General features: G+C 71.4%; 41 protein-coding genes (2 of these 41 running past the window's edge). 19 read left to right on the forward strand and 22 right to left on the reverse strand.

The window, feature by feature from the left end; translation table 11 throughout:
* Positions 1–2,176, reverse strand: partial view of a ThuA domain-containing protein gene (locus PCA76_RS20075; RefSeq protein ID WP_272611997.1) — the 5' portion only. The gene continues 1,766 nt to the left of window position 1, outside the view; only the first 2,176 of its 3,942 coding nucleotides appear in the window; it begins with the start codon at positions 2,174–2,176; its stop codon lies off the left edge, out of view.
* 316 nt (positions 2,177–2,492) lie between these two features.
* Between PCA76_RS20075 and PCA76_RS20080 the strand changes: the two genes are divergently transcribed.
* Positions 2,493–2,783, forward strand: coding sequence for a DUF1540 domain-containing protein (locus PCA76_RS20080; RefSeq protein WP_272611998.1), 291 nt, complete (start codon positions 2,493–2,495; stop codon positions 2,781–2,783).
* Positions 2,784–2,857: 74 nt separating this feature from the next.
* Here PCA76_RS20080 and PCA76_RS20085 read toward each other — a convergent pair whose 3' ends face one another.
* The 3 genes from PCA76_RS20085 to PCA76_RS20095 all read right to left on the reverse strand — a co-directional run bounded on the left by PCA76_RS20085 (position 2,858) and on the right by PCA76_RS20095 (position 7,171).
* Positions 2,858–4,318 carry a hypothetical protein gene (locus tag PCA76_RS20085; RefSeq protein ID WP_272611999.1) on the reverse strand — a complete coding sequence of 487 codons (1,461 nt, stop codon included), beginning with the start codon at positions 4,316–4,318 and terminating at the stop codon, positions 2,858–2,860.
* Positions 4,315–6,171 carry a dynamin family protein gene (locus PCA76_RS20090; RefSeq protein WP_272612000.1) on the reverse strand — a complete coding sequence of 619 codons (1,857 nt, stop codon included), beginning with the start codon at positions 6,169–6,171 and terminating at the stop codon, positions 4,315–4,317. The genes PCA76_RS20085 and PCA76_RS20090 overlap by 4 nt, the downstream gene beginning before the upstream one ends.
* A 115-nt stretch (positions 6,172–6,286) precedes the next feature.
* Entirely contained in the window at positions 6,287–7,171 is an 885-nt protein-coding gene (locus tag PCA76_RS20095) for an IniB N-terminal domain-containing protein (RefSeq protein ID WP_272612001.1), read from the reverse strand.
* A 297-nt stretch (positions 7,172–7,468) separates the two neighbouring features.
* Here PCA76_RS20095 and PCA76_RS20100 point away from each other — a divergent pair, with 297 nt between their 5' ends.
* The 6 genes from PCA76_RS20100 (at position 7,469) to PCA76_RS20125 (ending at position 14,848) form a co-directional block, all read left to right on the forward strand.
* Positions 7,469–8,734: an Hsp70 family protein gene (locus PCA76_RS20100; RefSeq protein WP_272612002.1), complete on the forward strand. Its 1,266-nt coding sequence runs from the start codon at positions 7,469–7,471 to the stop codon at positions 8,732–8,734.
* 5 nt (positions 8,735–8,739) lie between these two features.
* A complete protein-coding gene (locus PCA76_RS20105; RefSeq protein ID WP_272612003.1) occupies positions 8,740–11,304 on the forward strand; it encodes a helix-turn-helix transcriptional regulator in 2,565 nt (854 codons plus the stop codon).
* On the forward strand, positions 11,301–13,229 hold the full coding sequence (locus PCA76_RS20110) for a sensor histidine kinase (RefSeq protein ID WP_272612004.1): 1,929 nt from the start codon (positions 11,301–11,303) through the stop codon (positions 13,227–13,229). Before PCA76_RS20105 ends, PCA76_RS20110 begins: the two co-directional genes overlap by 4 nt.
* On the forward strand, positions 13,226–13,675 hold the full coding sequence (locus tag PCA76_RS20115; protein ID WP_272612005.1) for a roadblock/LC7 domain-containing protein: 450 nt from the start codon (positions 13,226–13,228) through the stop codon (positions 13,673–13,675). The genes PCA76_RS20110 and PCA76_RS20115 overlap by 4 nt, the downstream gene beginning before the upstream one ends.
* Positions 13,653–14,033: a DUF742 domain-containing protein gene (locus tag PCA76_RS20120; protein ID WP_272612006.1), complete on the forward strand. Its 381-nt coding sequence runs from the start codon at positions 13,653–13,655 to the stop codon at positions 14,031–14,033. The genes PCA76_RS20115 and PCA76_RS20120 overlap by 23 nt, the downstream gene beginning before the upstream one ends.
* 107 nt (positions 14,034–14,140) lie before the next feature.
* Positions 14,141–14,848, forward strand: a complete 708-nt coding sequence (locus PCA76_RS20125) for a cellulose binding domain-containing protein (protein ID WP_272612007.1) — start codon at positions 14,141–14,143, stop codon at positions 14,846–14,848.
* A 118-nt stretch (positions 14,849–14,966) separates the two neighbouring features.
* On the opposite strand, the gene PCA76_RS20130 is transcribed toward PCA76_RS20125, so the two are convergent.
* On the reverse strand, positions 14,967–15,563 hold the full coding sequence (locus PCA76_RS20130) for a hypothetical protein (RefSeq protein ID WP_272612008.1): 597 nt from the start codon (positions 15,561–15,563) through the stop codon (positions 14,967–14,969).
* Positions 15,564–15,771: 208 nt separating this feature from the next.
* Here PCA76_RS20130 and PCA76_RS20135 point away from each other — a divergent pair, with 208 nt between their 5' ends.
* The 4 genes from PCA76_RS20135 to PCA76_RS20150 all read left to right on the forward strand — a co-directional run bounded on the left by PCA76_RS20135 (position 15,772) and on the right by PCA76_RS20150 (position 21,866).
* Positions 15,772–16,152: a YccF domain-containing protein gene (locus PCA76_RS20135; RefSeq protein WP_272619486.1), complete on the forward strand. Its 381-nt coding sequence runs from the start codon at positions 15,772–15,774 to the stop codon at positions 16,150–16,152.
* A gap of 186 nt (positions 16,153–16,338) precedes the next feature.
* Positions 16,339–18,474 carry an RNA polymerase recycling motor ATPase HelR gene (gene helR, locus PCA76_RS20140; protein WP_272612009.1) on the forward strand — a complete coding sequence of 712 codons (2,136 nt, stop codon included), beginning with the start codon at positions 16,339–16,341 and terminating at the stop codon, positions 18,472–18,474.
* 74 nt (positions 18,475–18,548) lie between these two features.
* Complete coding sequence (locus tag PCA76_RS20145) at positions 18,549–21,341, forward strand: AfsR/SARP family transcriptional regulator (protein ID WP_272612010.1); 2,793 nt, start codon at positions 18,549–18,551, stop codon at positions 21,339–21,341.
* Between the two features lie 105 nt (positions 21,342–21,446).
* A complete protein-coding gene (locus PCA76_RS20150) occupies positions 21,447–21,866 on the forward strand; it encodes a hypothetical protein (RefSeq protein WP_272612011.1) in 420 nt (139 codons plus the stop codon).
* 121 nt (positions 21,867–21,987) lie between these two features.
* Here the strand turns inward: PCA76_RS20150 and PCA76_RS20155 are convergent, their stop codons facing one another.
* Entirely contained in the window at positions 21,988–24,072 is a 2,085-nt protein-coding gene (locus PCA76_RS20155) for a PQQ-dependent sugar dehydrogenase (protein WP_272612012.1), read from the reverse strand.
* A 412-nt stretch (positions 24,073–24,484) separates the two neighbouring features.
* Between PCA76_RS20155 and PCA76_RS20160 the strand changes: the two genes are divergently transcribed.
* Genes PCA76_RS20160 through PCA76_RS20170 form a run of 3 tightly spaced genes read left to right on the forward strand, consistent with a single transcriptional unit; the run spans position 24,485 to position 28,444 of the window.
* The gene (locus PCA76_RS20160; RefSeq protein WP_272612013.1) at positions 24,485–26,452 is read left to right on the forward strand and encodes a serine hydrolase domain-containing protein; all 1,968 of its coding nucleotides are present in this window, start codon (positions 24,485–24,487) and stop codon (positions 26,450–26,452) included.
* A gap of 43 nt (positions 26,453–26,495) precedes the next feature.
* On the forward strand, positions 26,496–27,791 hold the full coding sequence (locus tag PCA76_RS20165) for a sensor histidine kinase (protein WP_272612014.1): 1,296 nt from the start codon (positions 26,496–26,498) through the stop codon (positions 27,789–27,791).
* Positions 27,788–28,444: a response regulator gene (locus tag PCA76_RS20170; RefSeq protein ID WP_272612016.1), complete on the forward strand. Its 657-nt coding sequence runs from the start codon at positions 27,788–27,790 to the stop codon at positions 28,442–28,444. The genes PCA76_RS20165 and PCA76_RS20170 overlap by 4 nt, the downstream gene beginning before the upstream one ends.
* A gap of 52 nt (positions 28,445–28,496) precedes the next feature.
* Here the strand turns inward: PCA76_RS20170 and PCA76_RS20175 are convergent, their stop codons facing one another.
* Positions 28,497–28,862 (reverse strand): hypothetical protein, encoded by a 366-nt coding sequence (locus PCA76_RS20175; protein WP_272612017.1) that lies wholly within the window; start codon positions 28,860–28,862, stop codon positions 28,497–28,499.
* A 205-nt stretch (positions 28,863–29,067) separates the two neighbouring features.
* Between PCA76_RS20175 and PCA76_RS20180 the strand changes: the two genes are divergently transcribed.
* Complete coding sequence (locus PCA76_RS20180) at positions 29,068–30,186, forward strand: sulfite oxidase (RefSeq protein WP_272612018.1); 1,119 nt, start codon at positions 29,068–29,070, stop codon at positions 30,184–30,186.
* Between the two features lie 18 nt (positions 30,187–30,204).
* Here the strand turns inward: PCA76_RS20180 and PCA76_RS20185 are convergent, their stop codons facing one another.
* The 10 genes from PCA76_RS20185 to PCA76_RS20230 all read right to left on the reverse strand — a co-directional run bounded on the left by PCA76_RS20185 (position 30,205) and on the right by PCA76_RS20230 (position 41,988).
* On the reverse strand, positions 30,205–31,329 hold the full coding sequence (locus PCA76_RS20185) for an LLM class flavin-dependent oxidoreductase (protein WP_272612019.1): 1,125 nt from the start codon (positions 31,327–31,329) through the stop codon (positions 30,205–30,207).
* Positions 31,330–31,348: 19 nt separating this feature from the next.
* Positions 31,349–32,416, reverse strand: a complete 1,068-nt coding sequence (locus PCA76_RS20190) for an LLM class flavin-dependent oxidoreductase (protein WP_272612020.1) — start codon at positions 32,414–32,416, stop codon at positions 31,349–31,351.
* A gap of 52 nt (positions 32,417–32,468) precedes the next feature.
* The gene (locus PCA76_RS20195; RefSeq protein ID WP_272612021.1) at positions 32,469–33,824 is read right to left on the reverse strand and encodes an NtaA/DmoA family FMN-dependent monooxygenase; all 1,356 of its coding nucleotides are present in this window, start codon (positions 33,822–33,824) and stop codon (positions 32,469–32,471) included.
* A 15-nt stretch (positions 33,825–33,839) separates the two neighbouring features.
* Positions 33,840–35,048 (reverse strand): LLM class flavin-dependent oxidoreductase, encoded by a 1,209-nt coding sequence (locus tag PCA76_RS20200; RefSeq protein ID WP_272612022.1) that lies wholly within the window; start codon positions 35,046–35,048, stop codon positions 33,840–33,842.
* Between the two features lie 11 nt (positions 35,049–35,059).
* Entirely contained in the window at positions 35,060–36,682 is a 1,623-nt protein-coding gene (locus PCA76_RS20205) for a dipeptide ABC transporter ATP-binding protein (RefSeq protein ID WP_272612023.1), read from the reverse strand.
* Positions 36,682–37,572, reverse strand: a complete 891-nt coding sequence (locus PCA76_RS20210; protein ID WP_272612024.1) for an ABC transporter permease — start codon at positions 37,570–37,572, stop codon at positions 36,682–36,684. Before PCA76_RS20210 ends, PCA76_RS20205 begins: the two co-directional genes overlap by 1 nt.
* Positions 37,573–37,577: 5 nt before the next feature.
* Positions 37,578–38,513 (reverse strand): ABC transporter permease, encoded by a 936-nt coding sequence (locus tag PCA76_RS20215; protein ID WP_272612025.1) that lies wholly within the window; start codon positions 38,511–38,513, stop codon positions 37,578–37,580.
* 1 nt (position 38,514) lies between these two features.
* The gene (locus PCA76_RS20220) at positions 38,515–40,158 is read right to left on the reverse strand and encodes an ABC transporter substrate-binding protein (RefSeq protein WP_272612026.1); all 1,644 of its coding nucleotides are present in this window, start codon (positions 40,156–40,158) and stop codon (positions 38,515–38,517) included.
* A 409-nt stretch (positions 40,159–40,567) separates the two neighbouring features.
* A complete protein-coding gene (locus PCA76_RS20225; RefSeq protein WP_272612027.1) occupies positions 40,568–41,101 on the reverse strand; it encodes a flavin reductase family protein in 534 nt (177 codons plus the stop codon).
* A 32-nt stretch (positions 41,102–41,133) separates the two neighbouring features.
* The gene (locus PCA76_RS20230) at positions 41,134–41,988 is read right to left on the reverse strand and encodes a DUF1684 domain-containing protein (RefSeq protein ID WP_272612028.1); all 855 of its coding nucleotides are present in this window, start codon (positions 41,986–41,988) and stop codon (positions 41,134–41,136) included.
* Positions 41,989–42,351: 363 nt separating this feature from the next.
* Here PCA76_RS20230 and PCA76_RS20235 point away from each other — a divergent pair, with 363 nt between their 5' ends.
* Positions 42,352–43,149 (forward strand): SAM-dependent methyltransferase, encoded by a 798-nt coding sequence (locus PCA76_RS20235; protein ID WP_272612029.1) that lies wholly within the window; start codon positions 42,352–42,354, stop codon positions 43,147–43,149.
* 55 nt (positions 43,150–43,204) lie between these two features.
* Here PCA76_RS20235 and PCA76_RS20240 read toward each other — a convergent pair whose 3' ends face one another.
* Positions 43,205–43,945: a cellulose binding domain-containing protein gene (locus PCA76_RS20240; protein WP_272612030.1), complete on the reverse strand. Its 741-nt coding sequence runs from the start codon at positions 43,943–43,945 to the stop codon at positions 43,205–43,207.
* A gap of 316 nt (positions 43,946–44,261) precedes the next feature.
* Here PCA76_RS20240 and PCA76_RS20245 point away from each other — a divergent pair, with 316 nt between their 5' ends.
* Positions 44,262–45,335, forward strand: a complete 1,074-nt coding sequence (locus tag PCA76_RS20245) for a hypothetical protein (protein WP_272612031.1) — start codon at positions 44,262–44,264, stop codon at positions 45,333–45,335.
* 52 nt (positions 45,336–45,387) lie between these two features.
* Here the strand turns inward: PCA76_RS20245 and PCA76_RS20250 are convergent, their stop codons facing one another.
* Complete coding sequence (locus tag PCA76_RS20250; protein ID WP_272612032.1) at positions 45,388–46,485, reverse strand: winged helix DNA-binding domain-containing protein; 1,098 nt, start codon at positions 46,483–46,485, stop codon at positions 45,388–45,390.
* Positions 46,486–46,947: 462 nt separating this feature from the next.
* Here PCA76_RS20250 and PCA76_RS20255 point away from each other — a divergent pair, with 462 nt between their 5' ends.
* Positions 46,948–52,410, forward strand: a complete 5,463-nt coding sequence (locus tag PCA76_RS20255; RefSeq protein WP_272612033.1) for an ATP-binding protein — start codon at positions 46,948–46,950, stop codon at positions 52,408–52,410.
* Positions 52,411–52,598: 188 nt separating this feature from the next.
* Here PCA76_RS20255 and PCA76_RS20260 read toward each other — a convergent pair whose 3' ends face one another.
* Complete coding sequence (locus tag PCA76_RS20260; RefSeq protein ID WP_272612034.1) at positions 52,599–53,486, reverse strand: peptidoglycan DD-metalloendopeptidase family protein; 888 nt, start codon at positions 53,484–53,486, stop codon at positions 52,599–52,601.
* Between the two features lie 108 nt (positions 53,487–53,594).
* On the reverse strand, positions 53,595–54,173 hold the full coding sequence (locus PCA76_RS20265; protein ID WP_272612035.1) for a sigma-70 family RNA polymerase sigma factor: 579 nt from the start codon (positions 54,171–54,173) through the stop codon (positions 53,595–53,597).
* Positions 54,174–54,398: 225 nt separating this feature from the next.
* Between PCA76_RS20265 and PCA76_RS20270 the strand changes: the two genes are divergently transcribed.
* Complete coding sequence (locus PCA76_RS20270; protein ID WP_272612036.1) at positions 54,399–55,832, forward strand: PepSY-associated TM helix domain-containing protein; 1,434 nt, start codon at positions 54,399–54,401, stop codon at positions 55,830–55,832.
* A 24-nt stretch (positions 55,833–55,856) separates the two neighbouring features.
* On the opposite strand, the gene PCA76_RS20275 is transcribed toward PCA76_RS20270, so the two are convergent.
* On the reverse strand, positions 55,857–57,671 hold the 3' portion of the coding sequence (locus PCA76_RS20275; RefSeq protein ID WP_272612037.1) for an ABC transporter ATP-binding protein. 27 nt of this gene lie beyond the right edge of the window; only the last 1,815 of its 1,842 coding nucleotides appear in the window; its start codon lies beyond the right edge, outside the window; its stop codon occupies positions 55,857–55,859.

Below are 57,671 nucleotides of genomic sequence, written 5' to 3' on the forward strand. Positions count from 1 at the left end.
TGCCGCTGGTCGGGGTGGCTGAGGCGACCGCGACGGGTGCCCTGCCCTCACGGGCGTACTCGATGCGGTACAGCGCCGAGTTGGCGTCGCCGTTGAACCAGCCCGTGCCGTAGTCGAGCACGTAGAGCGCACCATCCGGTCCGAACTCCATGTCCATGACCTGGGTACCGGTCCACGGGAACGGGTTGATTTTCAGCGGCTGGCCCGCCGGGTCGAGCTTGATGTTCTTGATCCAGCGGCGGCCGAACTCACCGGCGAAGTAGGTCCCGTCGTAGTACTCGGGGAACGCCACCGGCGAGGTGTTGTTCGGGTCGTACCGATAGACCGGGCCGCCCATCGGCGACAGGCCACCGCCGGTGAACTCCGGCGGCGAGCCGGAGCCGCCGTACGGCAGCCACGCCGGAATGGCCGGCGGCAGCTGGGTGATGCCGGTGTTGTTGGGCGAGTTGTTGACCGGTCCGCCCGCGCAGTTGAACTTCGGCCCGGACGGGCCGGAGGGGAAGGTGTAGTCGTTGTACGCGTCGTTGCGGGCGGTGCAGTACGGCCACCCGTAGAAGCCGGGCCGGTCGATCCGGGCGAACTCGACGTTGCCCGCCGGCCCCCGGTTCGGGTCGGCAGTGCCCGCGTCGGGACCGTAGTCACCGAGATAGACGATGCCGGTGGCCTTGTCCACGCTCATCCGGAACGGGTTGCGGAAGCCCATCGCGTAGACCTCCGGGCGGGTCCGCGCGGTGCCCGGTGCGAACATGTTGCCCGCCGGGATGGTGTACCCGCCGGCCGCGCTCGGCTTGATCCGGAGGACCTTGCCGCGCAGGTCGTTGCTGTTGCCGGAGGTGCGCTGCGCGTCGAAGGCCGGGTTGCGGCCGGCCCGCTCGTCGATCGGGGTGAAGCCGGCCGAGTCGAACGGGTTGGTGTCGTCACCGGTGGACAGGTAGAGGTTGCCCGCCGCGTCGAAGTCCATGTCACCGCCGACGTGGCAGCACATGCCCCGACTGGTGGGCACGTTCAGGATCAACGTCTCGCTGGCCAGGTTGATGGTGTTGTCCGCGTTGACCGTGAACCGGGCCAGCCGGTTCACGCCGTCCCAGACGGCGAAGTCGGCCGGGGTGCCGGTGGCCGGGGCACCGCCACCGGGGGTGCTCAGTGGTGGCGCGAAGTACGCGTACACCCAGCGGTTGGTGGCGAAGTTGGGGTCGGCCTTGATGCCCTGCAGGCCCTCCTCGTCCCCGGTGTAGACCGGCAGGGTGGCGGCGACCTTGGTGTTGCCGGCGGCGTCGGTGTGCCGGATCACGCCGTTGCGGGAGGTGTGCAGCACGCCCCGGTCCGGCAGGACGGTGAGGCTCATCGGCTCGCCGGTCTCGGCGGCGCCCTTGGCCAGTTCCACCTGCTGGAAGCTGCTGGTGACGGTGGGGCCACAGTCGGCGCCGACCGCGCCGGACGCGGTCATGATGCCGCCGAGCAGGTGCTGACGGAAGGTCGCCTCGGTGAACGAGGCGTCGGTGTGACCGAGGCCCGTGTACCAGGCTCGACCGCCGGAGTAGTTCTGGCACCAGGAGATCGGGTGGTCGGCCCCCATGCTTCCGCCGGTGTAGGCGCTCTCGTCCAGCGTGGCCAGCACGTGCACGTTGCCCCGGGGATTGGTGCGGTAGTTGTACAGCTCGTCGAACCGGCTCCACCGCTGCGGCAGCGTCGCGGTGGACGGGTGCACCTGGTCGGCGACCTTGACGGTGACGGTCTGCTCGGCCGGGTGCGAGGCGAAGTACGCCCCGACCAGCCCGCCGTACCAGGGCCAGTCGTACTCCGTGTCGGAGGCGGCGTGCACGCCCACGTACCCGCCGCCGCCCTGGATGTAGCGCTCGAAGGCGGCCTGCTGGGCGGCGTTGAGCACGTCGCCGGTGGTGGACAGCCAGATCACCGCGGCGAAACGGTCCAGGTTGGCGTCGGTGAACTGGGCGGCGTCCTCGGTGGCCTCGACGGTGAAACCGTTGGCGGCGCCGAGCTGCTGGATGGCGGTGACGCCCGGGGTGATGGATCCGTGCCGGAATCCGGCGGTCTTGCTGAAGACCAGCACGGTGAACGGTGCGGCGCTGGCCGTGGGTGGCATGGCGACGATGCCGCTCGCCACGAGGATCGCGCTCAGCGTGACGCCGAGCCACGATCTCAGGGATCTGCGCACTGTAGGTCCTTTCGCGGTACGAGGACGGCGTGCGCCGATCACGCCTGGCGGTGACGGGACGAGAGATGTAAATGCATCGTTGCGTTTGGATCACGGGCGCGTCAAGCCCTCTCCCACCATCCGTGAGAGCGTTATCTCCGCAGGTCAGAGGCGACTGTTCAGAGTGAGATCGAATAACGGTTTTCGGGCCACGACCTGCCGGTTAGGGAAGGCTGCCCTACCCAAAATATCCCTGAAAGTATGACTGATGGGGGTTTGTCCCGTCGTAGTCGGGTACTGGATGTGCCCGGCACCACCGACGGAAGCGAGACCGCTCATGACTGACATGCTGGAGATGCCGCGGGTACATGAATGCTCGGTCACCGATTGCGGCTACAACCACGACGGCTGCCACGCGTTCGCCATCACCATCGGGCAGCAGAACGCCAGCTGCGCCACGTTCATCGACACCTCGACCAAGGGCGGGCTGGACCGCGTCATCGCCCAGGTCGGGGCCTGCAAGCGTGCCGACTGCGAGCACAACGCCGAGCTGGAGTGCCACGCACCGTCCATTCGGGTCGGCCCGGGCCAGGACATCGCCGACTGCCAGACGTATCAGCCACGGTGAGCTTTCCGCGTGCACCGGCGGGGGCGGCCGTCACGGCGCCCCCACCGCGCGTCAGAAGCCGCCGCCGCCAGCTCTCAGCGACCGCCCGCGACCAGCTCGGCGATCATTCCCTCGCAGCTACGGACGACGACCTGGGCCCCACGCCTCTGCGCCAACGGGAGCAGGGGGTCCTCGGCCCGGTCCCGCCATCGCCACTGCGCGTCAGCGGCGACCTCCCAGAGTCGCTGCACGGTCGCCTCGTGCTCGACACCGAGCCGGGCGGCGAGACCCACCCCGTTACCCCCGACCAGCCGTTGCGCCTCGGCGGCCAGCTCGGCGTCGAAGCCGAGCCGGGTGTTTCGCAACGCCACCAGCAGGCGTAGCTCCCGGAACTCGTGCGCACCGGCGAGGATCTGCTCGACCGCGCCGACCAACTCGTCAGAACCCCGGGTCGGCTCGGCGCGCAGCAGCGCCTCCACCGCGGCCAGCGCGGACCGGGCCTTGAGCGCGTCGCGGCGATCGACGAAACAGCGCAGCACGGACTCACGCAGCTCGGTGAGACCACTGCGCCGAATGAGCTCGACAGAGAGCTTCACCCGACTGTCGAATCCACTGCGGACCAACGTGGCCGCCAGCCGGACACCGAACACCCCGAACCGACCCAGCAGCGCGGCGCGCACCTCGGTGTCCAGCCGTACCGGCAACTCGCCACGGAGGAAGCGGTCGGCGGAGATCAGATGTGCGTCCAGCTCGGCGCGGGGCACCTGGGCCAGGGTCGCGAGCGCGGCGAAGTCCGACTCGCCGAGCATCCTGCCCGCCAGGCCGATCAACCCACTGCACGCCACCACGTTCACGCTGAGCGCGTTCACCCGCGGATCGCGGTAGTGCCGCCGCGCGAGCTGGCGAGCGGTGAGCAGGCCGTCGATCCGGCCTCCGCCGGTCTCATCCGCCCGGGACAGCACCATGATCACGTTGACCGGAGCCGTCTGCCCGACGGCGCTGTCCCGGCCGGACTCCAGCACCCGCAGATCACTGTCACGGCCGTCGCGGGTCAGGTACAACACCGCGTCGGCGTCCCGCAGCACCCGCTCCAACACCGGCGCGCGGCCCTGCTCACCGGTGCCGGTGATCGCCGGGGTGTCGATCAGCGTGACCTGCCGCAGCGCCCGCGTCGGCCACTGCACCACGATGTCGCGCACCTCCCCCGCGCCCCAGCCGAGATCCACCCGCAGCCCGGTTGCCGACTTGACCACCGTCAGCTCCTGCGGAGGCTGACCGGCCGGGTAGGCGGTGGCGCGCGGCGCGGCGCCGTCCTCGTACCAGGTGAAGACACCGTCCGCCCTCTCGACCGGCGCGACCTCCTCGCCCATCAGCGCGTTGAGGACCGTCGACTTACCGGATCGCCAAGGGCCGGCAACCGCGATCCGCAGCGGTTGCTCCAACCGGGCCACCTGATGCCGCAACTGCCCGACCGCCCGGGGATTGTCCTGGTAGAGGTCGATGGCCTGGTGCAGCAGACCCCATGCCGCCTCGTCCAAGCGCAGCCCCACGGTCATGCCTGCGGCTCCAACAGCAGCGGGGCGGAACGGGTGTCGGTCAACTGCTGAGCCTGCTCATAGAGCGCGGCCAGCCGGGCCATCTTCAACCGGACCTCGCGCTGCCGCTGCTCGCGCAGGGAGGCATCGGTGTCGGCCTCCTGCTTCGCGCTCCGAAATGACTGGACGATGGCTTCCTGGAGCTCCTCGGTCAGCCCCGTGAAGTGGTCCCGCAGCATCCGCTGCACCTGCCGGGCGGCGTCCCGACAGTCCCGGATCATCCGGACGAAGAAGTCGTCGACGTGCCGCTGGATGGCCGTCTTGACGGTCGCCTGGCGGCGACGGAGCAGCTGCTTGCTCTCGTCGCGGATGCTCTTGCCACCGAAGAGCGCCCCGATGCCGACCGAAACCGGGTTGATCATAGGCATCCCGGCCAGCGTGGTCGCCAGACCAAACATCAGCATGCCGCCGTACGAGCCCTTCATGCCGCTGAACAGCTTCTGGCCCGTCGTGAACCGGTCGATCGTCGGCCGTTGCAGCTCCGGCAGCCGCTCGCCGATGTCGTCCGGCATCGTCATCGACCAGGGCGGCAGCACGTCGTAGCCGTACCGGTTGAAGTTGGCGGCCACCCGGCGGGCGATCCAGTCGCAGCGCTGGATGAGCCACTCGTGGTTGGCCTCCGCCGCCTCCACGAGGCTCCTCTCCAGCCAGTCCTGAAAGGTGTCCCAGGCGACCAACGGATCGGCCGTGTCGAACGCCTCGTCCACCGTGCGCAGGATCTGTCGCGTCCGGTCGCGAAGGTCGTACTCGATGTCGGAGAGCAGGTCGGCGACCTCGTCGCTGAGCGTGTGCTGCCACCGGGTGGAGCATCGGCGCAGCTCGTCGACCTCACGCTGCGCCGCGTGCAGCCGGGAGATCGGCCCGGACTGTTCCTCGGCCTCCTCGGTCGCCAGCACGGCGCGCAGCGGCGCGGCCAACTGCTCCACCACCGTCCGGGCCACCGTCTGCACCGACGCCCGGGCCAGATGGTCGGCCTTACCGGCCAGGTCACGCTGCAGTCGGGCGATCAGCACGGGAAAGCCGGACTCGGCGTTGAGGCCACGGTCGTCGGCCGCGGCAGCGCGCAGTCGCAGCGTCGCCGAGACCGGGATCAACGTCGCAGGGACGCCGGCCTCGGCCAGGTGTTGCCGGTTGCGCTCGGCGACCGCACGCCAGTCCGCCACCAGATCGGTCTTGCTCTGCACCACGACCACGTTCGGGTGCGAGCGCATGACGTGCAGCAGCATGTTCAGCTCGGCAACCGACAGCTCCCGGGTGGAGTCGGAGACCAGCAGCACGGTGTCCGCGCGGGCGGGAGCAGCGACCGAGGCGGCGCCGCCGATACCGGCGACCTCGTCGGTGCCGGGAGTGTCCACCAGCACCAGCCCGGCGCCGAGCAGGGCACGGGGCACCCCGATCTCGACGTACGCGGGGCCGCCGCCCGACCGACGCCCGACCATGCCTGCCACGCCCGCCGCGACCTGGTTGAGCGCCACCGGGGTCCGCTCGACAGTCACCGGGGCGGCAGTGCCGGCGGGACGGCCCGGGGCCGGTGGCGGAGCCTGCGCCACCGTGGCGGACGGGGTATCGGCGTGCTGCACCACGGTCGGTAGGACCGTCGTGCGGCCGTCGCCGACCGGGCACGCCGGCGCGTTGATGATCGCGTTGATCAGCTGGCTCTTGCCCTGGTTCGGCTCACCGATGACCAGGACGCGAAGCGTCGGGTCCAGCAGTTGGGCACGCTTCTGCCGCACCGTCTGGAGCAGGTCACCACGAGCGTGTGCATTGCACGTACGGGAGATCTCGTCCAGCACGTCCAACCAGATCCCGGCCATCACCGCACCAAGTGTGCGGATTTCGGCTCAATTATCAAGAGGGACCGGATGTGGAACCGGAGAGGGCCGGATCGCCCGAGACGATCCGGCCTCCCGTTCCTACCGGAGGTCCCCGTCAGAGCAGACCGCCGGTGATACCCAGCAATCCATGGTCAGGGGAAGCGTGCGAGTCGCCCAGCACACCATCGGTGGCTCCGCCGGTCACCTCACCGACCGTGCCGGTGACACCGGGGAGGAGACCGTCCACCTGGTGCGTCACACCGCCCACTGCGGACGGCACGTCGAGCGCTGGGACGACGCTCTCGACAACGCCACCGCCGTGCCCAAGGCCCAGCCCGCCCAGGGTGTCGTCGACACCGAGGGAACCGACGAGGCCATTGATCTGACCGTGGGTCCCGGAGAGGACACCGCCGGTCAGGTCGCCACCGAGCAGACCCGGGTCGGTTGCGCCGAGCAGGCCGGTCGGATCGCCGACCACCCCGGTGGCGTCCCCGAGCACCGGGTCAGCGATCGCGTCCACCGGCTGCACCACGTCGGCGTCGAGGGTGTGCGCCACGTCGGAGACACCGGCCAGGTCGGTGTCGAGGCCGTACGGGCCGACGCCCAGGCCGATCCCCGGCAGCACGGTGACCCCGGCGGCGGCGGTTGACGGGTCGACCGCGATGGCGCCGAGCACGCCGGCCTTGACGTCCACGCCGGTCGGAGAGCTCGTGACGCTGATCTGCTGCGCCACGCTCTGCAGTTGGCCCACCACGTCGGTGGAGTCGGTCACCAGCGGGTCGAACCCGAGCTGCCCGACGGGCGGCGCCAACGACGCGAGGCCCTGCCCCGGCGCGTAGTCGACGACCAACGGCACGACGTCCTGCACGTCCGCCGCGGTGATGTCGGTGAGACCCGCGGCTCGCAGCGCACCCTCGGGGTCGAGGTCGAAGGCCGACCGCGCGTCGGGGTTCGTCAGCAGGTCGAGCACGAAGTCGTGGAGGGTCTGTTGCGAGTCCATGTGCCGGTTCTCCTCGGATGTGGCGTCGGCGAGTGTCGTACGTCGACAGTGACGCTATTGCCGGGCCCACCCCCGGACATCGGGGCTCGGCCCGCATCCGGGCCGGTTGAACTAGGGGCCTCGCCGCCTCGTACGTTAGGGGGAGAGGGGGAAACCGTCCCGGCGAGATTAGGGTCCCGACCAGGGACTGATCTCTGGTACGAACGTAGGAGCCCGCGGGGTCCGCCGGGGGTGGGTCGTCGGGCAGCACCGACGCCATCGCCAGCAACCGGCCACCTCACGGGGAGGAAAGAGACGATGCCGTACGTCCTGGGGATAGACATCGGAAGCACCAACACGGCCGCCGCGGTCGCTCGGCGACACGGCACGACCTGGACCCGTCCCGAAGCCGTCCCGCTGCACGTCGGCTCCACTCTCGTGCCGTCGGTGCTCTGCCTGTCGGAAGACGGCTCGCTGCACGTCGGCGAGCCCGCGACCGACGACGGCAGCCGCACCACGCGGGACTTCGTCCACCGGATCGGCGATGACGTGCCCCTGCTGCTCGGCGGCGAGGCGTGCGCGCCGCAGACGCTGACCGCGGAACTGGCGGCGTGGGTGGTGGAGCGGGTGCACGCCCTGGAGGGCGGCCCGGCCGAGGCCATCGTGCTCAGCCATCCGGCGGGGTGGCGCCCCTACCGGCGGGAGGTGCTGCACCGGGCACTGTCGGACTTCGGGCTGCGCCACGTGACGTTGCTGCCCCGCACGGTCACGGTGGCCGAGAGCCACGCGGCCCGCGGGTTCGCGGGCACCACGGCCGTCGTCTACGCCCTGGGGGGCAACAGCTTCGAGGCGGCCCTGGTGCGTCGCACCCCGCGCGGCACGTACGAGACGTTCGGTACGCCCCAGGGGCTCGACTCGATCGGTGGGGCCGACTTCGACGAAGCGCTGGCCGGGCACACGCGTACCCTGCTGGCCCGGGAGTTGGCCGCCACCGCACGCCGCGGCGCCCAGGCCGCGCTGCGCGGGCTGCGCGCGGAGTGTGACCGGGTCAAGCGGGTGCTGACCGTCGATCTGACGGCCGACGTGGTGCTGGCCCTACCGAACGGCCCGGCACGGATACCGGTGACCCGGGCGCAATTCGAAGACATGATCCGCCCGACGGTGCAGGCCACCGTCGACCTCCTGCTCCGGGCCGTGCAGAGCGCCAACCTGACGCCGGCACAGCTCGACGGTGTCCTGCTGGCGGGCGGCTCCACCCGCATTCCGCTCGTCACCGAGCTGATCAGCGCGGCCCTCCCGATCCCCGTCGAGGTGGAGCCGGACTCCCAACTGACCGCCGCCACCGGGGCGGCGATGGCCGCCTGCCAGGTGGTGTCGCCGCGCCCTCGCCACCCGGCACCGGTTCGCGAGGCGGGACCGCCCAGTGGCGCCGGGCGGGCCACCATCCCGGCACCGCGCCGCCCCCACCCCGACACCACCGTCCCGGGCGATCCGCCACCGCGGCCCCCGGTCCGGATCCTCCCACTGGAACTGCCGAAGCCGTCCCGCCTGGCGCTGGCCCGCAGCCGGGGACGCGAAGGATGACCTTAATGATCATGAATGACATCGCCGAATCCGGGCTGACGCTGGACAAGGGGCCACAGGCCCTGCTGGACGCGGTCGCACAGGATCCGACCGGCCCACTCACCGTCGGCGTCGCCGGCCCCGGCGGTCACGGAAAGACCGCCCTGCTCGCGGAGCTGGCCAGGGTCCACCAGCGGGTCGGGATCGCCGTCCGCTCGGCCGCCCCGGAGCCGGGCGAACCGGTCGACCCCGACACGGTGCTGCTGGTCGACGACGCACACCTGCTCGACGACACACGGATCGGGGTGTTGCTGCGTCTGGTCGCCACACGTCGGCACCGGCTGGTGGTCGCCCACCGCCCGTGGCCCCGGTCCGCGGCGCTCAGCGAGCTGGTCGACACGCTACGGCGCGACGGGCAGGCCGTGCTGCTCACGCCGTTCACCCGGGAGCAGACCGCCGCCTACCTCGTCGCCACGCCCGAGCTGGGCCGCCACGACGACCTGGTCGACTTCGTCCACGCACAGACCTCCGGCGTACCCCGGGACGTCGAACGGCTGGCTCGCGGCCTGGCCGGCGCGGAGACCCTGACCGGCGCGGTGGTCACACCACCCCGGTCCGTCGTCCTCGAACTCGGGCCGGACCTGGACGTGCAGCCCGAGGCCGTACGACGACTGCTGCTCGCCGTCGCGGCGGGCGGGCCGCTGTCGGTGAGCACGCTCGGCGCAATCCTGGGCCGGGAGCCCGCGGCGGTGGACCAACTGATCGCCACGACGAGGGCGGCCGGGCTGCTCGGCGCCGACGGCCGGCTCGCGCCGATCGTACGGCGGGCCGTCACGACGCTCAGCCCCACCACCGACCGGACCGCGGTCTGGCGCCGGCTCACCGAGTTGCAGCTCGCGCGGGGCGGCGCGGTGCTGCCGCTGGTTCGCTCCCTGCTCGCGGTCGGCGCGCTCGGCGACTGCCCGGCCTCGACCCTGGCAGCCGCGGCGGGTGAGGCTCTGGCCGACGAGCCGGCGCTCGCCGCCGACCTGTTCGCGGCGGCCACGGCGGCCGGACAGCCGGCCGGCGCCCAGCAGGCGCTCGCCGCCGCCCTCGCCGGCAACCTCGACGACGCCCTGCGGTTGGCGGACCGCCTGCTGGCCACGGCCGCTCCGCCCGACCGCTCCGAGGCGGCCGTGGTGGCCGCGACCGCCCTGGCACACCGTGGTCACATCGGTCGCAGCGTGGAGTTGTACCGGTGGGCGGGCACCGCCTCGGCGGTGGCGTTCGCCATCGTCGGCGGGCTCGCCACGGGCGACCTGAGCGCCACCGCCGGGCCGCCGACGGGCGACCCGGCGGGCGAACCACCAACCCTGCACGCCAGCGCCGCCCGCCTCATGGCCGACGGGGTACGCGAGAGCGTGACCGGTCCGCCGACCGCCGCGCTCTCCGCGCTCGTGCAGGCCGCCGCGCTGCTGGAGCCGGACGGGCGGGCGGCGCTCCTACCGGACAGCCCGGCGGCGCTCGCCGCGTTGACCGCGGTGCACTGCGGTGAGCTGGAGATCGCCGAGCGGGTCCTGCACCGGGCCCTGGGTGCCGGTGTCGGCGGCCCGCTGATGGCTCGCCGCCACCGGCTGTTGCAGGCCTGGATCCTGATGGTCCGTGGCGAGACGCACGCCGCGACCGAGCGCCTCGCCACGGCGACGCTCGACGGGCGGCAGTTGGAGTCACGCGACCTGCTCTTCGCGGCCGCGATCCGCATGGGCATCGCCCGGCGCAACAGCGACCTCGGGGCGCTCAAGCGTGGCTGGGGGCAGGCGCTGGAGGCGGTGGTTCGCCACCCCGTCGACCTGTTCACGCTGCTGCCGCTGGGTGAGCTGGCCATCGCCGGCGCGCGGCTGGGTGACCTGGCCCGACTTGAGGCGTACCTGCGGGAGGGACGCGCGCTGCTCGGCCGACTCGGCCATCCACCACTGTGGAGTGTGCCGTTGCACTGGAGTGGGCTGCACGCCGCGATCCTGACCGGCGAGCCGGCGGTCGCCGACGAACATGTCGCCGCGCTGCTCACCGCCGCGGACCACAGCCGGTACGCCGCCGTGGTCGCCGCAGCCGCGGAGAGCTGGGTGGAGGTGCTCCGGGGTGTCGTCGACCCGGCCCGGGTGGAGGCCGCCGCCCGAGGGTTGCACGACACCGGGTTGTGCTGGGACGGTGCCCGCCTCGCCGGCCAGGCCGCGATCCGTACCGCGGACCGGCGGGCCATGACCACCCTGCTGGAGTGCGCGCGGGCATTGCAGGGGCGACCACCCGGCAGCCACGGCGGGCAGACACCGACGACCGGTACGAGCACAGCCCGGGTCACCGGCCCCACCCAGCAGGGGCTCAGCGACCGCGAGTACGAGGTTGCCGAGCTGGTGCTGGCCGGGTTGACCTATCGGGAGATCGGGGATCGGCTCTTCATCTCGGCGAAGACCGTCGAACATCACGTGGCGCGGATGCGCAACCGGCTCAACTGCGCCAACCGCGCGGAGTTGCTGGCCCTGCTGCGCACCATCCTCGCCGACCGGGCCAGCGACACGGCCGGGCAGCCATGGCCACAGCGGAGCGGAGCGTGACGCGTAACGAGGTCCGACTGATCCGGGCCAGGCTGGTCGTGCTGGCCGCCGTCCTGATCACGCTCTGGTCGTACGCGGCCTACGTGGCCAGCCAGGACGCCGTCGACCTGTTGCGCGTACGGGCCCTGGCGGACACCCTGGGCCAGCCCATCGACCGCCTGATCCTCAGCCTGCAGGCCGAACGCCGGCTCACCACCGAGACGATCGCCGGGGCCACGTCGACGGCGGCTCCGCTGGTCGGGATCCGCGAGAGCACCGACCGGGCAGCCGCCGAGGTCCGCGAGTTCACCGAGGGCCACGACCTGCGGCTGCTCAGCGCCGGCGAGGTCCGCGACCGGGCCGGCGAACTGGTCCGGCGGCTCAACGGCCTGGGCACGATCCGGTCGCAGGTGGACACCGGGCGGCTCGACCGGGCACAAGCGGTCGACGGGTACGACCAGGTCATCGACGTCGCCTTCCGGGTGTACGGCCCGGAGTGGGGCGCGTACGAGAGCGCGTTGGCCGTCGACACCCGTGCCGTGATCGCGCTTGCCCGCGCCCGGGAGTTGCTCGCCCGGGAGGACACCCTGGTCAGCACGGCCCTGACCGGTGGACGACTCGGTGTCGACGAGCGGCGCCGAGTGACCGAACTCGTCAGCAACCAGCGGTACGCGCGCACCGAGGCGGCAGCCGGGCTGCCCGTCGACGGCCAGGGCGAGCATCAGCGACTCGCGGCGGGCCCCGAGTTCGCGGACCTGCTCGCGTTGGAGGAAAGGCTGCTCCGGGCCGACACGGCCAACGCCCTGGCTGGCATCACCATCCAGGCCTGGCGGGCCGCTGCGGACGCCGCCCTCGACGCGCTCCAGACGCTGGTGACGACCACCGCCCGCAGCAGCGTCGAGCGGGCCACGCCGAGTGCCGCCGGGATCGTCGCGCGTACGGGCACCGTGGTGGGGCTCGGCCTCATCGTCGTGCTCGTGCTGCTGTTGAGCTGGGCGGGCACCGTCCGACGCCTGATCGGCGAACTGACCAGGCCGGACGTCGACACCCTGGCCCGGGACCGGGATGCCCCGCCGACGCCGGACAGCGCCAACCAGCAGCTGTTCCTGCGGCTCACCCGACGCAACCAGGTCCTGTTGCGCGATCAGCTCAGCCTGCTGGACGGGATGCAGCGCCGGGAGCGGTCCGCCGAGGAGACCAGCGAGCTGTTCCAGCTCGACCACCTCACCACCCGGATCCGTCGCAACGTGGAGACGCTGATCGCCCTCGCCGGCGCGACGCCCGCCCGCCGTTGGCGGCGCCCGGTGCCACTGCTCGACGTCGCCCGCGGCGCGGTCGCCGAGGTGCCGGACTACCACCGGGTCCTGATCGCGCCGCACTGGCCGTGGTCGCTCGCCGGCCCCGCCGTCACGGACGTCATCCACCTGCTGTCGGAGCTGATCGAGAACGCCCTGGCCTTCTCCGCCGCGGACACCACCGTCCGGGTCACCGGCGAGCACCGACCGCAGGGCTGCGCCGTCCTGGTCATCGACGACGGGCCTGGCCTGGACGAGTCCGCGTTGGCCGAGGCGAACCACCTGCTCGGCAACCCACCCCCGGACGGCCCGCCCACCGGCCCCGCGGGTTTGTACGCCGCCGCCGTGCTGGCCAGCCGTTGTGGCGCGCACGTCTCGCTGCGTCCCAGCCAGCGCGGTGGTACGGCGGCGATCGTGCTCCTCCCGGCCCGGCTCGTCACGGTGCGCGGCACCGACCGTGCACCGGCCACCGCGCCACCCGGCACCCCGTACCCGCCGGCCCGCAACGGCGCAGACCTGCCCGACCCGAGCGGCGACGGCGAACTGCCGACGCGGGTCCGCCACACCGGGCCGACAGGCCCCGAACACGGCAGGACCGCCCTCGACACAGTCGAGATGCCGGTCGCGAAAGCAGCGAGGAGACACCCATGACGTCCGCAGTGGTCACCGACAACGGCCTGACCGATGCCCTGGACCGCCTGGTCGACCGAGTGCACGGCGCGGAGTTCGCCGTGGTGCTCTCTCCGGACGGGCTGCCCCTCGGCGGTTCCCGGCAGGTGGAGGCGAAGTTTGCCGAGCAGATCGCCGGCGTGGTCGCCGGTCTGATCGCGTTGGGGCTGGCAGCCACCCGGACCTGCGAGGGAGGTGGCCTGCGCCAGGTCGTGGTGCAGATGTCGCGAGCGTTCCTGTTCATCGCCACCATCCCGAACGGGACCATCCTCACCGTACGGATCGCCGGCGACGACGTCGAGGTCGGCGACATGGCGTACGAGGTGGCGCTCTTCGTGGGGCAGGCCGAGCGGCACCTGCCGATCAGTCTGGGACCGGCCTCCTCGGCGACGATCGGGGACACAGGTGCAGACCACCGGCACCGCTGACGAGGCGTGGTACGACGAGGACGCGGGCCCGGTAGCCAGGCCCTACACGATGACCGGCGGGCGCACCGCACCCGCGCGCGGCCAGTTCGACCTGATCTCACTGGTCGTCGCTCGGCGGGCGGTCACGCCGTCCACACCGCTCTTCCCCGAACAGGCGCGGATCGTCGAGCTGTGTCACCATCCAGTGTCGGTGGCGGAGGTCGGCGCCGAGTTGGACCTTCCGCTGGGGACCGTCCGGGTGCTGCTCGGTGACCTGCACACGGCCGGGCTGATCGAGACGCACGACCCGCCGGTGCTGTCGGAGCTGCCGACCGAGGATCTGCTCGAAGCGATACTCGTCGGGCTTCGCGGCCTGTGACAGGGCAGGTGCCATCCGCGACCCGGACGGATCGCGGGCACGCGCCCGGCGACGAACTGAAGGGGAGACAGGCAGTGCCGGCAACACCACCCCAGCCACGCCGTACTGTGGCGATCATTCTGCTGGACCGGATCGTGGCTTTCGGCACGGCCGCACGGCGGGTGATCACCGGTCGGGACGACGTCTCGCGGGCCACCTGGGTGGCCGTGATCGCGGCGCTCGGGGTGCTGGTCGCGACAGCCGTCTCCGTCGTCGGGGTGCTGCGTACGCCGGAGAAGCTGACACCGGTGACCCTCGACCCGCCATCGTCCGTCGAGCAGGTGGGCACGCCACCAGCCGGCAGTCCTCGGGCGCAGGCGCAACCGGCGGTCACCAGCCCGGCGGTGCCCGCTCCCCCGCCAGCCGCGTCGACCACCTCGGTCCCACCGACCGCCGTGGCGTCGGTCAGGCCCACACCGACCGGTTCGACTGCTTCGACCACCCCGGTTGCTCTGAACGCCGACTTCGCCATCGCGGACAACGCCCTGCTCAGTTATGGCGCGGCCGTGACGATCAGTAATCCCGGGGCGGTGTCGGTGCCGCAGTGGACGCTTGTCGTCACCCTGTCCCGGGAGTCGCTGGGCGTCAGCGCGGTCGAGGGCGCACGGGCCAGCCGGGACGGTGCGGTGTGGACGTTCGTACCGGACGGAAGCGCCGCGCAGGTGCCCGCTAACGCTTCGATCCGGGTGACGTTCCGGGTCAACGGTTCGCTGGCCGGTGCCGCCCCCAAGGCGTGCACCATCGACGGGGCCGCCTGCACCGGTCTGCCGAACTGACCGGCCCGAGCCAGCCGGAGCCGATCGAGTGCGGTACACCCAGCGTTCCGCGCTGGCCACCTACGCCGACCGGCAGGCCGGCAAGCTGGTCCCGACCAAGGTCGCGAGCGTCATCGTCTCAGTGGACGGTCAGGGGCGGCTCGACCCGCTCACCCTCCTGCCGCAGAGCCGGCAGCGCCGGCGCGAGTGCGGCCAGCATGCACAGGCCGCCGATCGGGAGCAGGTCGAGGGTGACCACCGGCAGGACGATGCCGGCGAGCAGCAGCGGAACGCTCCACCACGGCAGCCGCCGCTTGGCGGCGAGCAGGCCCGCGAGAACGACCAGACCGAGGAAGAAGAACTGGGGTACGACGTCGTAGAAGGCCACCTCGACGCCGGGGATGTCCTTGAAGTCCGCGCTGAGCGCCGACATCTCCGCCCGGTCCGCGGCCAGAAGCCCTTCCACGATGTCGGCGACGAACTGCACCATCGTCGCGGCGAGCCCCACCAACGTGAAGGCCACCACCCCGGTGCGCCAGCGGCTGCGTGGCAGCAGGCGGGACAGCGCGAGGACTCCCGGAACGAAGAACACCATGCCGGCGAGGGCAACCAGGTGCGCGGCCTGCCAGTCGAACCCCGGGCCGTAGACCCCGTCAGATCGTGCCCACAGACGGACGAGGCCGTAGGCCGCGATGCCGACCGGCCCGGCGATCACATAGAGCGCAGCGCGTTTCATGCCAGCCATCATCTGGCCGCCGGCACCCGCCCGGCCTCCGGGAACTTCCCTCGCCTGGCCCTGGGTTCCGTCTCAGGTCTTCCACCGAGTAACCCGCAGTCCACAGCGCCAGGCCCGCGGGCAGGCGCCCCAGATTGGGTACGCGGCGGCTGGCGCTGTGCCTCGACGGACGAACCGCCGGGTGGCGAGCATCGCTCATGCTGGAGTGGTGATTCGATTCGTACTGAATGTGCTGTGGCTCATCTTCGGCGGTGGCATCGTGCTGGCGGTCGGCTACGGCGTCGCCGCGCTGATCTGCTTCGCCCTGGTCGTCACGATCCCGTTCGGCGTCGCGTCGCTACGCCTCGCCGTCTATTCGCTGTGGCCCTTCGGCCGCACCCTGGTGCCGAAGCCCGGCGCGGGCGTCGCCTCCGGGTTCGCGAACATCCTCTGGGTCGTGCTGGCGGGCTGGTGGCTCGCGCTGTCCCACATCGTCGCCGGCATCGCCCTCTGCGTAACGATCATCGGGATTCCGTTCGGCATCGCCAACTTCAAGCTCGTCCCGGCCGCGTTCTGGCCCCTCGGCCGCGAGGTCGTCGACGCGCCGTGACCGGCGGGGTGAGCGCGGTGGGTGGTTTGGCGGCGGGAGCGGATCGGGAGCACGCGGTCCCTTGCTCTTCTAACGTATAGCGCACTGGGGGGCTTGCGGCAAGACCCCGGTCGTGCCGCAAAATCGTCGGCCGAGGCCTGAATCTGCCGAAATGGAAGTCATGAATTGAATTCCTTGCCTACCTCCGTGTTCGACCTTCCCGGTCACCTCTCCCCCAAGGCTGCCCCGGCGCTGATCAACGGCGACGAGCAGCATTTCGCGGCCATGGCGGAGAGCCTCGCGCAGTCGCACGCCGAACTGACCGAGCGGCTCGCCACCGAGCGCAGAGCACCCGGCGGCAAGGGCCGGCAGGCGGTGGACCGGGACGAGGAGGTCCGCCGGCTGACCACCCGGCTACGCGCACTGAGTCGCTACGGTCTGGACCTGTGCCTCGGCCATGTGGTCGGCGCGGACAACCCCGAGCCCGCGTACATCGGGAGACGTGGCCTCACGGACAGCACGGGTCGACGGCTGCTGCTCGACTGGCGCTCCCCCGCGGCCGAGCCGTTCTTCGGTGCGACCCACGCCAACCCGATGGGGCTGGCAAGCCGCCGCCGGTATCGCTGGACCCGTGGCCGGATCACCGACTACTGGGACGAGGTGTTCACCCCCGACGGGTTCGTGGGGCACGCCGTCGCCCTCGACGACCAGTCCGCGTTCATCGCCAGCCTGGGCAGCGCCCGGTCGACCCGGATGCGAGACGTGCTCAGCACGATCCAGGCCGACCAGGACGCCATCATCCGCGCCGGATCGGCCGGCGCGCTCGTCGTCGACGGTGGTCCGGGCACGGGAAAGACCGTCGTCGCCCTGCACCGCACCGCCTATCTGCTCTACTCCGACCCTCGCCTCGGTCAGCGCCGCGGCGGCGTGCTCTTCGTCGGGCCGCACCAGCCCTACCTGGCCTACGTCGCCGATGTCCTCCCCAGCCTCGGTGAGGAGGACGTGCAGACCTGCACCCTGCGGGACCTCGTCACAGAGGGCGCCGCGGCAACCGTCGACACCGACCCGGAGGTGGCCCGGCTGAAGTCCTCCGCGGACCTGGTCAAGGCGATCGACGCGGCGGTCAGGTTCTACGAGGACCCGCCGGTCACACCGATGACGATCACGACCGAAGAGGGCGACATCCGGCTGAGCGCCGACGACTGGGCCGACGCGTTCCAGGCGCCGGGCCCCGGCACCCCGCACAACGAGGCGCGGGACGAAATCTGGGAGGAACTGCTCACGATCCTCGTCGACAAGCACGACGGCGACGGGCCGGATGACCTGCTCCGCAGGTCGCTGCTGCGGAACAGGGAGTTGCACACGACCTTCAACCGCGCCTGGCCGGTGCTTGAGGCAGCCGACATCGTGGGAGACCTGTGGTCGGTGCCCGCGTACCTGCGGAAGTGTGCGCCCTGGCTCAGCCCGGAGGAGGTTCGGACGCTTCAGCGTGGCGACGCCCGGGCCTGGACCGAGTCCGACCTACCCCTCCTGGACGCGGCGCGGCAGCGGCTCGGCGACCCGGAGAGATCACGGCGTGAGCGTCGGCGCGACCCCGCTGCCGCCGTGGAACGCGAGCACATGGCCAGGGTCGTCGACGAACTGATCGCGGCCAACGCCTATGACGACGGTGAAGGTCTGCTCACGATGCTGCGCCAACCAGACCTACGCGACGTCCTGGTCGACGACTCCGCACTGCCAGTCGCCGACCTGGACCTGCTCGCCGGGCCTTTCGCGCACATCGTCGTGGACGAGGCTCAGGAACTGACCGATGCCCAGTGGCAGATGCTGCTGGCACGCTGCCCGTCGCGCAGCTTCACCATCGTGGGAGACCGCGCCCAGGCCCGGCACGGGTTCACGGAGTCGTGGCAGGAACGCCTCAAGCGGATCGGACTCGACCGGATCACGCAGACCTCCCTGACCATCAACTACCGGACGCCGGAGGAGGTCATGGCGGAGGCCGAGCCGGTCATCCGGGCCGTGCTTCCGGACGCCAACGTGCCGACCTCCATCCGCAGCAACGGGCTCCCCGTCGTACACGGATCGGCTTCTGAGCTGGGCTCGATCCTCGACACCTGGCTCGCCGCGCACGCCGACGGGATCGCCTGCGTGATCGGCGACCCGACATTCCCGCCGACGTCCCGCGTCCGGTCGCTGAGCCCGGAGCAGGCCAAGGGGCTCGAGTTCGACCTGGTCGTCCTCATCGATCCGGACGCCTTCGGCACGGGCATCGAAGGGGCGGTCGACCGCTACGTCGCGATGACCCGGGCAACCCAGCAACTCGTGATCCTGACGACTGTCTGAGGGCCCTTTTCCGAGTGCTGGACGGGCTTCGACGCCGCCGTCGAGAGCGGTCGATACCCGTTACGCTGCGCCCTGTGGAGTTCCAGGTGCTCGGGGATGTCGCGGCCAGCCACCGGGGCAGCCCGATTGAGCTGGGCCGACGACAGGAGCGCTGCCTGCTGGGGTTGCTGCTGCTGGAGCCCGGCCGGGTGATGCTGACCGAGCGCCTGATCGAACTGCTGTGGAATGACGTCGACGCGGCGGATCGGCGCGCGACCCTCCATACCTACGTGGCTCGACTGCGGCGGCGGCTCGCGCCGTACGGGGTGCGCATCGTCACGCGCAGCGCGGGTTACCTGATCGACGTGGACCCCGCGACGGTCGACCTGCACCGATTCACGGCGGAGGTGGACCGGACGCGCACGATCGCAGAGCCGGCAGCCCGTGCGCAGGCCCTGGCGACGGCCCTCGAGCTGTGGCGCGGTCCGCTGCTGGCCGGCGTCGGAGACGAGGACCTGCGTCGGCGGCTCGGGCGCGGTCTGGAGGAGCGGCGGCTCGCCGCATTCGAGCGGCGGGTGGAAGCCGAGCTGGCGGCTGGTGAGCATGTCCGCGTGGTGGGGCTGCTGGCCGATCTGGTGCGGGAGTTCCCGACCAGGGAGCACGGGATCGAGCTGTTCATGCTGGCGCTGAGTCGGGCGGGCAGGCGTACCGAAGCGTTGGAGGTCTACCGCAACGCGCGCCGAGCGCTGGTGGAGGAGTTCGGTGTCGAGCCCGGCCAGGACCTCCAGCGCCTGCACCAGCGAATCCTCGCCGACGACCCGGATCTCGCGTTGCCCACACCCGCCGGCGCTGAGGCAGCCTCCGCCACGCCGAGGCACCTTCCGCGTGATGTCCCGGGCTTCGTGGGCCGCGGTGCGGATCTCGCGGCCCTGGACGACGTCGTCCGTGTCGACGGCGTGTCCTCGGGCGTCACCGCGGTCTGCACGATCGGCGGAATCGGCGGAATCGGCAAGACAGCGCTGGCGGTGCACTGGGCGCATCGTGTGGCCTCGCACTATCCGGACGGCCAGGTGTTCGTGAATCTTCGCGGCCACGGGCCGGACTCGCCGACCCGTCCGATCGACGCGCTCGGCCAGCTGTTGAGAGCGCTGAGCGTGCCACCGGAGCGGATACCCCTCGACGTCGACGAGGCATCGGCCCTGTACCGGTCGACGCTCGCGAACCGGAGGGTGTTGGTCCTGCTCGACAACGCTGTCTCCTCCGAGCAGGTGCGGCCACTACTTCCGGCGTCGGCGCACTGCCTGACGGTCGTCACCAGCCGCAACCGCCTCGACGGGCTGGTGGCCCACGAGGGGGCGCAGAGCCTACGGTTGGGTCAACTGTCGGACGACGAGGCGTACCACCTGGTCGCGACGATGATCGGCACGGATCGTGCGGCAACGGCGGGCCGGGACCAGATCTTCCGGCTGGCGACGCTCTGCGGAAACCTGCCACTGGCCCTGCGCGTCGCCGCCGCGCGGATCGTCGTGGACGACCGTCTGACCGTCCAGGATCTGCTGCGGGAACTGGCGAACGCCACAGAGCGGCTGTCCGGGCTCGCCGTCGAGGGCGACAGCGCGGTACGCGGTGTCTTCGCGGTGTCCTACCGCGCGCTGCCGGCCGCCTCGGCGCGCGTACTCCGGCTGTTGGGCCTCGTGCCGAACACGGCGCTGTCGGCTGCGGCGGTGGCGCTTCTCGCGGGCCGACCCGAGAGTCAGATCCAGGAATGCATCGAGGACCTGGTGGATCGGCACCTCCTCGACGACGACGGCACGGGCCGCTACCAGATGCACGATCTGCTGCGGCTGTACGGCAGGGAGCGGGCTGAGCTGGAGGACTCCGACGGCCACCTGGCGGTGGGACGCCTCGCCGACGCGTACGTCCAGCAGGGCGTGGCCGCCCAAGCCGTGTTCCACCGCCTCCGCGCATCGGTACCCATGCGCATCGCGCATCCCCTCGCGGAGGCACCAAGCTTCGACTCGCTGGACGCCGCCAGCGCGTGGTTCCAGGTGGAGGGCGGCAACCTGGTGGCGCTGGTCAGGATCTGCGATGGCCTCGGGCTGGCGCGAGAGACCTGGCAGCTGGCCGACTGCCAGTACAGCTTCCTCGTCCGAACCCATGCGCTGACGACGCTGCGTGAGACTCACGAACTGGGGGTGGTCGCGGCTCGCCTCGACGGCCGGCCGGACGGGGAGCGGCTCATGGCGAACGGGCTCGGTGTCGCCTACGCGTTGGGGCGTGATTTCGACCAGGCGATTCGTTGGATGGAGAACGCCGCGCAGGTCAACCTGGAGCAGAGTTCGCCCCGCGACGAGGTCGTCAGCAGGATGAACATCGGGAACGCCTATGGACAGAAGGGCGACTGGGACGAGTCTGAGAAGCACCTGCGCCTGGCCCTGGCTGGTGCCCGGCAGCTGGATGACATGTTCATCCTGTGTGTCTGCCTGAGCAATCTCGGGTGGCTCTACACCGAGCAGGGCAGGGCGCAGGAGTCGCTCGCCCTCCTCGAAGAGGCGCTCGGGATCGCCGTCGACCACGACATTCGGCAGCAGATTCCGCCACTCGAAGTGCACCTCGCCCACCAGAACGCGAACCTCGCGCGGTACGCGGACACGGTTGAGCACGCCAGGGCAGCGGTGGCGTTGCGACACCTCGGAGATCATCTCAGTACCGCTCGGGGGCTCTACTGGCTCGGCGTGGGTCTCGACGGTCTGGGCGCCAGCGCGGAGGCGGTCGGCTGCTGGCAGGAGTCCCACGCGTTGATGACCGAAATCGGTAGCGGCGACGCCGAGTATCCCGCCGCCGCCCTCGCGCGGGCCGGCCAGCGCGCGCAGACCAAACCGGCCTGAGCCGGCCGGTCACCCCACCGTGGTAAGGGTTTGGTCAGATCACCGCGCCACTCTGCGACGTGCGGCCGGCGTAGGAAAACTGGCCGGAACCCAGAGGGAGGGGCAATGTTCAGGAGCATCGCTCGGATCGGCGCGATCGTACTGATACTGGCCGCAGCAGCGCTTGCGCCGTCCGCCCCCGCGTCGGCGGACTCGGGCGGCGGCTGTCGTAACCACGGGACCTTCTCGAACCCGTACGTCTGCATCAGTGTCCGCAGTGGTATGACCAATGGACTCGTCGGCGACTTCTATCTCAACTCCACTCCGTCTGGCGAGCGACGTGCCAACATCCAGATCATCGCGTGGTGCGGCGGCAGCATCGCCGCGATCTCCAATCCCTATTGGTGGACCATCGTCCCCAATCACTCACCTGCGGTCGGCCTGTACAAACCATGCTCAACTGGTTACGCACGGACAAACGTGAACTTCTACAACGTCAACAACTCGTTCATGTACACGGCGACCAGCCCGTACCAGTACTGGTGACCCTGGGCAGCCTGAACACCAACCGTCTCCGCAGGGCCAGCACGGGGTGGCCCTGCGGAAACGCCGTCTGCTGAGGCGCGGTGCTCCTCAGATCGAGACCCGGCAGGTAGGACCCGCCACACTAGTTGCCGAGCGTGACGTGCAGGATCTTCTCGTTGCTGTTGTTCGGGATGCTGTCCTTGTCACCGAGATTGGTGGTGGTCAGCCACAACCCCCCGCCGGGGGCCGGTTCCACCGTCCGCAACCGACCGTAGGTGCCGCTGAAGTACGTCTGCACGTTCGTCAGGCTGCTGCCGCTGATCACCGCGCGATACATCCGGGCACCCCGTGCGCAGGCCACGTAGAGCGCGTCACGCACGATCGTGATGCCCGAGCAGGACCCTTCCGCGGTCGGGTAGGTGCGCGCCGGCGCGATGAACCCGGCGGTGTTACAGGTGCCACTGGTGCCCTCGCACGCCGGCCAGCCGTAGTTGCCTCCCCGGGTGATCAGGTTGGTCTCGTCCATGATCGAGTTGCCGAACTCCTGCTCCCACAGCCGGCCCTGCGAGTCGAACGCCAGCCCCTGCGGGTTGCGGTGGCCGTAGCTCCACACGTAGTTGCCGAACGGGTTGTCCGAGGGGACGGTCCCATCCGGGTTGAGTCGCAGAATCTTGCCCTCGAGGCTCGACCGGTCCTGCGCGTAGTTGCCGTTCTGCGCGTCACCCGTGCTGGCGTACAACTTGCCGTCCGGGCCGAACCGGAGGCGACCGCCGTCGTGGTACTTGTTCCGCCGGATTCCGCTGACCAGCACCTGCTCGCTGGCGGTGTTGAGCTGGCCGTTCTCCAACCTGATCCGCACGATCCGGTTGTCGCTGGGCGAGGTGTGCATGATGTACAGCCAGCGGTCGCTGGTGTAGCTGGGCGAGACGGCGAGGCCCAGCAGGCCGCCCTCACCTTCGGTGCTCTGCACGTTCGGCACCGTGCCCACGGTGGTCTTGGCCCCGGTGGTGGGGTTGAGCTGGACGATGTCGTGCGCATCGCGGCGGTTGTAGAGGACGGTGCCATCCGGCAACGTGACCAGCCCCCACGGGATGTCGGTGTCGGTGGTCACCTGCCGCACCCCGCACACCGGGTTGGCGCACGCCGCGCCGGTGGTCACCGTCGTGGTGCCGCTGCGCGATGAGGCATTGTCCTGCGCGTCCCGGGCCACCACGTAGTACTGGTACGCGGTGTTCGCCGACAGACCGCTGTCGGTGAACGTGGTCGCCGGCGGTGCGCCGGTGACCGTGCCGACCTTCACGCCACCCCGGTGGATGTCGTACGCCCGGACCCCGATGTTGTCGGTCGACGCGGCCCAGCGCAGTGTCACAGTGGTGCCCGACGCGGTGCCGGTGAGCTGTTGCGGCGCGGTCGGTGGCTGGGTGTCGACCTGGCAGGGCGGCGGTGTGATCGAGACAGTGGTACTCGCCTGGGACACGTTGCCGGCGGCGTCACGGGCATTGACGTACAGGCCCCAGGTCGCACCGGCGACCACCGTGAGGTTGGTGGACAGCGTCGCGCCGCTCACCGAGGTCATCAACTGACCGTCGTGGTAGACGTCGTAGAAGGCCACCGCGACGTTGTCCGTCGAGGCGTTCCACGCGAACGTCACCGAATTGCACGTCAGGCCGCTCACCCGCGGGCTGCCCGGCGCCGTGGGCGGCTGACTGTCGGTGCTGCCCAGGGACGTCGTCCACCGCTGGTTACCCTGCCCGTTGCAGGTCCAGAGACCGACGGTGGTGCTGTTGGCGGTGCCGGCGCCGGTCACGTCCAGGCACAGGCCGGACTGGACGCCGACGATGGTCCCAGAGGTGTTGATCCGCCAGCGCTGGTTCGCGCCGCCGTTGCAGCCGTTGATCTGCAGTGCGGCCGGCGCGGTGGTGTCCTGGCCGACCACGTCGAGACACATCGTCGCGTCGTACACCCGCAGTTCGCCGGCCGAGGTGAAGGTCCACGCCTGGTTGGCCTGACCGTTGCAGTCGTAGATGTTGATGCCGGTCCCGGCCGTCCTGACGTTGCCGACCACGTCCAGGCAGCGGCCGCTCGCAGCGCCGACCACGGTCGAGGGGCCTGCGGCCGATGCCGGCACGCCGACCGCCAGGGCCAGCAGCGTCACCGCTGCCACCGCCGCCGGCAGCAGCCGCCATCGTCGTGGATGACGCGGGTTGTTCCGGACGAAGTGTCGCATCGGTCCTCCAGGGTTGCGGCACCGACCGGACGACCCAGCGCCCGACCACGCCGAACGATGAACATCGACCATCAAAGATGAACTGATGGCACAAGTCAACGATGTCACTCGATCGTGGACAAAGCCGGAGTTCGATGCGATGTCCGGAAAGGCGGGTATCCGGGCCACCCGGTGACCGTGCGCCCGGGCGACCACGGCCCTCCTCCTCAAGTCGTAAGTCGATTGCCGTCCTGCGCCAGATGGCGGGGCGCGATCGCTCCAACAGGCTTGTCTCAAGGCATCGGGTGACGCCGTACGGACCTGCTCCGGACACCCGTTCGGCCTGGAAAGGCACCAGCAGACAATGCGCTCTCTCGATGTTCTTCGACGCCACTCACCTCGACCCGGCGGAGCCCTCGTCCGACTCGGCGCGGTGGTGGCGACAGCCGTCGCCGTGGCCGTGACCGCTGCGGGCTGCGGCGCGCCGCGGAGCAACCCGGCACCGTCCGTCGACACTCCGGCCGCGCCCGCTGGCACGGGTGGTGCGGGCCCCGCCCTGACCGACACCGACGTCAACGCCTGGCTCGACGGTCTGCTGCCAGCCGCGCTCGACCGCACCGGCATCGCGGGGGCCACGGTCGCCGTCGTGGACGACGGAAAGATCATCACCGCGCGGGGGTACGGCCACGCCGACACGGGCGACGGTGGCACCCGGGCCGTACCGGTCGACCCGGACCGGCATCTCTTCCGGGTGGGATCGGTGTCGAAGCTCGCCACCGCCACCGCGGTACTGCAACTCGTCCAGAGCGGCGCTCTCGACCTCGACGCGGACGTCGAGACGTACCTCGATTTCGATCTGCCGCGCAGCTACGAGCGAGCCGTCACCCTGCGGCACCTGCTCACGCACACCGCCGGTTTCGAGGAGCGGATCGCCGGCCTCATCGGCACCGAAGGCGGCCGTGTCGACCTCCGCGAGGCTCTGGTGACCGACCCGCCGGCGCAGATCTACGAGCCCGGCACCGTGCCCGCGTACTCCAACTACGGCAACGCGCTGGCCGGTTACATCGTCGAGCGCGTCAGTGGGATGCGCTTCGAGGAGTACGTCCAGCGCAACGTCCTGGACCGCGCGGGCATGGCATCGTCGACCTTCGAACAGCCACTCCCGGCGAACGTGCGGGATCGGATGTCGAACGGGTACGACACCTCCACCGCACCCGCCGCGCCCTTCGAGATCGTCGGCACGCCCCCGGCCGGTGCGCTGAGCGCCCCGGCGACGGACATGGCCCGTTTCATGCTCGCCCAGCTCGGCGAGCCGGTGGGCTTCGCACCCCTGCTGGACCAGCCGACCCGCGAGCTGATGCAGCGCCCGGCACTCGACGCCACGTCGCTCGGCACGCTGGCCGACGGCCCCCGGATGGCTCTCGGGTTCTTCGACGAGAGTCGTAACGGCCGCCGGATCCTCGGCCACGGCGGCGACACCATGTACTTCCACTCCCACCTGCAGATCTACCCCGACGACCGGGCCGGCATCTTCATCTCACTCAACAGCAACGGCTCGGGCGCGCTCGACAACCACGAACTTCGTCAGGCGGTCGTGAACGGCTTCGCCGACCGCTACTTCCCCGCCCGGAACGGCCAGTCGACCGGGAACGTCGACGCGGCGACCACCGCCGAGCACGCCGCACTGGCGGCCGGGACGTACGAGTCCTCCCGGGCGATGCGGAGCAACTTCCTGACGACGATCGGCCTGGTCGGTCGGACGACGGTCAGCGTCGCCGACGGTGACCGGTTGCTGTTCGAGCCGGGCCCGCTGTCCGATTCCCCCGCCCTCTACGAAGAGGTGGCGCCGTGGGTCTGGCGCGAGGTCGGCGGGCAGCGCACGATCGCCATGCGGGCGGCCGACAACCGGGTCGAGGCGATCAGTTTCGACTCCGCGTTCGCGCTGCTGCCCGTCACACCCGCACGAGGCTCCGCGGTGGCCGTCCCGGTGCTCGCCGCGTCGACCATCGTGCTGCTGCTCACCGTCCTGTCCTGGCCGATCGGCGCGATCGTCCGACGCCGGCTCGGCCGCGCCCCACGGGAGCGGGCGGGGCGCACCGCGCGAATCCTGAGCCGCCTCGCCGTCGCCGGTACGCTGCTCGCGCTCGCTGGTTGGGTGCTGAGCATCGCCAGCATCATGAGCCTGCGGGAGGTCCCCGCTGCCGTCCTGCGCACCGCACAGGTGCTGCAACTGGTCGGCCTGCTGGGTGTGCTGCCCGCCGCCGTCCGGCTGGTCGACGACGTCCGACGCCACGTCGGCTGGCGAAGGATCGTCGGCAGCGGCCTGATCCTGCTCGCTCTCGCCGGTGCGGGATGGTTCGCCGTCGAGTTCCGGTTGCTCGCCCCTAGCATCTCCTACTGACCCACCCGACCCGGGGACGATCCGGAGCAAGGATGCGCACCGCATGAGGGACCACACCGGCACCGAGCCCGGCTCACCGCGACTGACGAGGTGGATCGACGGACGGCTCACCCGGCTCGGAGTGCTGGGAGTGTTCTCCCGGGACTGCCTGCTGGCGGCGGTTCTGACCGTACTGACATTCGCCCTCCTGACGGTGCTGCTCTGGTTCGTGGCACCGGAGGACGGAGTGTCCTTCGACCCGACGCGGGCCTGGCTGCTCGTCGCCATCTGCTGCGCCCAGGCGATGCTGCTGTGCCTGCGTCGGGTCCGGCCGCTGCTCTGCCTCGCGCTCGTCGTCGGCCTGCAACTGCCCGTCCTCGGCCTCTCCCTGCCCGAAGCGACCATCCGCGGCATCGCACCGTTCGTCGTGGCGTACACCGTCGGGTCGTTGCTACCGCTTCGGCGCGCGCTGCTGGCCGTCGGCGCGGCCGTGCTGGTGGAGTCGATCGGGGCGGCCGTTCTGGTGACCCCCGATCTCCTGACGGCCGTCGCGTACGTCTCCGCGAGCGCCCTGACCTACCTGGGCGCGACCTTCGTCGGCAGCTACGTGGCCACGTACCGACGCTACGTCGAGTTGGTCCGGGTGCGGGCAGAGGAGGCGATCCGGGAGCAGCGGACGAAGGTTCAGGCGGCGATCGGCGCGGAGCGCTCCCGGATGGCCCGGGAGCTGCACGACGTGGCGGCCCACCACCTGTCCGGCATGGTCGTGCAGGCGGCGGCGGTCGAGCGGCTGATCGACCGCGACCCGGCAGCGGCGAAGGCCGGGGTGACCTGGATCCGGACCCAGGGCAAGGAGACCCTGGACAACCTGCGGCTGATCGTCGGTGTGCTGCGCGGCCGGCCGGGACACGAGGGCGGCGACGGTGCCGCTCCGGTGCCGGGGCTGGGCATGCTCGACGACCTTGTCCGCACCGCGGGCAACCTCGGCGGCCCTGTCGAGCTCGTCCGGGAGGGGCAGCAGCGCGAGGTGTCGCCGATCGCCGACGTCGCGCTCTACCGGATCGCGCAGGAGTCCCTCAGCAACGTCCGCCAGCACGCACCGGGCGCACCGGTGCGGGTGGTGCTCCGCTTCCTGCCCCGCTCGGTGTCGCTGGAGGTGGTGAACGAACCGGCCGCCCCGCAACCCGCACCGGCGGCACGGACCGGCGGCGTCGGACTGGTGGGCATGCGCGAGCGCGCACAGCTGATCGGCGCGACGTTCACGGCCGGCCCGACCGCGGTCGGTGGTTGGTCGGTCACCGCGACGCTACCGACGAACGATCCCGTCGCGTCGCACCCGAAGGGAGAGACCCCGGCATGATCAGAGTGATGCTCGTCGACGACCAGGCGGTCGTACGCGCCGGCTTCCGCGTCATCCTCGAACAGGCGGGTGAGATCGAGGTCGTGGCGGAGGCGTCGAGCGGATCCTCGGCGATCGAGCTGGCCCGCCGGCTGCAACCGGACGTCATCTGCATGGACGTCCGGATGCCCCACGGCGACGGGCTCACCGCGACCCGACAGATCGTCGCGGACGCGCCGGGGACGCCGCCGGCGGTGCTGGTGGTGACGACGTTCGACCTCGACGAGTACGTCTTCGGCGCGCTGGAGTCCGGTGCCAGCGGGTTCATCCTCAAGGACTGTGAGCCCGAGGACCTCATCGAGGCGGTCCGTCGCCTCGCCAGCGGGTACGGGCTCGTCGACCAGGCCGTCACCCGCCGGGTCATCTCGGAGTTCGCCAGGCGTACGCCCGTTCCCCGCTCCGACGCCGCGGCGGCGCATCAGCTGACCGCGCGGGAGACCGAGATCGTGGAGCTGCTCGCGCAGGGCCTGTCCAACGTCGAGATCGCCGAGCAGCTCTTCATCGAGACCAGCACGGTCAAGTCGCACCTCGGGCGGGCCATGGCCAAGATCGGCGCACGGGACCGGCTGCAGACCGTGGTGTGGGCGTACCAGAACGGAGTGATCCACCGGTGACAGCCACGCCTCGGTCAGGCGGGTGCGGCCGTCACCGGCGAACCCGGGACGGTCAGGTGCGGGAGGTGGCCCAGGCGCCGCACGTGACACCGTTGAACACGCCATAGCGGGTGCAGACCCGGATGGTGATGTACCGGTTCTCGGCCACGTCCTCGTTGCAGGCGACGCGACCGCCGATGTTGTCGCCGCAGATTCCCGTTCGGCCGTAGCTCGTGTACCACTCGGCGTAGGAGGCGTAGTTGCCCGGGTAGGGGTCGTAGGTGTAGTGGGTGAGGGTGATGTAGTCGCCAGCGCTCTCAAAAAGGGCCGACCCGTAGGCGTTGCTGGAGTAGGCGTCGGCACTCGCCGGTGCCGCCGTTCCCGTCACCAGCGCCGCGATCATCGCACCCGAGATGGCCAGCGTTCTGAGCAACTTCATCGATCTCTCCCTGCCGTGGACTGTCCGGTGGAGCACCGGCTCCCGCTTCAGCTTGATCGACCGCAGCGCCCGCCGGAACCACCTCGAACAGTCCCGAACAACCTCGAACAGACGTCGCGACCCGCCCGACACCGGGGCCGGCTGGCCAGCCGGCAAGTCCTATTGGTTCAATAGGAATACCGTGAACGATCCGCAGGGGGCCCGAGTGACACTCTCCCTCCCGTCCGCCACCGAGGCGACAATCCTCAAGCCGCTCTCCCCACGCCTGCTCACCCCCCACGAGGGCAACGCCGAGATGCGCTGGGAGGCCATGGCGGGGCAGGGTCAGGTGGTCCCCATCGACCGGTTCTTCGTCCGCAACCACACCCGCAGCCCGCTGCTGGACGTCGACACCTGGCGGTTGCGCCTGTTCGGCACCGGCCTACGGGGCTCGCCGACACGGGACGACCCGGTCGAGTTCGACTACGGCGACCTCCGGGCCATGCCCGCCGAGGAGACCACCGCCCTGCTGGAGTGCGCGGGCAACGGGCGCCGCTTCTTCGCCTCCCAGCAGGCCCGCCCGGCACCGGGCGTGCCGTGGACCCTCGGCGCCGTGGGGGTGGCGCGCTGGCGGGGCGTACGACTGTCGACCGTTCTTCGCCACGCCGGTCTGACCGACACCGCGGTCGCCGTGCAGCCCGAGGGTCTCGACCCGGACTACGTCACCGGCGGGGAGAACCTTGGCCGGGTACGCCGACCGATACCGATCGGCAAGGCCCTCGACGACGTGTTGCTGGCGTACGAGATGAACGGACGGGCGCTGCCGGTCGACCACGGTTTCCCGGTGCGGTTGGTGGTGCCGGGCTGGATCGGCATCTTCTCGATCAAGTGGGTCGGCCCGATCGAGGTCTCCGCCACACCCCTCTTCTCCCCGTGGAACACCCGGTTCTACCGGATGTTCGGTCCCGGTCATCCGGTCGCTGGCAGACCCGTGACGACCACGGTGGTCAAGAGCGCCTTCGAACTACCGTGGGACGCCCGCGTTCCGGCCGGTGGGGAGGTGCTGCTGCGGGGCCGATCCTGGTCCGGCAACGGCCCGATCCGCACGGTCGACATCAGCACCGACGACGGGGCGACCTGGCGACCCGCCGACCTCGACCCCGCCGACGAGGGCGGGGCCTGGCAGCGATGGACGGCGCTCTGGCGCCCGCCGAGGCCCGGCCGGTGGACCCTGCGCGCCCGGGCCACCGACGTCACCGGGGCGGGCCAACCGGACCAGGCCCGTCCCAACGCTCTCGGGTACCTGTTCGACGGTGTCGTCCGGCACCCGGTGACGGCCGACTGACCGGCCCACGCACCCGGGTCAGTCGTTCCACTCCTTGGCGAGCAGCTCATAGGAGTTGACCCGGTCGGCGTGCGCGTGAGTGATCGTGGTGACGAGCAGCTCGTCGGCGGTGGTGACCTCCCGCAGCGTGTGCAGCCGTTCGACGACCGTTGCGGGCGATCCGACGAACTGGGTGTCGACCCGGTCGGCGACGAGCTCGCGATCATCGTCCGTCCAGGGCAGCGTGGCTGCCTGCTCCGGACTCGGGAACGGGATCGCGCCCTCGCCGCTGCGGATGCTGCGTACCCACGGGCCGTACGGCGCGGCCAGCCGGCGTGCCGTGTCGTCGGTCTCGGCGACGACCACGTCGGCGGAGACCACCACGTACGGCTCGGCGAGCGCGGCCGAGGGCTGGAACGCCGCACGGTAGGCGGAGACCGCGTCAAGGACCGACGAGGGGCTGACGTGGTAGTTGGCGGCGAAGGGCAGGCCCAGCGCGCCAGCCAGTTGGGCGCTCTCCCCGCCGCTGCTGCCGAGCAGCCACACCTGAAGGTCGGTGCCCTCCCCCGGCACGGCATGCGCGTCCAGACCATTGGCGTCGAGGTAGTCGCCGCGCAGCAGGGCCAGGACGTCGGCAACCTGTTCGGCGAAGGGCGGTGGTTGGGCGCCCGGTTGGTGCAGCAGGTCACTGCTCAGGGCGAAACGCGGTGAGGCGAGCACGCTGGCGTAGGAGAACGGCGGCGGAATGAGCAGCCCGTCGACCACCTGGGCCTCGGCCGGCGGCGGGGTGGGCGCGGCGAGTTCCCGGGCCGCCTCGACGCGCCGCTGGCCGGAGCGACCGAGCCCGAGGTCGATGCGGCCCGGGTGCAGGGCGGCGAGGGTGCCGAACTCCTCGACCACCGACAGAGCGGTGCGGTGGCCGACCTGGACGGCTCCGGAGCCGACGCGGATCACGCTGGTGGCTGCGGCCACCTGCCCGATGAGCACGGCCGGCGCCGAACTGGCCACGCCTGCGGCGAGGTGGTGCTCGGCCAGCCAGTAGCGGTGGTAGCCGGACTGCTCCGCCCGACGGGCCAGGTCGACGGTGTTGCGCAGGGCATCGGTGACGGTGCCGCCTGCGGGCACCGGCGCGAGGTCGAGAATGGACAGTGGAGTTCGTGACATGGATGGTCCCCGATTCTGGTCAGACCGCTGCGGCGAGGGTCACCGGCGGAAGGAAGGGACGGCTGGGAATGGTCCGGCGCAGCACCGGGGCCACCTCGGCCTGGAACAGCTCCAGGCTTTCCCGATGCTGCTTGTCGGTCAGCCCGTCGTGGTCGGCCTGAAGGTGGATGACCTCGTGGCCGAACTGCTCGTGATAGCGCAGCACCTTGTCGATGAGCTGCTGTGGACTGCCGACGAGGATCGAGCTGCGGTCGATGGCGTCCTCCAGGGTGTCGAAGACCGGCTGCACGCCGAGCCGCCGGAACGCGGCCAGCCGGGCGTCGAAGATCGGCCGGTACCTCTCGACCGCTTCCTGCGAGGTGCGGGCCACATAGAAACCAGCGGTGCCGGCGCCGACGAGGGCATCGGCCGGATCGTGCCCGTAGTGGACCCACCGTTCCCGGTAGTGGCGGATGAGCTCGGCGTACGGCTCGATGGGGTTGGTGACGTTGGCGGAGAAGATCGGGTCGCCGTACCGGGCGGCGAGGTCGACGGAATCTCTGCTGGTGGCGCTGCCGTGCCAGACCCGGATGGGCTGCTGCAACGGCCGGGGCCAGGTCTCCGCGTCGGTCAACGACGGCCGGTACGCCCCCGACCAGGTGACCGTGTCCTCCCGCCAGAGCCGGCGGAACAGCTCGTAACCCTCCCGGTTGCGGTCCCACTGGTCCTCGGCGGTGACGTGGAACAGTTGCGCCTGCGCCGCGCCGTTGCCCTTGCCGATGATCAGTTCGAGCCGACCGCCGGAGAGGTGGTCGAGGGTGGCGTAGTCCTCGTACGCGCGGACCGGGTCGAGCAGGCTGAGCGTCGTGACGGCGGTGAACAGCCGGATGGTGGAGGTGCGGGCCGCGATGTGGCTCAGCACCACCGGCGGCGACGACGAGATGAACGGTCGCTCGTGCCGTTCGCCGACGCCGTACCCGTCGAAGCCGAGTTCCTCGGCCAGGACGGCCGTGTCGACCACCTCCCGGAACCGCTCGGTGGTGCTGCGGCGCTGGCCGGTCACCGGGTCGGGCAGGTGGGTGATCAGGGTTATCAGCAGGAACTTCATGCGAGGACCGTCACTTTCGGCGGGAGGGTCGGGCAGACGGTTGCCATCGCGGTCACACGGCACCGACCGGGGTGACCGGGCGGGCGGCGCTGAGGCCCAGGTGGTCGCGCAGGGTGCTGCCGGCGTACTCGGTGCGGAAGACGCCCCGTTCCTGCAGCAGCGGAACGACCTGGTCGACGAACTCGTCGAGCCCGCCCGGGGTCAGGTGCGGCACCAGGATGAACCCGTCCGCGGCGTCCGACTGCACGAAGTGGTTCATCCGCTCGGCGACCTGCTGCGGAGTGCCGACGAAGGACTGCCGGCCGGTGACCTCGATGATCAGGTCGCGGATGCCGAGTCCCTTCTCCTCGGCCAGGACCCGCCACTGCCGCGCGGTGTCGACCGGATCGGGATACATGCCGGCGCGGCCCCGGCTGATCGCGTCGCCGGAGACGTCCGGGTCCTCGGCGGGCAGCGGGCCCTCGGGGTCGTACCCGGAGAGGTCCCGGTTCCAGAGCTGTTCCAGCAGCAGGATCGCGGTCTGTGGGCTGACCTGCTGTCGGCGGATGTGGTGAGCGCGTTCCTGCGCCTCGGCGTCGGTGTCCCCGAGGACGAAGGTGACCCCGGGGATCACTTTCAAGTCGTCGGGTTGCCGGCCGTACCGGGCCAGCCGGGACTTCACGTCCCGGTAGAACTCCTGGCCGGCGTCGAGCGTGCCGTGTCGGGAGAAGATCGCGTCGGCACTGGACGCCGCGAACTCACGCCCGTCGGGAGAGTCGCCGGCCTGGAGGATCACCGGGTGCACCTGAGGGCTGCGGGGCACCGTGAAGTGCCCGGCGATGTCGAACTGGTCGCCGTGGTGGGCGAAGCCGCCGGGGTCGGCCTCCGTGACGTACCGGCCGCCGTCCCGGTCGCCCACGATGGCCTCCGCGGGCCACGACTCCCACAGCTCCCGAGCGGTACGCACGAACTCGGCGGCCCGGTCGTAGCGCAGCGAACGGTCGAGGTAGCCACCGCGACGGAAATTCTCCCCGGTGAACGTGTCCGAGGTGGTGACGACGTTCCAGGCGGCCCGCCCGTCCGAGAGGTGATCCAGGCTGGCCAACTGCCGGGCCAGCTCATACGGTTCGCGGAAGGTGGTGTTCAGTGTGCCGGCCAGCCCCAGGTGGGTGGTGACGGCGGCGAGCGCGGCGAGCACGGTCAACGTGTCCGGGCGGCCGACCACGTCCAGGTCGTGGATGCGGCCCCGCTGCTCGCGCAGACGCAGACCCTCGGCGAGGAAGAGGAAGTCGAACGTGCCGCGCTCGGCTGTCCGGGCCAGGTGGACGAAGGAGGAAAAATCGATCTGGCTGCCGGAGGCCGGGTCACTCCAGACGGTGGTGTTGTTCACGCCGGGAAAGTGCGCGGCCAGGATGATCTGCTTGGGCATGATGGTCTCCTCAGCTCAGGCGGTCGCCGCGACGGCGTAGCGGCTGGCCGGTCGGGGCAGGCCGAGCAGGTCACGCAAGGTCCCGCCGGGATAGCCGGCGCGGAACAGGCCCCGATCCCGTAGCGCGGGCACCAGTGCCCGGGTGGTCGCGGTCAGGTCGTCGGGGAGCACGGCGGGTCGCAGCCGGAAACCGTCCACTCCGGCCCGGTGCCACTCGGCGAGGAGATCGGCCAGCTGTCCCGGAGTGCCGGTGAAGATGGCCGCGTCCGACGTGAATTCCTCGCCGTGCAGCTCGTCGAGGCGGGTCCTGCGGTGCCGGGCCAACGTCGGTGTCTCGTCGAGCAGCACCACCAGGTCGGCGAGGACGCGCAGCGGCGCGTCGGTCCGGCCGACGGTCACCTCGGCCACCCGCACCTCGGCCACGATCGCGGCGGCGTGCTCGGTGTCGGTCGGGGTGACGAAGACGATGTCGGCGTGCCGGGCGGCGAACGCGTACGGCACCGACGAGTGGGCCAGCGCGGCGACGACCGGCTGTCCCTGCGGGGACCGGGGCACGATGGTGGGGCCCTTGACGGAGAACCACCGACCGGTGAAGTCGATGTAGTGCAGCCGCTCCCGGTCGACGAAGCGGCCGGTCGGCACATCTCGGATCACGGCGTCGTCCTGCCAGCTGTCCCAGAGCCGGCGGACCACCTCCACCGCGTCGCCGGCCTCGGCGAAGAGGTCACCGACCATCCGCACGGCTTCCGGTTCGTCGAGCCGGGCCAGGTCCAGCGGCGGGATCTCACGGCGGCCGAAGTGCCCGGCCTCGGCCTGCCGTGCGGAGACCCGGGGCCGCCAACCGGCTCGCCCGCCGCTGACGTGGTCGAGCGTGGCCACCGCCGTGGAGAGGTGGAACGGCTCGGTGTGGGTGGTGCTGGTGGTCGGGATCAGCCCGATGTGCCGGGTCAGCGGGGCGAGCCGGGCCGCGATCTGCACCGCGTCGAGGCGTCCCCGAAGCTGGTCGACACGGCCATCGGGGCCGTCGGGCCCCGACGTCTGGAGGTCGAGGCTGTCCTCGATGGTGAGCAGGTCCAGTGCGCCGTCTTCGGCCTCGCCGGCGAGAGCATTCCAGTAGCGGGCGGTCAGGGGCGCGGTCGCGTCGGCCAACGAGAGCCGCCAGGCGGCAGGATGCCAGCCGAGACCATCGAGCGCGACGGCCAGGTGCAGGGTCTTCTCGGTCATGGGTGTTCCTCCTACGGTCGGCCGGTGGTGACGAGCGTGGGCAGCGCGTCGAGCAGGGACCGCGTGTAGTCGTGTCGGGGGTAGGTGAAGACGTCACCGACCGGGCCCTGCTCCACTACCGCGCCGTCGTGCATGACCAGGACCCGGTCGCTGAGGTGGTGCACCACACCCAGGTCGTGGGAGATGAAGAGCAGGGCGGTGCCGTCGGTGGCACGCAGGTCGGCCAGCAGGTCGAGGACCTGGGCCTGGACGGAGACGTCGAGGGCGGAGACCGGTTCGTCGCAGATGATCAGGGCTGGTCGGGGCGCGATCGCGCGGGCGATGGCGACCCGCTGCCGCTGTCCGCCGGAGAGCTGCCGGGGATGCCGGTCGAACAGGTCGACGCCGAGACCGACGCGGCGCAGCAGGTCGACGACGTGGTCGCGCCGGTCCGACCGGCCGACGTCGGGGTCGAGGTTCTCCGCGACGACCCGCCCCACCGTGTAGCGGGGGTCGAAGGAGCTCAGCGGATCCTGGGAGATCATCTGCAGTCTGCGCCGCAACGGGCGACGGATCCGCTCCGGGCTCCCCGCCCACGACGTCCCCTCGAAGGTGACGGTGCCCGCGTCGACGTCGAGCAGACCGGCGACGATCCGGGCGACGGTGCTCTTGCCGGAGCCGGACTCCCCCACCAGGCCGAGCGTCTCGCCCCGAGCGATGGAGAAGGAGACGTCCCGGACCACGGTGTGGTCGCCGTACCTCTTGGTCAGCCCGCCCGCGTCGAGGACCGTGTCGTCGGAGCGGACCTCGGGCCGGGCGGGCAGTGCGGTCCGCGCCGCCTCGGCCACGGGGCCGAGCCGGCGGCCCCGCGACGTCGCCGACGGCACCGCGGCCAGCAACTGCCGGGTGTACGGATGCGACGGGGCCCGCAGCAGCTGGCTGGTGGGGCCCTGCTCGACGATCCGACCGTCCCGCATCACCAGGACCCGGTCGGCGACCTGGGCGACGACCGCCAGGTCGTGGCTGATCAGCAGCAGACTCACTCCGGCGGTCCGCCGCTCGGCGAGCAGCCGCAGGATCTGGGCCTGCACGGTGACGTCCAGCGCGGTGGTCGGCTCGTCGGCGATGAGCAACGCCGGTTCCCCGGCGATGGCCGAGGCGATCAGGGCCCGTTGCCGCAGCCCGCCGGAGAGCTGGTGCGGGTACTGCCGGGCCCGACGCTCCGGCTCCGGTAGGTGGACCAGGTCGAGCAGGTGGCTGACGCGGCCGGCCCGTTCCCGGCGCCCGACGATGTCGTGGGTGGTGAGCACCTCGCCGATCTCGGCGCCCACCGTACGCAGCGGGTCGAGGGAGACCAGCGCGTCCTGGAGGACCAGCCCGGCGAGCCGGCCACGGACCCGCCGCCAATCCCGTGGCCGATAACCGCGCACGTCCTGGTCGGCCAGTTCGAGCCGAGTGGCGCGGACCTGCGCGCCCGGGCCGGCGAGACCCACCAACGTACGGGCCGTGACGCTCTTGCCGGAGCCGGACTCCCCGACGACGGCCACGCACTCGCCGCGCTCGACGGTGAAGCTGATCCCGCGCACCGCGCCCACCCGGCCGGTCGGGGTGTCGAAGTCGACATGCAGGTCCTCGACCGCGACCAGGGGGGCCATCAGTGCCTCCGCCCGTCGAAGCGGGCCTGCCAGCGCCGGCCGACGACGGTCAACGACACCACGGTGGCGGTGACCGCCAGGCCGGGCAGGATGCTGATCCACCAGGCCACCTGGAGGTAGTTGCGTCCCTCGGAGAGCATCGCGCCCCACTCCGGCGACGGCGGCTGCGGGCCCATGCCGAGGAAGCTGAGCCCGGCGGCGGCGAGGACCGCCTCGCCGAGCCCGATCACGGCGAGCACCGGCACCGGGCCGACCACGTTGGGCAGCACGTGCCGCACCACCAGCCGGCCCCGGGACTGGCCGAAGGTGACGGCCTGCTCGACGTAGCCCGAGCGGCGGACGACCAGCGTCTGACCGCGCACCACCCGGGCGTGGTGGGGCAGGGTGGCGACGCCGATGGCGACGATCAGGCTGGCGGTGCCGGGGCCGGCCACGGCGATGAACAGCAGGGCCAGCAGCAGCATGGGAAATGCCGACAGCGCGTCCAGGGTGCGGCTGAGCGCCTCGTCGGCGACCCGGTGCGCGAGGCCGGCGAGCAGGCCGAGCAGCACACCGCCGGTCACCGCGATCGCGGTGGCGGCCACACCGATGGTGAGCGAGTGGCCGGCGCCGTGCACCACCCGGGTCCAGACGTCGCGGCCGAGGTGGTCGGTGCCGAACCAGTGCGCCGCGCCGGGCGGGCTCAGCACGGCGAGCGGGTCGGCCGCGAGCGGATCGCCGGGGGCCAGCGCCGTCGGCCAGGCCGCGGCGACGACAAGCAGGATCAGGTACGCCCCGGCGGCGACCGGGCCGGGTCGCGGCCGAGCCCGTCGGCGTACGGCCGGGCGGGCCGGGTCGGCGAGGGTCAGCGCGGGGGCGTCGGTGAGCGGGGGGCCCAGGGTGACGGTCATCGGGGTCAGCTCCTTCGCAGACGCGGGTCGACCAGCAGGTACGCCAGGTCGGCGGCGGTGTTGACGACGACGTAGACGGCGGCCGAGAGGGTGACCACGGCCAGCACCACCGGCATGTCCCTGGTGGAGACGGCCGTGAGGGTGACCTGGCCGAGGCCGGGCCGTCCGAAGACCTGTTCGACGATGACGGCGCCGCCGAGCAGGATGCCGAAGAGCCAGCCGGCCAGGGTGACGGCCGGCAGCAGCGCGTGGCGCAGCGCGTGGCGGACCAGCACCGCGCGTTCCCGGACACCCCGGGATCGGGCGGTGAGCACGAACGGCTCGTCGAGAGCGCGGTCGAGCCCGTCGCGGAGCACCTGAGCCAGCAGCCCGGCGATGGGCAGCGCGAGGGTGACGGCGGGTAGCACCAGCGCGGCGATCCCCTGGTCGCCGGAGACCGGGAAGAACCCGAACCGGAACGACAGCACACTGAGCAGCACGAGCCCGATCAGGAACGGCGGGGTGGAGACCAGCAGCAGTTCGGCTCCGGAGCTGGCCCGGCGCAGAAACGGCCGCCGGTCCCCGGCCGTGGCCACGGCGATGAGCAGTGCGAGCAGCACCCCGAGCCCGGCGGCGGCGACCGCGAGGGCGAGGGTGGGGGCGAGTTGTTCGCCGATCACCTCCGCGACCGGGCGTTGCAGCAGGTAGGAGCGACCCAGGTCGCCGCCGGCGAGCCGTCGGAGGTAGTCGACGTACTGCACGAGGGCCGGCCGGTCCAGACCCCACTCGGTGACGATGTCGGCGCGGATCTGCGGGGTGTCCGCGCCGTCGCCAATGATGTTGTCCACGGTGTCGCCGGGGGCGGCCAGCAGCGCCAGGTAGGCGGCGGTGGCCGCGACCCAGAGGACGACCAGGCCGGCGCCGAGCCGGCGGGCCACGACACGAACGGGTGGGCGGCTCATGTCACTTGCCGATCCACAGGTCGTACGCGCTGGCGGGCACCCCGGCGGTGGGCTCGAAACGAACCCCGCCGACGCCGACGCTGGCGGCGATCTGGTCGGCCGGGGCGTAGAGCGGCAGCACCAGGGCCTGCTCGGCGACGACCTGTTGCTGCAGGTCGGCGTAGATGCCGGCACGCTTCGTCGGTTCGGCGGTGGCCTGACCGGATTCCAGGAGCTGGTCGATCCGCGGGTCGTTGACCTGGGTGCGGTTGATGCCGCCCTTCGAGTGCAGCAGCAGGTTCAGTGCGGCACCGGCGTCGGTGTCCGCACGAGAGTTGTCGAAGACCTCGTACTCGTTGCGCTGCAACGCCTCCGTGGCGGTGCCCTGGTCGACCAGCGAGACCTTCAGATCGATGCCGGCGCTCTGCTTGACGGCGGCCTGGACGGCCTGGGCAAGGACGTCGCGGCGGTCGCGGACGAAGGGTGCCGACTGCACGAGCCGTACGGTGAGCCGCTTGCCGCCCTTCACCCGGTAGCCGTCGGCGTCCCGGGAGGCCCAGCCGGCCTGGTCGAGCAGGGTGTTCGCCTTGGCGGCATCGCCGCTGTAGCCGCCTTCGAGGCGCTTGTCGTAGAGCGGGCTGGACGGGCTGATCACACTCCAGGCGCGGGTGGCGGTGTCGCGGTAGACCGACGTCAACACGGTGTCGACGTCGACGGCCTCCCGGAACGCCTGCCGGACCCGTAGGTCGTCGAAGGGTGCGTGGGAGGTGTTGAAGTAGTAGGAGTAGGCCGATCCGGAGTTGAGCTCGCGGGTCAGGCGCAGCGTCCGGTTGCCGGTGACCAGCGGCTGGTCCGTTGCGGGCACCCCCTCGATGAGCTGCACCTGGCTCGACGTGAGCGCCCCCACGCGCACCGCCGACTCCTTCAGGAACCGGTAGGTGATCCCGTCGAGGTAGGCCGGTCCGGTGTGCGTCGCGGTGGGCGGCGCCCAGTCGTAGCCGGCGTTGCGTCGGTAGTGCAGCTCCTGGCCGGGGACGTAGCGGTCCAGCACGAACGGCCCGGTGCCGACCACGTCGATCCCACCGGCTTTGAGGTTCTTCGCCTGGCGCAGCGACGTCGGGGAGATCTGCGCGCCCTGCGGGGAGGCGAGGAAGTCGAGGATGAGCACGTCCGGCGCGCTGAGGACGAGCCGTACGGTGCGCGGGTCGACGGCCTCGACGGCCTTGAGGTTGCGCAGTTGAACGGCGGCGACGCCCGGGGCGTACCCGGGTTCCCGGAGCTTGTCGATGTTGGCCTTGACGGCCGCCGAGTCGAAGGGCGTGCCGTCGGTAAAGGTGACCCGGTCGCGCAGCGTCAGGGTGTAGGACAGCGCGTCCGGCGTTACCTGCCAGCCGGTCGCCAGCCAGGGCGCCAGCTTGCCCTGCTGGTCGTACGTGAGCAGGGACTCGAAGGTGTTCCAGACCAGCAGGCGGGCCTTGGCCTGGGCGTACTGGTGCGGGTTGAGGGTGATCGGCTCGGTCTCCACGGCCCAGGTGAGGGTGCCGCCGGAGCGGGGCTGGCCGGCCGCCTCGGCAGCCGGGGTGGTGCCGGTGGAGCAGCCGGCAACGACGGCGAGCAGTGGGGCGAGCGCGGCGGCGGCCAGGGTTCGCAAGCGGTACGCGGGCATGGTGGAATCTCCTGTCCAGGCAGGCGGAAGCGGGTATGCCGACACCCGGCCCGGCGCGTGGGCGCGGGCCGGTGACGGTGTCGGTGCGGTGGTGGCGCGGCGGTGCGCCTCACCTCGGCAGGCCGATGCGGCGGGCCGGGTTACGGGCGTGGGTGCCGGGTCAGGCCAGACAGGAACTCGACCACACCCGACCGAAGTCGATGTGGCCGCGGATCGTCAGCCGCAGCTCGCTGGACATGACAGGAGTCCACCTTCCGCCGGTGGTGGTGTCAACGAATCCGTTGCCGGATGTCGGCTATCGCACGCGGGGACGTCGATGCGTTGACGGATACCCTACTAGACCTATAGGGTTTACAGGAATTGCGTCTGGTCGGTGGACCGGCCCGTCACGGGCAGGCGACCGCAAGGGTCAGGCGGCGGGTCGGCGGGTCGTCGCGTTCTGGTCGCCGGCCAGCCCGGCGTAGCGGCCCCGGTGGTACAGCAGCGGCGAACCGACGTCGGCATGCCGGAGCACCTCCGGCTCGGCCAGCACCACGGCGTGATCGCCGACGGTCACCCGGTCGACGACCCGGCAGAGCAGCCAGGCCAGGGTGTCGTCGAGGATCGGCACCCCCTCCGGGCCGGTCCGCCAGCGGGTGGGAGCGGCGAAACGGTCGATGCCGCTTGTCGCGAAGGTTCGGGCCAGCGCCTGCTGATGGTGGGCGAGCAGGTGCACTGCCACATGTCGGGCACGGGCCACCGCGGGCCAGCTCGACGAACCGAGGTTCAGGCAGAACGAGACGATCGGCGGCGCCAGCGACACCGAGGTGAACGAGGTGGCGGTGAAGCCGACCGCCGGCGATCCGGGAGCGGTCACCACCGTGACGGTGCTGGCCTGATGGCGCAGCAACGTCCGCAGCGCGTCGCTGTCGGCGTCGATCGGGGCGTCGGTGGACTGGGTCATGGCGATCCTCCGGAGGGGTTGGTCCTGAGGGGCTACGAATGGTCGGCGGGATCGCCCGCCAGCCGCTCGTACGGGGTCTTCTCGCCGGCCTCGACGGCGATCGGCAGCCGGTTCTCCGCCGGAGGCAACGGGCAGGTCGCGAAGTCGGTGTACGCGCAGGGCAGGTTGGTGGCCCGGTTGAAGTCGAGCGTCACCCGGCCCTGCTCGTCCGGCGCGCCGACCGCCAGGGACCGGTTGGCCGGATAGGTGGTGACCCCGGACGTCGTGTCGGTGAACAGCACCGACAGACTCCCGGGCCTCCCGCCGTCGAAGGCGGTCAGGCTCAGCGGCACCCCGTCGACGGTGAACTCGATCCGACCGGGTGCGTCATAGACGTGCTCGAGCCCTTCCACCGCCGCGCCGACCGTGGTCGGCCTCGGGCTGTCGAACGGAACGAATCGCCCACTCACGACCCAGCGCGGGTGGGGCGGGTACGTCGGCGTGCCCCGGTAGCCGAGGCGCAGCGCGTGGTCCGGTCGTCGGGGGCGGAGGATGTCATGCCCACCCCGGCGGGCCACCTCCAGCACGCCACCGTCGATGCCCACGGTGCTGCCGGCACGCTCGGCGATCGGCCCGAACTCGTGGCGGCCCCGAACCCGCCGGCCGTCGACGACGAGCTCTTCGTCAGCACCGAGAGCGACCACCGGCCCGCCAGCACCGGTGTGCCACTCCCCCGGCAGGTCGGGGAACCGCTGCGGCGCCGGGGTGAGCCAGTGCAGACCGGTGACGGCGAGGAAGCCGTGCGGGTCGGCCCGAGCCTCCTCGTGGCGTCGGTGCCACTCCTGCCAGTCCTCGTCGAACTCGCGCCGGGAATCCGCGGCGGTGGGCGATGCGGCATCAATACTCAAGACAGGTCCTCTCGACGAGGTGCACCTCCGCGCCGGCGGGATGCGGGGAAGCCGGTCGCGCTCCGGCTGCGGGAAGCCGGGCAGGCGAGGGCTGGGGCGGCCCGTTCAGGCCGGCATGGGCTCGCCGGGACAGAGCTGCGCGGCGACCCGCATCAGGTCGACGACCCGGCGGGAGGTGAACAGGCGAACGGGCAGCATGCGGTCGATTTTCCTACCAACAAGGTAGGATTTCAAGCCCTCGGGGCGGATCGAGGCATCTGGGGCCACCAACCCAGGGTCGACAGTGGACCCGGCCGGAGTACGATCCGGCTGCGTACCGCAGTGATGGACCTCCAGCTGTCGACCCCTCGATAGGAGCCTGGCATGGCCGGCCCGGACGAAGAACTCGCCGCGAAGCTTCAGCCCGACGTGCCGCACGCGGCGCGGATCTGGAACTACTGGATGGGCGGCAAGGACAACTTCCAGTCCGACCGGGCGGCCGGCGACGCTGTCGCCGAGGTCTACCCGGAGATCGTCCTGATGGCGCAGCAGTCACGCGTGTTCCTGGTACGGGCCGTGCGTTACCTCGCCGCCGAGGCGGGCATCCGGCAGTTCCTGGACATCGGCACCGGCCTGCCCACCATGCAGAACACGCATGCGGTCGCCCAGGGGATCGCGCCCGACTCGCGGATCGTCTACGTGGACAACGACCCGATGGTGCTGGTGCACGCGCGGGCGCTGCTGGCCAGCACGACGTCGGAGGGCGTCACCACCTACGTGCCCGCCGACTACCACGACCCGGAGAAGATTCTCGCCGAGGCGGCGCAGACGCTCGACTTCGACCAGCCCATCGCCGTGATGTACATGGGCGTGCTGGGCTACGAGCCCGACCTGGCCGTGGTGCGCTCGATTGTCGGGACGACGATGGACGCGATGCCGTCCGGCAGTCACCTGGTGCTGTGGGACGGCACCAACACCAGCCCAGCGGTGGTTTCCGGCGCCGACCGGCTGGCGCAGAGTGGCGGCGTTCCGTACATTCTGCGCAGCCCGGAGGACCTCGGCAGTTGTTTCTCCGGCCTGACTATGGTGGAGCCGGGCCTCGTGCCGATCCCCCTGTGGCGACCGGACGACGCCGACGCCACCGGGATCGACGCCTACGGCGCCGTGGCCCGCAAGCCCTGACCGACGCGAGTCCGCCCTGCTCTCGCCGCTACGGCGGGAGCAGGGCGGACGCCGTTCACCGGTCGCACGTCAGGGTCAGCCCGTCGGGTACCGCGCTGGTTGCCACCAGCAGGCCGAACGTCGCCACACCGTCCGGCGCCAGGGTCCCGTTGTACGAGGCGTTGCGGACCGTAACGTCGGCACCGACCGTCTCGGCCGCCCCACCCCAGACCGTCTGGACGCGCTCGTCGCCGGACCACCGCCAGGAGACGCGCCAGCTGTCGAGTGGCTGCGCCCCGGTGTTGCGGACCGTGGTCGTGACGACGAAACCGCTGCCCCAGCGGGCGTCGATGGTCGCCGTCGCGCGGCAGGCAGCCAGCGGCGCGGTCCGGGCCGATGAGATCAGGTACGGATCCCGCCGGCCCTCGGCGTCGCTGAACCGGTACCAGTACTCCGTGTTCGGCACCAGCCGGCCGATGGTCACCGAGCCGTTGCGCTCCGGCCCGGAGACTGCCTCGGCCACCGGAGCCTGCCACCGTTGGGCGTCCTCGCGGCTGGCGAAGAGGCTGATGGTCATCGGCGGGTTGTAGCCACAGGGCGGGCTGAACAAGATCGCGTACGAGATGGTCACGCTCGTGGTGGTGGCCCCGGTCACGCTACCGGTGATCGGCAACGCCGGCGGGCAGGTCATCGTCGGTGACGGCGACGGCGTTGGAGTGGCCGACGGGGTTGAAGTTGGCGTCGCCTCGGCGGCGCTGGTTGTCCCGGTCCAGGCGGCCAGCGCCATGGTCGTGACAGCGAGGAACATGCGAAGCATCGGTGCCTCCGTGGTTACCGGGCACCGAGGACCGAGGTGGTAGCCGGTGCCGCACTCGGGTTTCCGGCCGTCGACGAGGGCTGCCCGGCACGGGTGGCATGGCCACCTCGTGCGCCCTGTGGACCGGAGAAGATCTGGTGCGCGCTGGCTCCCGAGCACGACCGATCCACAGCATCGCATTCGACAAACATCAATACAAGGAAGACGTGATCCTGTCGAACATCGTCCGTCTTCTCTTCGCCGGACGGACACGCGCCGGGCGTCCGGGCCGAGAATGATTCATCACGGTCTATCACATCGGACGCGGGAGCACACCATGCTCGACAGAAGCAGCACGACTCGGCGACCCCGGGTGGCGAGGGCACTGATCGCGGCAGGCGCTGCGGCAGTGCTGGCGGCTGCCCCACTCGCGGCACCGGCGCCCGCTGGCGCCGCCGTCAGCAGGGCCGAACTCGCCCTCCGCTGGGCGCCCATCCACTACCAGGACGTCGATGCCACCGGCAGCCACGCTCTGGGCGGCCGATCGGACTACATCACCCAGGTCGACTTTGACGGCGACCTCAACGGACGCAACAACTGGGAACGGGCCGGCCAGGCTGGCGCTTCACTCGCCGCCCACGCCTACTACTCCGTCGTCGAGACGAGCACCCACTGGTACATCACGTACCTCTTCTTCCACCCTCGTGACTGGACCGACCACCCGTTCTTCGAGACCGAGCACGAGAACGACGGCGAGGGTGCCCTGTTCGCGATCGAGCGTGACGGCTCGGCGTACGGCGTCCTGCGCTCGGCCGTCACCGTCGCGCACAGCGACTTCTACTCGTACACCCCGGCCGGCAGCACCTGGACCAGTGGCCGGGAGAGTGTCGACGGCACCCTGCAGTTCCAGGCGTCACCGCACGACACGTTCCAGCATCCGGTGACCGCACAGGAGGCTCAGGGCCACGGCCTGAAGGCATACCCACAGAACAACATCAACGGCGACGGCCTGGTCTACTACCCGTCGACCGTCGCCGAGACGCCGAGTGATGGCAACGACCGCGACGTGCGGTATCAGCTGATCGACATCTTCGCCGCCGGCGGCCTGTGGGCCCAGCGGTCCAACCCGAGCCTGTTCGCCAGCCTGGGCACGTTCGCCGGCGACACGACCGGCGACTGCGGCGTCGGCACCTGGAGTTGCTCGACCAACTCGGCCAACGCACCCTGGGGCTGGGACGACGGCAACGACGTACCCGCGCGGGGCGAGATCGCCAGCGACCCGGCGAAGCTGTCAGCCGACTACTTCACGGTGCCGGCCGGCCTGGCGCGTGCCTACAGCTACAACCCGTACGCCGGAGCGGCGGCAGCACTCGCCGAGGCGGCGAGGACCGCACCGCCGATCGTCGACTGACCGGTCCGCTGCGGTCGTCTCCGTCTCCCCGGGCCGGATCTCCCGGGTCCTTTCACCGGGGAGACGGAGCGACCCGCACCCGGTCGCTCTCGTCGTCGGAGAGGAACGACGCCAGTGCGCCCCCCTGCTCGGCGACGGCGGTGCGCTCGGCCCGGGAGAGACCCCGCAGTGGGCTGACGGTCACGGTGTTCGACTCGACTCCCCAGGTCGCGGCGACGCGGCCGTCGACCAGCACCACACGCTCGCCGGCCACGGACAGGCCGCGATGGGCGTCGTCGATGATTCGGCTGCGGTCGTCGTAGCCGAGGATCGCGTTGTCGAACGCCGGCAGGAACCGCACCGGGGCGGGTGTCTCGGGGTCGGGGCGCGGTGCGTCGGGCAGGTCGATCAACGTCCGGCCGCGCTCGTCGCGGAAGGTGACCAACTCCTCGCGCATCGCGGCCACGGCGGCCGGCAAGCCGGCGAGGCCGCACCAGGCGCGCAGGTCGGCCGTGGCTGCCGGACCGAACGCGGCCAGATAGCGCCGGACGAGCACCTGGCCGACGGGGTCGGAACCCTCCGGGGCCGACCGGTCGATCTCCCGGCCCAACCAGACGGAGAGCAGGGCGTTGCGCACGCCCGCCTTCGTACGCCACACGCCGCGCGGCGGCAGTTGCGTCATCGGGAGGAGCGCGATCGCCATCTCGCCCAGCGCCCGGGGCCCCGCCGATGGCCAGCGCTCGCCGAGCGCCCGCCCGATCTCGGTCATCGAGCGGGGCTCACCGTCGGTCATCACCGACCGGCCTGCCGCGGCGAGTTCGTCGAGGTCCACTCCGTCGAGCTCGCTCCGGTAGACCCCGAGCACCCGTTGGCGCAGCATGGTGTCGTGGCGGGTTCGCCAGGCCATGGCGTCGGCGGCGGCGAGCAGATGGACGGTGCGGCGCATGAGGTGGGTCCGCACCACGTGTCGCTCGGTCAGCAGGCTCGAGAGCACCGCCGGGTCGAACGCGCGCAGCCGCGACCAGAGCCCGACGAACGGCTCCTGCGGCTCCTGGGCCTGTAGGCCGCCGAGGTGGGCGACCGCGTCGAGGACCGGCCGGTCGGCGCGTTCGAGCAACATCTGCCGGGCGAGCGTCGCGCGGTTGAGCGCCCGGGTGTCGAGAACGGTCATCGGGTCCTTCCGGTCGTCCCCATTGTCTGGCACGGGGCGACAGTTGCAGTCGAAGCGGCCAGGCGGTGGCCGCTTCAGCTGAGCAACATGTGCGCCAGGCGGGGCGAATCCGTGCTCGGTCGACCGATCAGTGACGGCCCACGAAGATGCCGATGCCGTTGGCGACCGCTCGCTCCGTACCGTTGGACGGGTTGTTGCGGGGCGGTGGCTGCGGCCTACCCTGGCTCCCGTACGGCGACTGTGCTCGAGCCAGGTGACGCCGGTGCGTCGACGTCGGAAACCGGGCAAGATCCGGTCGCCGCGCGCGATAGCCAAAAACTTTTGTGCACTTCCTACAACTGAGGGACGGTTGGTTCGGTGGTTGCGCCATAGCGCTGGCAGCCGCCAGACGGAAAGGTGATCACTGCTGGGAGCCGTCGTCTCCCGGCACGCAGGTCGAGGTCTAGCTAAGGGGTCAGTCGGGTGTTCAACCGTGTCGCCATCGTCAACCGTGGTGAAGCCGCCATGCGGCTCATCCACGCGGTCCGCGAGTTGGCCGCGGAGACCGGCATCCAGATCGAGACCGTCGCTCTCTACACCGACGTCGACCGCACCGCCACCTTCGTCCGCGAAGCGGACATCGCCTACGATCTCGGGCCGGCATCGGCCCGCCCGTACCTCAACCTGGCGGTGCTGGAGCGCGCCCTGACCGAGACCGGGGCCGACGCCGCCTGGGTCGGCTGGGGTTTCGTCGCCGAGGACCCGGCGTTCGCCGAGCTGTGCGAGAAGATCGGTGTCACGTTCGTCGGGCCGAGCGCGGACGCCATGCGCCAACTCGGTGACAAGATCGGCTCGAAGCTCATCGCCGAGAAGGTCGGCGTGCCGGTCGCGCCGTGGAGCCGCGGTGCCGTCGAAACCCTGGACGCCGCCAGGGCCTCGGCGGCCGAGGTCGGCTACCCGCTCATGCTGAAGGCGACCGCGGGCGGTGGCGGGCGCGGCATCCGTGTGGTCAGGAACGAGGCCGAACTCGTCGACGCCTACGAGCGCACCAGCCAGGAGGCGGCGCGGGCGTTCGGCAGCGGCATCGTGTTCCTGGAGCGCCTGGTCACCGGGGCCCGGCACGTCGAGGTCCAGGTGATCGCCGACGGGCAGGGCACCGCGTGGGCGCTCGGCGTCCGCGACTGCTCGGTGCAGCGACGTAACCAGAAGGTCATCGAGGAGTCCGCGTCGCCGGTGCTCAACCCGGCGCAGACCGCCGAGCTCAAGACGTCGGCCGAGCGGCTGGCCCTGGCAGTGGGCTACCGCGGTGCGGCGACCGTCGAGTTCCTGTACCACCCCGGCGATCGACTGTTCGCGTTCCTCGAGGTCAACACCCGCCTGCAGGTCGAGCACCCGATCACCGAGTTGACCACCGGGTTCGACCTGGTCAAGGCACAACTGCACGTCGCAGCGGGCGGGCGGCTCGACGGTGAACCGCCGCTGGAACGCGGGCACGCCATCGAGGCCCGGCTGAACGCCGAGGATCCCGACCGCGACTTCGCGCCGTCGCCGGGCCGCATCGCGCGACTGGACCTGCCCAGCGGCCCGGGCATCCGGGTGGACACCGGCGTCAGCGAGGGCGACACCATCCCGGCCGACTTCGACTCGATGATCGCGAAGATCATCGCGTATGGCCGTGATCGCGACGAGGCGCTCGGCAAGCTGCGTCGAGCGATGGCGAACACCACGGTGATCATCGAGGGCGGGGCGACGAACAAGAGCTTCGTGCTCGACCTGCTCGACCAGCCCGAGGTGATCGACGCCAGCGCGGACACCGGCTGGATCGACCGCGTCCGCGGCGAGGGCCGACTCGTCACGCACCGCCACTCCGCCGTCGCGCTGGCGGCCGCCGCCATCGAGGCGTACGAGGAGGAGGAGCGCGTCGAGCGGCAGCGGCTGCTGTCGACGGCGTCCGGCGGGCGCCCGCAGGTCCAGCACTCCAGCGGCCGACCGTTGGACCTCAAGCTGCGCGGTGCCGACTACCGCACGCGGGTCGCGCGGGTCGGCGCTCACCGGTTCCGCGTCAGCATCGAGGCGGGTGCCGTCGTGCGTACCGCCGACGTCGATCTCGACCGCTTCGACCGGCACACCGGCCAGATCGTCGTCAACGGCATCCGGTACCGCCTGCTCACCGGCACGTACGGGCCGACCCATCTGGTCGAGGTGGACGGCGTGACGCACCGGGTCAGCCGTGACGAGGGTGGCGTCCTCCGCTCCCCGATGCCCGCGCTGGTCGTCGCCACTCCGCTGGAGGTCGGCGCCGAGGTCGAGGCGGGCGCACCGGTGCTGGTGCTGGAAGCGATGAAGATGGAGACGGTGCTGCGTGCGCCGTTCAAAGCGCGGCTGAAGGAGTGCGCCGTCTCCGTGGGCAGCCAGGTGGAGGCGGGTGCGCCGCTGTTGCGGCTGGAGCCGCTCGCCGACGAGGCCGACGAGACCGCGGACGACCCGGCCGTCGAAACGGTCGAACTGGACCTACCCACCGCCGCCGAGCTCATCCCGGCGTACGCGCGCAGCAGGCGCGGTCAGGAGGACCTGCGCGGTCTGCTGCTCGGCTTCGACGTCGACCCGCACGACGACCGTCGGGTGCTCGACGGCTACCTCACCGCGCGGCGGGCTGCCACCGAGGCCGGGCAGCGACCACTGGCCGCCGAACTCGACCTCATCGAGGTGTTCGCCGACCTCGCCGAGCTGAGCCGCAACCGGCCGACGGGCGAGGACGGCGGGGCCTCGCACGCCCACAGCGCCCGGGAGTACTTCCACACCTACCTGCAGAGCCTCGACGTCGAGCGGGCCGGGCTGCCGGATGCCTTCCAGACCAAGCTCGCCAAGGCCCTCGGCCAGTACGGCGTCACCGACCTGGAGCGCTCCCCCGCCCTCGAAGCCGCCGTCTTCCGGATCTTCCTCGCCCAGCAACGCGCGTCCGCCGACGCCACGGTCATCGCGACGTTGCTGCGCGCGTGGCTGCGGGAGACCCCGCCGGACGAGACGCTGCGCGAGCCGGCCGGCCTCGCGCTGGAGCGGCTGATCGCCGCGACGCAGGTCCGCTTCCCCGCGGTCGCCGACCTCGCCCGTGGCGTGGTGTTCGCCTGGTTCGCCCAGCCGCTGCTGCGCCGCAACCGGGCCCGCGTCTACGCCGAGGTCCGTGGGCACCTACGGCACCTGGACGCCCACCCGGACGCGGCGGACCGCGCCGAGCGCATCGCCGAGATGGTACGCAGCACCGAACCACTGGTCCGGCTGCTCGGGCAGCGGCTCGTCCGCGACCACCTCGACAACGCGGTCATGCTGGAGGTGCTGACCCGGCGCTACTACGGCAACAAGGCCCTCACCAGCGTACGCACCAACGAGGTCGCGGGCTGCACGTTCGTGGTCGCCGAGCGGGCCGACTCGAGTGTGGTCTCCGCCGCCGTGAGCTTCGACGCGCTGGGCAGCGCCCTGCGCGGGCTGGCCGAGCTGGCCGGCGGCGAGGACTCCGTCGACGCCGACATCTACCTCGGCTGGGAGAACCAACCGGGGGACTTCGACGCGATGGCGGCCGCGCTGGCCGAGGTCATCTCCGCGCACCCGCTGCCGCCCCAGGTTCGCCGGGTCACCACCACCGTCGCGGGTCGCGGTGGCGCGGTGATGCACCACCACTTCACCTTCCGCCCATCGGGCACTCAGCTGAGCGAGGACCGGCTGATCCGCGGCCTGCACCCGTACATCGCGCAGCGGATGCAGCTGGAGCGGCTGCACAAGTTCGACCTGACCCGGCTGCCGTCGTCCGACGAGGAGGTCTACCTCTTCCAGTGCGTGGCGCGGGAAAACCGGGCGGACGAGCGCCTCGTCGCGTTCGCGCAGGTGCGTGACCTGACCGAGCTTCGCGAGCAGGACGGCCGCCTGGTCGCGCTGCCGACGACCGAGGACGCCATCGCCGCCTGCCTCGACTCGATCCGCCGCGCCCAGTCGCGGCGACCGTCGAAGACGCGCTTCAACACCAACCGGATCGTGGTCTACGTCTGGCCGCCGAGCGAGCTCACCCGCGAGGAGATGGAGATGATCGCCGGGCGCGTACGCCCGACGACAGTGGGCGCCGGGCTGGAGGAGATCCTGTTCATCGCGCGGCAGCGCGACCGCCGGACCGGCGAGCTGACCAAGATCGCCGTACGGATCTCGTTCGACGCCTCGGGCGGCGCCGAGCTGGCCGTCGGTGAGCCGCCGGTCGAGCCGGTAGAGCCGCTCGACGAGTACCGGCTGAAGGTGCTGCGCGCGAGCAGCCGCAACACCGTGTACCCGTACGAGCTGAGCGACCGGCTCGGTGACTTCGTCGAGCACGACCTCGACGACGCCCACGCGCTGGTGCCGGTGGACCGGCCGAAGGGCCGCAACCGCGCCGCGATCGTCGCAGGGGTGGTCACCACGCCGACCGAGCGGCATCCGCAGGGTGTCAACCGGGTGGTGCTGCTCGGCGACCCGACGAAATCGTTGGGCGCCCTGTCGGAGCCGGAGTGCCGGCGCGTTATCGCCGCACTGGACCTGGCCGAGCAGATGCGGGTGCCGCTGGAGTGGTGGTCGCTGTCCTCCGGAGCCCGGATCTCCATGACCACGGGCACGGAGAACATGGACTGGGTGGCCGCCGCTCTCAAGCGGATCGTCGAGTTCACCCAGGACGGCGGTGAGATCAACATCGTGGTCGCAGGCATCAACGTCGGCGCGCAGCCGTACTGGAACGCCGAGGCGACGATGCTGATGCACACCAAGGGCATCCTGGTGATGACGCCGGACTCGACGATGGTGCTCACCGGCAAGCAGGCGCTCGACTTCTCCGGCGGGGTGTCCGCCGAGGACAACTTCGGCATCGGCGGCTACGACCGGGTGATGGGGCCGAACGGGCAGGCGCAGTACTGGGCGCCGAACCTGACCGCCGCGCAGGACGTGCTGATGTCCCACTACGACCACACGTACGTCGCGCCCGGTGAGGACGCACCGCGGCGGGCGGTCACCACCGACCCCACGGACCGCGACATCTCGACCTTCCCGCACGACGTGGCGGGCAGCGCCTTCAGCACCGTCGGCGAGATCTTCTCCGCCGAGGCCAACCCCGACCGCAAGAAGCCGTTCGACATCCGGACGGTGATGCGGGCGCTGTCCGACCAGGACCACCCGGTGCTGGAACGCTGGGCGGGTATGGCCGACGCGGAGACCTCGGTCGTGCAGGACGTCCACCTCGGCGGCATCCCGGTGTGTCTGCTCGGTATCGAGTCACGGTCGGTGCCGCGGCGCGGCTTCCCGCCCACCGACGGCCCGGACACGTACACGGCCGGCACGCTGTTCCCGATGTCGTCGAAGAAAGCCGCGCGGGCGATCAACGCGGCCAGCGGCAACCGGCCGCTGGTGGTGCTGGCCAACCTGTCGGGCTTCGACGGCTCACCGGAGTCGATGCGCAAGCTGCAGTTGGAGTACGGCGCCGAGATCGGCCGGGCCATCGTCAACTTCCGCGGGCCCATCGTCTTCTGCGTGATCTCGCGCTACCACGGCGGCGCGTTCGTGGTGTTCTCGAAGGCGCTGAACCCCACCATGACCGTGCTCGCGCTGGAAGGCTCGTACGCCTCGGTGCTCGGCGGCGCCCCGGCCGCCGCGGTGGTGTTCACGGCCGACGTCAACACCCGTGCGGCGACCGACCCGCGGGTGCGGGAGCTGGAGGCCCGCGTGGCGGCTTCGGCCGGCACCGAACGCGCCGCGTTGACCGCGGAACTCGACGAGCTGCGCTCGGCGGTACGCGCGGAGAAGGTCAGCGAAGTCGCCGCGGAGTTCGACCGGGTGCACAACATCCACCGTGCGGTCGAGGTCGGCTCGGTGGACGCGGTCATCCGCGCCGCCGAACTGCGTCCGCGCATCATCGACGCCATCGAGGCCCGCCTGGGTTAAAGCCGCCAAGGCCCCGCAACGTCAACACGACCCCCAAAACCCTGACCCCAACCCCGACCCCGGGCCCTCTGGGTCCGGGGTCGGTCCAGCGATCTTGCAGGTTCGGTCGCCGTTTTGCGTGACATGCCCCTTAGGCCGGGGCAGAAAGTGCAAGATCGCGCAGGTGGGGGGTGGGGGTGGGGGTGGGGTTAGTTCCACTGGTTTTGGTTGAGGAAGCGGGCGAACCCTCGCCATGAGTTCGGCCCCATCACCCCGTCGATCGGGCCGGTGTAGCCCCAGCCCGAGGCGAGCCGCTGGACCGCCTTCCAGGTGTTCGTCCCCGGCGCGCCGTCGATCGGGCCGGTGTAGCCGTAGTCGCGCATGCGCTGCTGTAGGGCGGCGTAGGTCCCCACACCGGGGACGCCGTCGATCGGGCCGGTGTAGCCGGAGGTGATCCGCAACCAGTTCTGCATCCGCTTGTAGAAGATGGCGCCCGGGATACCGTCCTGCTCGGTGGACGTCTTCGGCAGGCCGCCGCCACCCGGATTCTGGCCGATGTAGGTCAGCGGGTTGATGCGTACGCCGCTCGGGTTGATCATGTGCCAGTGCAGGTGCGGGCCCGTGGAGCTGCCGGATCCCGGTGCGCCCACCGCGCCACCGGACCGTCCGACGATCGCACCGGCGCCGACGGCGGTGCCGTTGGCCAGCAGGAACTGCGACAGGTGCAGGTACTGGCTGCGGTAGCCGTCCACGTGGTGGATCGTGACGGTGTGCCCGCCCGTACCGTTGTTCGGGATGTTCTGGATCGTGCCGGAACCGCAGGCCGGCAGGTTGGTGCCGACGCCCATTCCGAAGTCGATGCCGCCCAGCGAGCCGCTGTTGAGGTGGTCCTGCCAGGTTCCGGTGATCCGGTACCCGGCGAACGGGTTGTAGATCGCGGGCGCGGCGTGGGCGATCCCCGGCAGCCCGACGACGCCGCCGACGGCGAGGGCACCGGTGGTCAACGCGGTGCCGCGCAGCAATCTGCGACGGCTCAGCCCCGCCTGCGGCCGCTCCCCGTCGCTGCCACAGCAGGCAGGCAGGTGGTCGTGGTTCATCGCCAGTCTCCGTACGGTCGCAGCTGACCTTGGACGAGCCGAGGGTAACCTTCGAATCGGTATAGATCAATATCGGGCGGTGTGGCGCAGCAGTTCGTGGAGCCGCCCTCAGCCGGTGCGCTGCCCGCGGGTCGGGCCGCTGTCGGCCTGCCAGGCCGTGACGAGATCCTCCCGGGCCCGCGCGACACGGGAGCGGATCGTGCCGATGGGGCACTGGCAGACGCCTGCGGCCTCGGCGTAGGACAGGCCGAGCAGGTGGGTGGCGACGAACGCCTCGCGACGCTCCCCGCTCAGGCCGGCGATCAACTGGTGCAGCGTCACGCCCTCGTCGGCGCCGGCAGTGATCGCACCGGCGGCCTCGGCCGCTGCCTGCCAGTCCGGCACCGATGCCATCCTCGGCCGGGCCACCGCCGTCCGGACGTGATCCACGGCAACGCGCCGGGCGATCGTGAACACCCACGTCCGGGCCGACGAGCGGCCGGCGAAGCCGGGCAGGCTGCGAAACGCCCGCAGGAACGTCTCCTGGGTCAGGTCGTCGGCCTCACCCGGCCCCGCCAGATGCGACAGGAACCGCCAGACCTGATCCTGTAGGGCCCGGATGAACGCCGTGGCGGCCTGCCGGTCGCCCCGGCCTGCCTCCTGCGCCCACCGGGTCACCTGGTCGTCGTCAGCGAGACCATTCCGCACAGACCACCGTCCTGTGTGCCACGGGCGCTCCTTCATGCCGAGATGCCGTCGTCGGATCGCCGCCGGTCAGCCGCGCACCCTGGTTGTCGGAGGGCGGTCCGGAAAAGTTCCCGGTGCTTCCCCGTTCGGCTGATTTCCCGGTTGTCCGACTCGACGGGAACCGAGTCCGCCCGCCATCCGACTACCGATTCCGACCGCCCCGCGCATCGAGTCGATCGGATACCCATGACGTCCACCGTTGAGACGCCCGAGTCCGCTCCCCTGCCGGCACCAGCCACGACGTCCGGGGCCCGCTCAGGATGGGGCGGGCTGCTGCTGCGTATCCACTTCTACGCCGGGATCCTGGTCGCCCCGTTCCTCGTCGTGGCCGCGCTGACCGGCCTCGCGTACACGGTCACGCCGCAACTGGACAGGATCGTCCACGGCGAGCAGCTCCTGGTCGACGCGGTCGGCGGCGACACGCGTCCGCTGGCCGAGCAGATCGCCGCGGCGCGGGCCGCCCATCCGGACGGCACGCTCACATCCGTCACGCCCGGTGACGGTGACGCCACGACCCGTGTGGTGTTCGACGTCGCCGATCTCGGGGATCGTCAGCACACCGTCTACGTCGACCCGTACACCGCCGAGGTGCAGGGGACGTTGACGACCTGGTTCGGGTCAACGCCGGTCACCACCTGGCTGGACGACCTGCACCGCAACCTGCACCTCGGCGTCGTGGGCCGGTACTACTCGGAGATCGCCGCGAGTTGGCTGTGGATCCTCGTGTTCGGCGGGATCATTCTGTGGTGGCGTCGGCAGCGCCCCGGCGCAGGTCGGGTCCGCCGACTGTTCGGCCCCGATCTCGCGGCCCGTCGAGGGGTGCGGCGCACCCGTGGCTGGCACGCGGCGACCGGGCTGTGGCTGGCCGTCGGTCTGTTGTTCCTCTCCGCCACCGGCCTGACCTGGTCCCGCCACGCCGGGGAGTCCTTCGGCGCGGGGCTGGACGCCCTCGATTCCCGTACCCCGGAGGTGTCCACCGCCCTGCCGGGTGCGGCGGTTCCCGCCGACGACACGGGCCATCACGGCGGCGGACACAGCGGGCAGGCCACCGCCATCGACCCTGCCGCCACCGATCGTGTCCTCGCGATCGCCCGCAGCGCGGGACTGGACGGCCCGGTCGAGATCACGCCCGCCGCCGACGCCCACTCGGCGTGGACCGTCACGCAGGTGGACAACACCTGGCCGGTCCGCAAGGACACCGTCGCCGTCGACCCCGCCACGGGCACCGTGACCGCCCGCAGCGACTTCGCGTCCTGGCCGCTGCTGGCACAACTGAGCGGCCTCGGCATCCAGGCCCACATGGGGCTGCTGTTCGGGCCGGTCAACCAGATCCTGCTCGCCGCCCTGGCCATCGGGCTGCTCTGCGTCACCGTGTGGGGTTATCGGATGTGGTGGCAACGCCGCCCCACCCGCACCGACCGTCGCGCCCCCGTCGGCACCGCGCCCGAGCGCGGGGCGTGGCGGCTGGTGCCCCGCTGGGGCCTCGTCCTCGGCGTACCCGTCGTCACCGCCGTCGCGTGGGTGCTGCCGGTGTTCGGGGTGACCCTCCTGGCCTTCCTCGTCCTCGACCTTGCCGCCGGGGCCTGGCGGGCGCGCCGGGCCAGGGCCACGGCCGGATGACGCGCGGGTGCCCCCTTCGGCCGCTCAGCCTCGGACGGGCTGGTCGGCGCTCTCGCGTGCTGTCGGGACCACGAGGTCGGGCATGCTCCAGGAACGCCACAGCTGGCTGTAACCGCCCCCGGCCTTGAGCAACTCGGCGTGCGTGCCGTGCTCGGCGACACGCCCGTGGTCCAGGACGACGATGCGGTCCGCGGTGGCCGCCTGGCTGAGGCGGTGGGCGACGATCAGGGTGGTACGGCCCTCGGTGGCCGCCAGGGCGGCGCGATCGAGGTCGCGCGCGCCCGCGCTGCCCGCCTCGGCGGTGGCCTCGTCGAGGACCGCGACGGCGGGGTCGGCGAGGGCGAGGCGAGCCAGCGCGAGTTGCTGGGCCTGACCCGCGGTGAGGCGCCGTCCACCCTCGCCCACCGCTGTGGCAAGGCCGTCAGGCAGGGTACGGAGCCAGGCGGTGGCACCGACGAGGTCGAGGGCGGCGGTCAACTCGGCGTCGGTGGCGTCCGGGTCGGCGAGGCGCAGGTCGTCGGCGAGGGGCCCGGCGAAGACGTGCACCTCCTGGCTGATCAGTGCGATCTCCCGACGGAGGCGGTGCTCGCCGAGGTGCGCCAGCGGCACGCCGCGCAGGTTCACCGAACCGTCGGTGGGCGCGATGATGCCGGCGATGATGCCGGCCAGCGTGCTCTTGCCCGCTCCGCTCGCGCCGACGAGAGCGACACGCTCCCCCGCTGCGAGACGGAGGGTGATGTCCCGCAGCACGACCGGTCCGTCGTCGTAGCGGTGCTGCCCGACGGTCACCTCCAGTGCCGCAGGCTCGGACCGTTCCTGTCGAGCACGCTCGGGGCCGACGGGGGATGCGGTGTCCGGCAGGGTGGTGACGCCGACGAGCCGGGCGAGGCTGGCCCCGGCCTGCAGCACGGAGTCCGACTCGAACAGCAGCAGGCCGATGGGGTTGAAGAGGCGGTGGAAGTAGAGCGCCGCGGTGGTGGCCGCTCCCACGGTGACGAGGTCGTCGCGGACCAGCAGGAACCCGGCGAGCAGTACGGCGGCGAGCCCCACGAACTCGGACCGGTTGATGCGCAGCCCGAACCGGGTGAACAGACCGAAGATCTCCAGTGACAGGTCGCGGGCCACGGCGGAGCGATCCGAGATCCGCGTGACGTGGGCGTCCTCCATCCGGTAGGCGCGAACGGTCGCCGCGCCGCGCAGCGCCTCGGCCGTCGCCTGTGTGCGCTCGCCCGTCGCCACTCGCTCGCGCGCGTAGTACGAGATCGACCGCTTCAGATACCAGCGCAACGCCAACGCGTACGCCGGGGCAGCGACCAGCCCGGCGAGGCCGAGCCGCCAGTCGAGGGCGAAGAGCCCCGCAGCGGTCAAGACGATGGTCAGCATCGCGCCGAGGAAGGCGGGGCCGCTGGTGGCGATCACATTCGTCACCACGGCCACGTCGTCGCCGGCACGTGCCACCAGGTCCCCGGTCCCGGCTCGTTCCAGGGTGGCCGATGGTAGGTGCAGAGCGCGGTCGAGGACCCGCTCCCGGAGCCGGGCCAGCACGGTCTCGCCCAGTCGTGCGGCGACCGCGGCTCCGACCGCGGTGAGGAGTCCAGCGAGCACCGCGGCGCCCGCGATCACACCTGCCCAGGCCGCGATCTGCGGCGTGTCGGACCCGTCGATGACGTCATCGACGAGGCGGCCGAGCACCCAGGGGGCGACGAGCCCGGTTGCGGCCGCGGCGACCAGCAACGTGCCGGCGACGGCGCTGAGCCCGGGCAGGCGGGCCAACTCGGTACGGAGGGCGGCCCAGGTCTGCCGGCCGGTGGCCGTGGGCAGCAGTTGTCGGGGCTCAAC

The organism is Micromonospora sp. LH3U1 (assembly GCF_028475105.1).
Lineage (GTDB): Bacteria > Actinomycetota > Actinomycetes > Mycobacteriales > Micromonosporaceae > Micromonospora.

Bases quoted from the DNA above. Each gene is read 5' to 3' on its own strand.
- PCA76_RS20210 (WP_272612024.1), bottom strand. From the start codon at position 37,572: ATGACCGTCACCCTGGGCCCCCCGCTCACCGACGCCCCCGCGCTGACC.
- PCA76_RS20085 (WP_272611999.1), bottom strand. From the start codon at position 4,318: ATGACCGTGGGGCTGCGCTTGGACGAGGCGGCATGGGGTCTGCTGCAC.
- PCA76_RS20225 (WP_272612027.1), bottom strand. From the start codon at position 41,101: ATGACCCAGTCCACCGACGCCCCGATCGACGCCGACAGCGACGCGCTG.
- PCA76_RS20105 (WP_272612003.1), top strand. From the start codon at position 8,740: ATGATCATGAATGACATCGCCGAATCCGGGCTGACGCTGGACAAGGGG.
- PCA76_RS20250 (WP_272612032.1), bottom strand. From the start codon at position 46,485: ATGACCGTTCTCGACACCCGGGCGCTCAACCGCGCGACGCTCGCCCGG.
- PCA76_RS20150 (WP_272612011.1), top strand. From the start codon at position 21,447: ATGTTCAGGAGCATCGCTCGGATCGGCGCGATCGTACTGATACTGGCC.
- PCA76_RS20175 (WP_272612017.1), bottom strand. From the start codon at position 28,862: ATGAAGTTGCTCAGAACGCTGGCCATCTCGGGTGCGATGATCGCGGCG.
- PCA76_RS20080 (WP_272611998.1), top strand. From the start codon at position 2,493: ATGACTGACATGCTGGAGATGCCGCGGGTACATGAATGCTCGGTCACC.
- PCA76_RS20190 (WP_272612020.1), bottom strand. From the start codon at position 32,416: ATGAAGTTCCTGCTGATAACCCTGATCACCCACCTGCCCGACCCGGTG.
- PCA76_RS20130 (WP_272612008.1), bottom strand. From the start codon at position 15,563: ATGAAACGCGCTGCGCTCTATGTGATCGCCGGGCCGGTCGGCATCGCG.
- PCA76_RS20220 (WP_272612026.1), bottom strand. From the start codon at position 40,158: ATGCCCGCGTACCGCTTGCGAACCCTGGCCGCCGCCGCGCTCGCCCCA.
- PCA76_RS20245 (WP_272612031.1), top strand. From the start codon at position 44,262: ATGCTCGACAGAAGCAGCACGACTCGGCGACCCCGGGTGGCGAGGGCA.
- PCA76_RS20215 (WP_272612025.1), bottom strand. From the start codon at position 38,513: ATGAGCCGCCCACCCGTTCGTGTCGTGGCCCGCCGGCTCGGCGCCGGC.
- PCA76_RS20195 (WP_272612021.1), bottom strand. From the start codon at position 33,824: ATGCCCAAGCAGATCATCCTGGCCGCGCACTTTCCCGGCGTGAACAAC.
- PCA76_RS20165 (WP_272612014.1), top strand. From the start codon at position 26,496: ATGAGGGACCACACCGGCACCGAGCCCGGCTCACCGCGACTGACGAGG.
- PCA76_RS20260 (WP_272612034.1), bottom strand. From the start codon at position 53,486: ATGAACCACGACCACCTGCCTGCCTGCTGTGGCAGCGACGGGGAGCGG.
- PCA76_RS20235 (WP_272612029.1), top strand. From the start codon at position 42,352: ATGGCCGGCCCGGACGAAGAACTCGCCGCGAAGCTTCAGCCCGACGTG.
- PCA76_RS20100 (WP_272612002.1), top strand. From the start codon at position 7,469: ATGCCGTACGTCCTGGGGATAGACATCGGAAGCACCAACACGGCCGCC.
- PCA76_RS20170 (WP_272612016.1), top strand. From the start codon at position 27,788: ATGATCAGAGTGATGCTCGTCGACGACCAGGCGGTCGTACGCGCCGGC.
- PCA76_RS20270 (WP_272612036.1), top strand. From the start codon at position 54,399: ATGACGTCCACCGTTGAGACGCCCGAGTCCGCTCCCCTGCCGGCACCA.
- PCA76_RS20240 (WP_272612030.1), bottom strand. From the start codon at position 43,945: ATGCTTCGCATGTTCCTCGCTGTCACGACCATGGCGCTGGCCGCCTGG.
- PCA76_RS20090 (WP_272612000.1), bottom strand. From the start codon at position 6,171: ATGGCCGGGATCTGGTTGGACGTGCTGGACGAGATCTCCCGTACGTGC.
- PCA76_RS20185 (WP_272612019.1), bottom strand. From the start codon at position 31,329: ATGTCACGAACTCCACTGTCCATTCTCGACCTCGCGCCGGTGCCCGCA.
- PCA76_RS20115 (WP_272612005.1), top strand. From the start codon at position 13,226: ATGACGTCCGCAGTGGTCACCGACAACGGCCTGACCGATGCCCTGGAC.
- PCA76_RS20200 (WP_272612022.1), bottom strand. From the start codon at position 35,048: ATGACCGAGAAGACCCTGCACCTGGCCGTCGCGCTCGATGGTCTCGGC.
- PCA76_RS20155 (WP_272612012.1), bottom strand. From the start codon at position 24,072: ATGCGACACTTCGTCCGGAACAACCCGCGTCATCCACGACGATGGCGG.
- PCA76_RS20205 (WP_272612023.1), bottom strand. From the start codon at position 36,682: ATGGCCCCCCTGGTCGCGGTCGAGGACCTGCATGTCGACTTCGACACC.
- PCA76_RS20095 (WP_272612001.1), bottom strand. From the start codon at position 7,171: ATGGACTCGCAACAGACCCTCCACGACTTCGTGCTCGACCTGCTGACG.